Below are 57,671 nucleotides of genomic sequence, written 5' to 3'. Positions count from 1 at the left end.
TCGTGGGGCACCGCACGGCGGCGGAGGCTGTCGCCCTCGTCTCCGGTGACCAGCGTGCCCCCGGCGCCGACCTCCCGCGCCTGCTGGCCGCACTCCGCACCGGCAGGGATCCGGCGGCCCGGCGCTGGGCGGAGGAGGCCCGGCGGATGGAGGCGATCGCACGCCAGGAAGGCTCCGGCGTCGTTCTTTCTGAGGCGGTCGTGCGTTCCCCCGTTGCCGCGCCGGTGGCGGCGGCCGACGGCGTTGCTTTCGTCGTCGCGCTCGCGTTCCCGGACCGCGTGGCGCGCCGTGTCGCAGGTGCAGGGCCGGAGCGCTACCTGCTGTCCTCGGGCACGCAGGCGGGTCTGCCGGCGGGCAGCCCGCTGACCGGTCACGAATGGCTGGCCGTGGCCGAGGTGTCGCGTGCGCAGGGGCGGGACGCAGCCGGGACCGGTGCCGTCATCCGGTCCGCGGCGCCGCTGTCGGCCGAGGCAGCCGAGGAGGCCGCCCGGCACCTCCTGACGGACGCCGTGGAGGCGCAGTTCAGCCAGGGCAGGGTCACCGCGCGACGGGAACGCCGGCTGGGGGCAATCGTGTTGTCCTCCACACCTGTGCGGGCCACCGCTGCGCAGGGGCGGGCGGCGGTGGCCCGCGCCTTGGAAGCCGAAGGGCTGGGGATGATCGGTTGGTCGACGGCGGCAGACGCCTTGCGGCGCCGCCTGGCCCTTCTGCACCGGGAATTGGGGGATCCTTGGCCGGATGTTTCGGAGCCGGCCCTGCTGGGGCGCCTGGATGAGTGGCTGGCGCCGGAGCTTGAAGCGCTGGCTGGCGGGGCCGCCACCCAGCGGATCGATCTCGGTGAGCCGCTGCGGCGGCTGCTGCCGTGGCCCGAGGCGGCCCGGCTCGGCGAGCTGGCCCCGGAACGGCTCGACGTGCCCAGCGGTTCGCGGGTGGGAATCGACTACCCGGACGTGGACGACGACGGCGGCCGGCCGGTGGTGGCGGTCAAGCTGCAGGAATGCTTGGGCTGGGCCGAGACGCCGCGGCTGGTGGGCGGGCGGGTGCCCGTGCTGTTCCACCTGCTCTCGCCGGCCCGGCGGCCGTTGGCGGTGACCGACGATCTGGCGTCGTTCTGGTCCGGACCCTATGCGCAGGTCCGCGCGGAGATGCGGGGCCGCTACCCGAAGCACCCCTGGCCGGAGGATCCGTGGACGGCGCCGGCGACGGCGAGGACCAAGGCCAGGATGTGAGCCTGGCCCGCCGTCGGAACGGCAGCAATGCCGTCAGCCCGGATCCTTCAGTCGTCCGCGCGCTGTCTCGGCAGTCCTGCGTGCCCGTTCGGCGCGGCGGCCGGCAAGTGTGCGCCCCCGCCCGGCGGCCGCAGCCTCCTGGTCCGCATTGGCCAGCTCCTGCTGCAGGTGCACCAGTTCTTCCTTCGCCTGCCTAACGTCGGCAGCGAGTTGGTCACGCCGGGACCTGGCCTCGGCGTGCTGGCGTTCTGCGTCAGCGAGCTCCGCCTCCGCCGCGGCAGCACTGCGCTCCGCCTCCTGGACGGCCGCCTCAGTACTGATTCGCGCGCGCTCCGCGGCGCCGGCTACGGCAGCCAGGGCACGTTCCGACGGGGTTCCCGCAGCGGCCCCGGGCTGGGCCGGAGACGGGACCCCGGGCAGCGTCGCGGGCAGGGGGAGCGCCCCGGGCACCGCGACAGCGTCATCAAGATCAACGGCATCAATCCCGTCCGTGGCGAGCGCACGCACCAGCTGGCCACTGCGGACCGCCAGGGCGGCATGAGGATCCGTCATGGCGGCCCGCAGGGTGCGCTCGATCTCTCCCGCCGCGGCGTCACTTACTCTGATACCGAGGCCGTCGGCCACCTCACGGGCCTGCTCGACGGCGCCGGCCAGGACACGGGGCCGTTGCTGGCCAAGCTCCCGGAGGGCAGTGCGGTCCTGTTCCTCCTGGGCCGTGCGCAGGGCCGCGCCGAGTTCCAGGACGGCGTCGATCTCCGTCGGACGGTGCGTTGCCAGCATGTTGATGGCCCAGGCCGGGGCCGAAGGCTTGGGCAGGCGGCCGATCCGGCGGGCCAGCTCCGCGTCTCCTCCGGACCTGGCTTCCTTGGCCCGGGCGTCGCGCGCGGCAGTGAACTCCGAAGGGGGCAGGGTGCAGAGCTCGACGGCGAGGGCAGCGAGGTCCATCCCTCACCTCTCGAACTCGGACCGCGGCATGGATCCTCCTGGCGCTTGTTCCCGGCGGATGTGCCGGACGTCCTAACTCTGTGACTCCATCCGCCCGGGGTCAAGGGGCGGTTATGGATGTGATGCGGCCCGGAACCGGCCTGGGTTGGAGGTCCCTGGTGGCTGGACCTTGGATCACCTTGCCGTCCGTGGTGAAACGTGAGCCATGGCAGGGACAGTCCCAGGTGGCCTCGGCCGGATTGAACTCGACCGTGCAGCCCAAATGGGTGCAGACCGCGGAGACGGCCCGGAGCTGTCCGGCGGCGTCGGCGTATATGGCCGTCTTTTCCCCGTCCACGTCGAACACCGCCCCTTCCCCGGCGGCAAGGCCCGTGGGGCCGGCTGTCCTCCCGGGCTTGCGGGCCGCTTCGGCGGGGCCCCTCCCCGGATCCGGTATCAGGGACGGTGCTGCCTTGGCTGCCGCGGCGGGCCGCAGGCTGTTGAACGCCGCCGCCGCTGGATTCTCGAGTCCACAGATCGTGTTAGTGACGATCAGGGCGGCGGCGGTGCCGTTGCTCAGCCCCCATTTGCGCAGGCCGGTGATGACGTAGACGTGTTTGGCCGACGGGGAAAGAAGTCCGGCGTATGGCAGGCCGTCAGCCGGTATGCCGTCCTGCGTGGACCAGCGGAAGGCCAGTTCGCTGGCCCCCAGACGGTCCTGGGCGAAGGCGGAAAGGCGGCGGTACCGGGCGGCAGTGTCCCCGCCCTCGGCCGCCGGATGGCCTTCACCGCCCGCAAGAATGTAGCTGCCGCCGTCGACGTCCATGCTCATGAAGGAATGCATTGGCTCGTCGACGCTGATAAACGTCCCCTCCAGCCCGCGGGCGGGTGCCCGGCTGGCCGTGAGGTAGGAACGGTGAGCATGGCAGCGTTCGGCGAAGAAGCCGTCGTCGCCGAACGGCATGTTGCTGGCAACAATGACTTCGCGTGCCCGGACGGAACCGTGCGCCGTGGTGACCACGCTGGGTGAGCCGTCATGGATGCTTTCTGCAAACGAATTTTCGAATATGTAGCTCCCTTGGCCCTGCACCGCACGGGCGAGGCCCTGCAGGTATCTGACAGCGTGGATCTGGGCTTGACCGTCGAAGCGGACCGCGCCTTTGACCCTGAAGGGCAACGGCACGTCGGTGGTGAAGGCCGCGGGAAGGCCGAGCTTGATGGTGAGGGCCGCCTCGCCGCGGACCAGGGCAAGGGCTTCTTCGGATTCGGCGTAAGTGAAGTTGGAGACCCGCCGAAAGCCGCAGTCGATGCCTTCCGCCGCGACGGTGCGGGCGATATGTTCGACGGCGGCCTGGTTGGCCTGCCCGTATGTTCTGGCTGTCTCGACGCCGTGGCTGCGTGCGAGTTCGGTGTAGGCCAGGCGGTGCAGGGACGTCACCTTGCCCGTGGTGTGACCGGTGACCCCGGTGCCAACACGGGCGGCTTCCACTACCGCAACGCTCTGGCCGGCTCGCTTGAGCGCCAGGGCTGCGGTCAGTCCCGCGATACCCCCGCCAATGACCGCGACGTCGACCTCGACCTCGCCGTCCAGCGCGGGGTAGCCGGTGACTGCTGCCGTGGCAACCCAGAGTGAAACGGCTTGTCCGCCCAACTGTTCTTCCACCATGCCCCCTTTCAAAGGACTGTTCTGCATTTCACATCCGCGGATCCGGGCCCGGGTCGATGCCCTCCTCGCCGGCGACGAGCAGCAGCAGGGACATGGCCTGCTCCGGGGCCGGCGTTAGCTGTGCGCCCGCAGGAATGCCGCCACCGGAGCGGCCAAGGAAGCCCCCACCTCGGCCGGCGGGCGTTTCCGCCCGGCGACATCGAAGGAGTGGTCGCCGCCCTCCAGCCATTGCAGTGTTGCGTTGGGCCCGATGCGGCCTACCACACCCTCAAGGAGCTCCGGAGTCGCGAACGTATCCCGCGTGCCTTGCAGGAACAGCATGGGCGCGGTGAGTCCGTAGAGGTGCTCGTCCCGGAGCTTTTCCGGCTGAGCCGGTGGGTGCAGGGGGTAGCCGAGGTAGACCAGCCCGGCGGCGGGCATGCCTTCGGCCACGGCCATGGACGCCATGCGTCCACCGAACGATTTGCCGGCCGCCCACAGCGGTTCACCGTCGGAGCTGGCCTTGGCCAGTTCCATGGCGGCCCGCCAGGCAGCGATTGCCGCCGGCGGACGGTCAGGGAATTTCCTGCCGGCTTCCCGGTAGGGGAAGTTGAAGCGGAGGGTGGCCACGCCGTCGTCGTTCAAGGCGCGGGCGAAACCGGCCAGAAACGGGTGCTCCATCCCGGCGCCGGCCCCGTGGGCAATGACGAGGGACGCGAAAGGCGTCCCCGGCCGCGCGTAGATGCCTGACACTGTGGCGTCGCCGATCGCGATGCTGACGGGGGATTCGTTCACCGGCATGCCTACTCGAACCGCGAGGGGTCGCCTGTTCCGCGCCGCACCACGTCGGCCACGCCACTGGAGAAGTCGACCACGGTGGTGGGCTCCGCGCCGCAGTCGCCGGAATCGAGCACGGCGTCCACCTCATGGTCGAGCCGTTCCTTGATTTCCCAGCCCTGGGTGAGCGGCTCGTCCTGGTCCGGCAGCAGCAGAGTGCTGGACAGCAGCGGTTCACCGAGTTCGGCCAGGAGCGCCTGCACCACCTTGTTGTCCGGGATGCGCACGCCCACGGTCTTCTTCTTGGGGTGCAGCAGCCGCTTGGGGACTTCCTTGGTGGCCGGCAGGATGAACGTGTAGCTGCCCGGCGTCACGGCTTTGATGCTCCGGAAGACGTCGTTGTCGATCATCACGAACTGCCCCAGCTGGGCGAAGTCCTTGCAGACCAGCGTGAAGTGGTGTTTGTCATCCAGCTGGCGGATGGCCCGGATGCGGTCCAGGGCCTCCTTGTTGCCGAGCTGGGCCCCGAGCGCATAGCAGGAGTCGGTGGGGTAGGCGATCAGCCCGCCGGACCGGACCATCTGGACGACCTGGCCGATCGCGCGCGGCTGGGGGTCCTGGGGATGAACGTCGAAGTATCTGGCCATGCGAAGAGCCTAGCCCAGGCCCAGGACAAAGAGTCCAGGCCCCACACAAAGCAGGCTCAGGACAATACGTCCTTGGTGGAGAACTTTCCGTAGGCCACGGCGCCGCATACGGCGATGTAGCCGGCCTGGAGCAGCGCATTGTCGCCGAAGGACGTCCAAGAGATGGGCTGGCGCAGCAGATCGGCGAAGCCCAGCCAGTAGTGGCTGAAGAGCCAGGGGTGCAGCCAGTCCAGCTGCGGCAGGTTGTCTAGGACCTGCGAAACCACGGACAGGACGACCGTGGCGGCCATGGCGCCCACCGGGACGTCCGTGAACGTGGAAATCATCAGGCCGATGGCGGAGAGCCCCAGCAAGGACACCGTGATGTAGGCGGCGATCAGCAGGGACCGCACCACGGATTCGCCGACGTCGATCGTGTCGCCGGACAGCAGGGTCACCGGCCCCACCGGGAAGAGCGCGACGCCGGCCAGCGCACCTGCTGTTGTGACCGTGGCCGTGGCGGCCGCGCAGAACACCACTGCTCCCGTGTATTTGACCAGCAGGAGGCGTACGCGTCCTGCGGGGGCCAGGAGCAGGTACCGGAGGGTCCCCAGGCTGGCTTCGCCGGCGATCGTGTCGCCGGCCACCACTCCCACAGTGAGTGGCAGGAACAGCGGCACGGAGACCACCAGCGCCGTGACAGCCACGAAAAGGCCATTCTGGGTGATGCGGTCCAGGAACAACGGCCCGCGGCCCGGGGTGGCGGGCCGGGACGTGAGCTTGACTGCGGCGGCAATCAGGATGGGTATCGCCGCGAGTGCCAGCAGCATGGCCCAGGTGCGGAGCCGCCGGAACAGCACGGTCAGTTCCGAGGCCATGAGTGACCAGCTTCCGCGCGGTCCTGCCGGGGCGCGCAGCCCGGATTGCTCAAGCGACAAGGTGCTCAGCCGACAACGTCGAACCCCTCTCCGGTCAGGGAGACAAAGCGTTCCTCCAGGCTGGAACGCTCCACCGAGAAGCCGCGGACCCGTACCCCGCCGGCCACGAGTGCCGCGACGATCGTTTCAGGCTCGACGCCGGGGCGGGCCAGTTCTGCCCACACGAGGGCTTCGGCGGGCCGGGCTCCGGAGCCCTCCGGCAGACCCGGCTCCAGGCCAAGCCCCGCCAGCACGCGGCTGGCTGTCCCGGCGTCGGGCGTCAGGACCTGGACACGCGTGCGGCCGGCGGCCCGGAGCTCATTCAGCGTTCCCTGCGCCACGAGCCGGCCGGCGCTCATCACGCCCACATGCGTGCACATCTGTTCGACTTCGGCCAGCAGATGGCTGGATACGAACACCGTGGCGCCGCCCTCCGTCAGGGAGCGCACCAGATGCCGGACCTCGCGGGTGCCCTGCGGATCGAGGCCGTTGCTGGGCTCGTCCAGCACGAGCAGTTCACGGGGCCGGAGCAGGGCGTTCGCGATGCCCAGCCGCTGCTTCATGCCCAGCGAGTAGGCGTGGACCTTCTTGCCGGCCGCGTGGGCCAGCCCGACGCGTTCCAGCGCCTCGCCGACCCTCCGGCGACGGCTCGCGGGGGAGGCATGGCGGTCGGCCGTGTCCAATCGGCTGAGGTTTGCCGCGCCACTGAGGAAGGGGTAGAACGCCGGTCCTTCGACCAGCGCCCCAACCTCCGGAAGGACGCCGGCCAGCTCGCGCGGCATCTCCCGGCCGAGGACCCGGATGTCCCCGTGGTCGGCGGCGGCCAGTCCCAGCAGCACACGGATGGTAGTGGTCTTTCCGGAGCCATTGGGGCCCAGGAACCCGTACACGGAGCCGCGGGGCACAGCCAGGTCGATGCCGTCGACGGCGGCACGCTGGCCAAAGTGCTTACTGAGCCGGTGGGTCTCGATGGCGAGGCCGCCGGGGGCGGCCGCCGCCGTCACCGGGTCATGGCTGCGGACTGCAGCCGCTCAAGGGGTACCAGGCCCGCATACACGCGGCCGTCGTCGAGCAGCAGTACAGTCGCCAGGGCCGTGCTGACCGCCCTGCCGCCGGGCACGGCCTGCGTGGCCTGCGCGAGCAGGGGGTCAGTGCCGGGTGCGGCGGTGCCGGGCGGCAGTCCGATCACCGTGTCCCAGCCGCTGCCGGAGACGGTGATGCCGCCGGCCGCCGGGCCGCCGGGCAGTTCGGGCAACGGCGGCATCGCCGGGTCGGCCCGTTTGGTACCGGGCATGGGCGGTGCGGCGGGTTTCGCGGGAGACGCGAGCTCTTTCACAGTGGCGCCGGGCGGCGGCACAAAGCTGAACAAGCCGGCGTCGGAAACGGCAAGGCTCAGCTCCGTGAAGGCGAGCTTGAAGGCGGGCTCGGCCTGTCCCCGTGCCCGCAGCTCGACACCCAGCGGCAGGCCGGTCTCGGAGTCGACGTCGATGGCCACCGAGTCGACCAGGGTTTCGCTGCTGCGGGGGTCGAGGACGAGGTGGTAGGCGCTGCGGCCCGCCACGCGGGAGGGTTGCCCCACCGTCACCTCGGTGCCGGGATCGATGGCGGCCAGGAGGTGCTGGGCGAGTTCTTCAGGCGTGGGCATGGCCGGCCGCGCGGGCTTGGAGCCTGGCGCTCCCGGCAGCTTCGTCACCGGCAGCTTCGCGTGGGCGGCGCTGTTGTCGGCCGAGTTGTAGAGCCAGAGTTCGCGGCCGTTGAGGACCACATCGCGTTCGGCGAGCTGGTCCATGAGCTGGAGCCGGGCCTTGTCCGGGCCGTCGAGGTAGACCCGTGCGGTGCGGGAACCGGTCAGCAGTTCAAGGACGGAAGCCGCACCGGGAACAGCGGTGGGCCCGGTGCGGGGCAGTTCGGGCAGGCCCAGCTCAGAGTGTTGTTCCAGTGTTCCGGAGAGCGCCCGGACATCGGAAGTGCCGATCATGGCCAGGACTTCCGCCGCGCTTTTCTCCGGCAGGGTGACGGCGGCACCGGCCTGGAGGGAAGCAGTCAGGGTCGCGGCCGCCAGCGCAAGGGGTACAACTGCGGCCGGCAGCCACCGCTGCCAAACGCGCATCACAACCACCAGCTATCCGGGGCGCAGGCCATGGTTCCAGACTACTCCCGGCGCCTCCCGGAGGCACCCGCCGACGGCGTTGGCCGGATGCCAACCGCACCCGGCCAACGCCGAAGCGTCAGGCGGACCTCACCAGGTTTCGGTCACTTTGAGCAGGCCTCGCGGCGCGTCGGGATCGTTGCCGCGGGCCACGGACAAGGCGAGCGCCAGCCGCTGCAGCGGGAGGATCTGCAGGATGGGGGACAGTTCCTCGGGGACCCCGCCCGGCAGCGGGATGACCAGTCCGCCGGGGGCTGCGGCCGCAGGATCACCCACGATGCAGACGTGGGCGCCGCGCCCGGACAGCCGCTCCAGGACCGGGCGCATGGCGTCGCCGCCGATGCCCTCGGGCACCACGGCAATCACGGGATGCTGGGCATCGATCATCGCGAACGGGCCATGCAGCAGATCCGCTCCGGAGAAGGCCTGCGCCGGCAGGTAGGAGGTCTCCATGAGCTTCAGGGCGCCCTCCCTCGCCGTCGGGTAGGAGTAGCCGCGGCCGGTGGTGATGATCCGCTCGGCGAAACGGTACCGGCCGGCCAGATCCAGCACGGCGTCGTCGTCGAGCACGGAAGCGGCCCAGGCCTGCAGCCCTGCCGCCTGGGTCCCGGTGCCGCCGCGCCAGGCGTCGATGAGCAACCAGAGGGCCAGGAGCTGGGCGGTGTAGCTCTTGGTTGCGGCCACGGCGGTCTCGCTGCCGGCGAGGATGTCCAGATGGTGCTCCGCGGCCTGGGCCAGATTGGACCCTGGTGAGTTGGTGAGCGCCACGGTCAGTGCGCCGCAACGGCGCGCCGCCGCCGTCGACTCCACGAGGTCCGGGGAACCGCCGGACTGGCTGACGGCCAGCCACAGCACGCCGTCCAGCGCGGGGGTGGCGCCGTAGGCGGTAAGGGTCGACGGCGATGCGAGGCCGACCGGCAGGCCGAGGCTGATTTCGATGAGGTACTTCGCGTACAGCGCGGCGTGGTCGCTGGTGCCGCGGGCGGCGAGCAGGACGAAGCGGGGTTTGGCCTTGCGGATGATGGCGGCCATGCCGCGGAAGGCCTCGAGGCCTTCCTCCAGCACGCGGGCCAGCACCAGGGGCTGTTCGCTGATTTCGCTGGCCATGCGCGTGCCGGGCAGCGCGAGGGTCGGGGAGGGGGATATGACTGTCATGGTTCCTGTCTGTCTATGGGGAAGGGACAAAGTGTGTGGGGGCTCCTCGAGGGGGGGCGGCTCAGGCGCCGGCCCGGGCGAGTCCCCGGCGTGCGAGTTCGACGGCGCCGTGGACCGGGGCCCGCTCCAGCAGCCGGACCTTCCCGGGGTCCTCGGGCTCGAGCTTGCGGGCCACCGCAGCGGCGAGTTCAGGGTGCTTGAGGAGGAGGCCGCCGGCCAGGACCAGCGGCAGTTCGGTGCCCAGGCTGCCATGGACCTGCCGGGCCAGGGCAGCCAGGGCGTAGGCGGCGTCGGCCACGATGTGGGCGGCCTCCCGGTCTCCTGCGGCAGCGAGCTCGAAGACCAGCGAGGACAGGCCGGCCCAGTAGCGTGGCTCGGGCTTCCGGTAGTAGAGGTCCATGAGCTGCAGGGGGTCGGCGCTCGTGGTGGCGGACAGCAGGGCCTGAGCCAGGGGGCCCGGTTCCAGGCCGGCGTAGTGTTCGCGCAGCGTTTCGCGGACGGCATCGCGGACTACGGAGTAGCCGCCGCCCTCATCGCCCAGGAGATAGCCGTAGCCGCCGGCGCGGGCCTCACGCCCGTCGGGCGTCAGGCCCCAGGCCACCGAGCCGGTGCCCGCCACCAGCACGGCCCCGGACTCCAGCCCGGCAGCAGCGAGGATGATCCGGGTGTCATGCACGACGTCGACCCTGGCACCGGGAAAGTGTTCGGTGAGGAGCGCCGCGAGGACCGCGCGGTTGGCGGGCGTGTCGGCCCCGGCCGCACCGGCGCAGACGGCCTGGACGCCGTCGCCCAGTTCGGCGGCGATGCGCCGCAGCACGGCGTCCGCCCGCTGGTGCCCGAGCGAGGCGAGGTTGGCGCTGTCCTCGGTGAGCTCGACTCCCTCTCTGGCAGCCGTGTCCGCACCGGCCTCGGCCTTCAGTGCGTGGGTCTTGGAGCCGCCGATGTGCAGGCCCAGGACTGCCGGGGTCATGGCCGGCCTGCCTGCACCAGATCGTCGGCCCGGGTCGGATCCGGATCAGGGGCAGCCGTGGGCTCCGCAGAGGCGGGCCACTTCCCGCCGTTCTCCCAGTAGTGCTGGATCTCTTCGAGTTGGCGGCCCTTGGTCTCGGGCGCGTACTTGCGGACGAAGAAGAAGCCGAGCACGGCAAGGACACCGAAGACGGCGAAGGTGCCGGCGCCGCCGAGCCGCTGCAGCATGGTCAGGAAGAACGCTGCGACCAGGACATTGGCCACGAGGTCGGACGTCAGCATGGCACTCGCACCCAGTGAACGCAGGCGGGACGGGAAGCTCTCACCGGCGTAGACCCAGACGAGGGCACCGAAGCCAAAGGTGAAGCCGACCGTGAAGAGCAGGACGCCCAGGAAGCCGAGCACGGTGAGCAGGCCGCCGAAGTTCTGCCCGGCCATGAAGACGCCGACCAGTAGAACGTTGGCTGCCACCATCATCCCGATGCCGGTCAGGAGCACCGGGCGCCGCCCGAGCCGGTCCACGAGCGAAAGGGACACGAAGACCGCCAGCAGGGACGCCACCTGCACGACGGCGGGCAGCAGCAGGAGCGCCGCGTTGCCGGTGAAGCCCATGGCTTCGAAGATGCGCGGGCTGTAGTAGACCACGGCGTTGATGCCGGTGATTTGGATGAAGAAGCCCAGCCCGACGACGAACACCGTGGCGCGGAGGTAGGGGCTGCGCATCATTTCCCGGAAGCCGCCGCCGCGTTCGTCGCTGATGGCCCGCTGCATTTCGGACAACTCGGCGTCGACGTCGGCTGCGGGCTCGATCGCGGCCAGGGTACGGCGGGCGTCCGCGGTGCGGCCGCGCATCATGTACCAGCGGGCGGTGTCGGGAAGCTTGATCACCACGGCGAGTACGATCACGGCCGGGATGGCGGCGAGTCCGAGCATCCAGCGCCAGGATCCCGTGCCGGAGAGCGCGTAGGCGGCAAGGTATCCGACGATGATGCCGAACACGGTGGCCACCTGGTAGGCGACCAGAAGCGCGCCGCGGACCTTTGCAGGCGCGGACTCCGCCACGAAGACGGGAACCACCACCACGGAGATGCCGATGGTCAGGCCCAGCAGGAGCCTGGCGACGAGCAACGTGGGCACGTCGTTCGCCATGGCGCTGAGGATGGCGAAGGCTGCGTAACCTACGGCCAGGCCCACCATGCAGGCCTTGCGGCCGATGCGGTTGGAGAGCCACCCGCCCACCAAGGCGCCGATGACTTCGCCGGCAACGACCGCGGTGGTGACCAGCTCTTGTTCAGAGGTGGAGAGGTTGAACTGTTTGGCAATGAACAGCAGCGCGCCGGCGATGTTCGACATGTCGTAGCCGTAGATCACGCCGATGGTGGCGGCAGCGCCACCAACGAGCAGTCCGAGCCGCGGGGTTTGCCGGAGGTCTTGCAGGATCGACATCTTTGTCCCTTGGATCTGTTGAATATTGTGGGATTTACGGAGGTTCTCCGAAATTGGTTTAGACCAACTTCACCAGATTGGCATAGACCAATCCTGCTGTCTACAAGTAGGATGTCCAATATGTCCGACGAAGCCGTACCCGCGATGCCCAAGTACTACCTGCTCAAGACCGAGATTCTCGAGCTCATTGCCGGGGAACAGCAGGGCACCCTGATCCCCACGGAGCGGGCCCTGGCGGAGCGTTACAAAACGTCACGCACCACGGTCCGGCAGGCAATCAGCGAACTCGTGGCCGAAGGAAAACTCGGCCGGATCCAGGGGCATGGAACGTTCGTGGCGCCGCCCAAGTTGACCCATGTGCGCCAGCTGACCTCGTTCTCCGACGACGTGCGTGCCCAGGGCCTGCGGCCGGACGCCCGGGTCCTTGGCCTCACGACCGTGAAAGCAGGGCCGGAGGTGGCCGGGAAGCTGGCTGTGCCGGAGGGGGAGGCCGTTCACCGGCTGGAGCGCATCCGGCTGATCGACGGCGAACCGCTGGCGCATGAGATCGCCTACCTGCCCGGAAAGCTGCCGCGGTTCAAGGCGAACCTGGAGAAATCTGGCTCCCTGTACGCAGCACTCGCCGATGCCTACGGAATCCACATCATCGACGTAGAGGACACTGTGGAGACCGCGCTCGCAGGTCCCGAGGAGGTCCGCCTGCTCGGCATCGAGATGGGCGCGCCCCTGCTGGTGGTCCACCGTCTTGCCCGGGACGCCGCCGGAGTCCCGGTGGAATGGACCCGCAGCGCCTTCCGCGGAGACCGATTCCGCTTTGTCGCGCGGGTCAAGGCCGGCAGCTGACGCCGCTCCGGGCTGAAGGCGCGGATGCCGTCGCCGGCCACACGCCCAGGACCCCGGCTACGCGCCCAGGGTGGCCTTCACGAACTCCGCGCTCGGGCCCGCGTAGGCCGTGAGGATCCGCTGGAACAGCCCGATCCCCTCCTTGCCCGGCCAATCCCCGGGCAGGAACCCCTCCGGCAGGCCGGGGTCCAGGTAAGGGATGATCCGCCAGCGGTCGATGCACCGCACGTACGAGGCAAAGGCTTCCGTGCTGGCTCCGGCAGGAGCTGCCGGCAGGCCGCCGCAGTGCCGGATGAAGTCGCGGTGCAGCCCGGCTACGGCGTCGAGGTCCCACCATGACGCCGCGGCGTCCCGCATGGTTCCGCCAGGCAGGGGCATATCGGTGACGAACAGCGTGGCCATGCCGCGCAGGGCCAGGTCATCGAGGATTTCCTCGACCTCGCCGCGCAGTGAATCCGGGCAGATCCACAGGCCCGCCGCCACGGTCCCGCAGCCGATCCAGTGCAGCCGCCGGCGCAGCTGGTGCCGCTTTTCGCGCTCGGTCTCCGGGATGGAGAACGAGACGAGGCACCAGCGGTCCGCGGCGGACATGCTGCGGGGATTGTAAATCCTGCGGTCGCCGCGGGCCAGCATGGCCGCGGCACCGTCGGTGATGCCGAGCCCCGGGACGCCGTCACGCACCGCCGGGAGCACGATCTCCTTCTTCTTCAACCTGCTCAGGGCCGTGCGCGTCACCGGGCCGTCGACGCCGAGTGCGCCCATCAGTGCCAGCAGGCCGGCTGTGGCCATCCACCCCCCGGCCTCGCGCAGGTACAGGCCGATGACCGTGCGCAGCAACGACGTCGTACTCCCGGGCCGGGAGTCCATGTCGTCGAGGACGGCGCTCACAAGAGTTCGGCGAGGACGTCGCGGATGGCAGTGATTCCCAGTTCAAGCTCTTCGTAGCCGGTGCTAAGGGGGGACAGGCCGATGCGCAGGCCATGCGGGGGACGGAAGTCCGGGATGACTCCCTGTTCCCACAGCTTCCGGGTGACGTCGCCGAACAGCGGGTGGTCAACGGTGATGTGCGAGCCGCGCTCTGCCGTGTTGCGGGGGCTGACGATGTCGGCGCCCAGCGGTACCAGCATTTCCTCGGCCAGGGCAACCGCGTGCTCGGTCAGCTTGACGGACTTCTCCCGCACGGCCTCCATGCCCACGGCAGCGATCAGTTCCACCATGTCCTTGAGCGGCTGCATGGCCAGGACGGGCGGCGTGCCGGTGATGAAGCGGCGGATCCCCTGGGCCGGGGTGTAGCTGTCCGTCATGCCGAAGGGGTTGTCGGCGCCCATCCAGCCCCAGATGGGCTGCTGCAGGGTGTCCTGCCGGGAGGCGTTGACGTAGGCGAACGCGGGGGAGCCCGGGCCGCCGTTGAGATACTTGTAGGTGCAGCCCACGGCCAGGTCAACGCCCCAGGCGTCCAGCTCCAGGGGCACCGAGCCCACCGAGTGGCACAGGTCCCAGAGCATGAGCGCGCCGGCGTCCTTGACCATGGCGGTGATGGCCTGCGCGTCCGCCAGGAAGCCCGAGCGGTAGGCGACGTGGCTGAGGACGACGACGGCGGTCCGCTCGCCGAGCAGACCCTCCAGATCCGTGGTGCGGACGCCGCTGGCCGGGTTGGAGGCGACCCACCTGATGGTGGCGCCCTTTTCCGCCGCGATGCCTTCGATGATGAAGCGGTCGGTGGGGAAGTTGTCGCGGTCAACCACGATCTCGTCACGGCCCGGCTGCGAGTCCACTGCCGCGCGGATGAGCTTGTACAGCATCACGGAGGTGGAGTCTCCGATCGTGACCTGGCCGGCTGCGGCACCCAGGGTCACTTCGCCGATCCGGTCGCCCACGGTGGTGGGCTCGTCCATCCACTGCTCGTCCCAGCCGCGGATCAGGCGGCTGCCCCAGGCATCCTCCACGAACGTTGCCAGGTTCTGCGCGGTGGCCTTGAGCGGGCGTCCGAGCGAGTTGCCGTCGAGGTAAGCGGCGAGCTGCCCGCCGTCGGGGGTGTAGAAGGCGTCGCGCTGGGCGGCGAGGGGATCGGCGGCGTCGAGCTCGGCCGACGATGGGCGCTGGGTTTGCTGCACGGTGTTCATGTCTCTCCAGGGATGGGGTTGCTGGTATTGGCCGGCGGCGGCCTAGTTGCCGATCTCGGTGCGGACGGCGTAGAGCTCGGGGAAGAAGGTCAGGTCCAGGGCGCGCTTGAGGAAGTCGACGCCGGAGGAGCCGCCGGTGCCCACCTTGAAGCCGATGGTCCGCTGTACCGTGCGCATGTGCCGGAACCGCCATGCGTGGAAGTTGTCCTCGATGTCCACCAGGTCTTCGCAGGCTTCATAGAATCCCCACGGTGTCGCTTCCGATTCGTAGATGTCCTGGAAGATCGGAACCAGGGCCTGCTGGAAGGTCCAGGGCTCGCTGTGGTCCCGCTCCAGGATCTCCGTCGGCACCGCATAGCCGGCGCGCGCCAGGACCGCGAGGAAGGCATCGTAAAGCGTGGGCTCTTCCAGCAGAGTGCTGAGCTGAGCGTGCGCCACGGCATCGCTTTCGAAGACCCGGAGCATGTCCCGGTTCTTGTTGCCCAGGAGGAACTCCACACCCCGGTACTGGTGCGACTGGAAGCCGGACGAGCTGCCCAGGAAGCCGCGGAACTCGGAATACTCGCGCGGAGTCAGCGTGCCGAGCACGGACCACTGCTCGGTCATGGTGCGCTGGATCGCCTTGACGCGGGCGATGCACTTGAGCGCCTTGCCGAGCTTGTCGGCGTCGAACAGCCTGCGGGCCTCCAACAGCTCGTGCAGGACGAGTTTGAGCCACAGTTCACTGGTCTGGTGCTGGATGATGAAGAGCATTTCGTCGTGGTGCTCGGGCTTGCTCAGGGGGTGCTGGGCCGTCAGCAGCCGGTCGAGATCCAGGTATCCGCCGTAGGACATCGCCTGGCTGAAGTCGGTGCGGACCGATTCTTCGAGCGGCCGGACGCTGTGGGCGGAGTGGACTGCGGGGTTTTCCATTCCCCGAGATTATCATTCTTGTGACGAACGTCAAGAGAATGAATTTTGCTCGATTGATATGCCGGTCCCGGGCTCGCGGAGCGGCTGTTGACTTACGCTGGGCTTGTCGCCATGTCCAGGAGGGGGTGACGTGCCCGCTAAGTCCGAGCCCACTGTTTCCCTGTACCTGGACGTCGACGGCGTCGTGAACCCCTTCGGCCCGCTGGGGACCACGGACTGGGGTACTGCATGGAAGATCGCCGACGCCGGCATCCTGGACGTCGTGTATGCCGCCGAGATGGTCACCGAACTCAACGAGCTGGCCCTGCACCCGGCCGCCAGGTTTGTCTGGCTGACCACCTGGGAGTGGCTGGCTCCCCAGTTCCTGTGCCCGGCGATCGGCCTCCACGGCGAGCGCTGGCCGGTGCTGTCCAGTGCGGGCTGGGATGATTCCGCCGAATGGTGGAAACTGGACGCGCTGCGGAGGGACGTTGAGGCGCGCGGGGCTGAACGCATCGTCTGGGTGGACGACCAGCTGGACCATGAGGCCGCGGCGCGTTCCTGGGCCGAATTCCAGCCCGGCCGTGTGCTTTGGATCTCACCGGACCCCCGGCGGGGACTGCGGCGCCGCGAACTGGCGGCGATCCGGGAGTTTCTGGGCTGATCCGTTGTTTGGCCATGCCGGATGTGGCACGTAGGATTCTTGAGGTTTCAGGCCCGCCAGAATGAATTCCGCTAGTACATCCAGTTGAACAATGGCTGAACAATGCTGTGCATGGCAGGCGCGGGGAAGTGGAACTGCTGAACGTCGACTCTGCAGATTGGGCAACAGGTGGAAATCACCTTCATGGTCGCGCTAGTCATAGCGCTGGCCTTATTTTTTGACTTCACCAATGGTTTTCATGACACCGCCAATGCGATGGCCACGCCTATCGCAACCGGTGCCATCAAGCCAAAGACCGCTGTGGCCCTGGCCGCCGTGCTCAACCTTGTGGGTGCGTTCCTGTCCACGGAAGTGGCCAAGACCATCTCCGGCGGACTGATCCGCGAAGGTTCGGACGGCATCCACATCACCCCGGACGTCATTTTCGCCGGCCTGATGGGCGCCATCCTGTGGAACATGATCACCTGGCTCAAGGGGCTGCCGTCCAGTTCGTCCCACGCGCTCTTCGGCGGACTGATCGGTGCCGCGCTGGTGGGGATCGGCTTCCACTCGATCAACTTCGAAACGGTCCTGCAGAAGGTCATCCTGCCGGCCATCTTTGCCCCCCTCATTGCGGGTGGCGTGGCCTACCTGTGCACGCGCCTGGCCTATGCACTGACCTCGCGTCATGATCCCGAAACCGGCGACAAGCTCACGCAGAAGCGCGGTGGTTTCCGGACCGGCCAGATCTTCACCTCGAGCCTCGTTGCCCTGGCGCACGGCACCAACGACGCCCAGAAGACCATGGGCATCATCACCCTTGTCCTGATCGCCGCCGGGACGCAGACGCCAGGCAGTGGCCCGCAGTTCTGGGTGGTGGCTGCCTGTGCCTTCGCTATCGCGATCGGCACCTACGCCGGCGGCTGGCGCATCATCCGCACCATGGGCTCCGGCCTGACCGAGGTCAAGCCCGCCCAGGGCTTCGCCGCCGAGACCAGCACCGCTTCGGCGATCCTGGCGTCCTCGCACCTCGGTTTCGCATTGTCCACCACCCAGGTGGCCTCAGGCTCGGTCATCGGCTCCGGCCTGGGCCGCAAGGGCACCTCCGTGCGCTGGGGTACCGCCGGGAAGATTGCCCTCGGCTGGCTCTTCACGCTGCCGGCCGCAGGGATTGTGGGGGGCCTGACTGCCTGGCTGGTGAGCATCGGCACCGTGGGCGTGGTCATCGCATCCGTGGCAGGTACCGCCGCCGTGCTGTCCATGTACGTCGCATCCCGTCAAACGCATGTGGGCCACCACAACGCCGTCGAGGTCGAGGAAGCCGGTCAGGCCGTCCGCTTCCGCAAGAAAAAGAAGTCCAACAAGAGCAAGGGTGCGCAGCTGTGAAGTGGTTGGAATTACTCCAGGTTGCAGGCGTGACGCTCTTCTCCGCCGTGACCCTGGTGGCTTTGTACTCCTTGGGTGTGCGCCTCACGGCCATTGCCGGCGATGCCCAGCAGAAGGCTCCCGGGCTTCTGCGCTCCCTCGCCTACGCGTGCTTCGCTGTCTGCGGGGCCGGAGTGCTGTTCGGCATCTACCTGATCGTTCCGTACTTCGGGAAGTAGCCCCCGCAGGAAGCCCCGCCATGGCCCCGCCCGCCCCGGGCCGGGCCAAGCTGCGCGATGACGACAGTGTCCGCGTGGAGTATGGGAACCCGGCCGCGGACTGGCTAGTCTGGCCCCATGTCGATTTTCCAGTATTACGTAGCCTCCACCATCGACGGCTTCATCGCCACCGAGGACGACGACCTCGGCTGGCTGCTCCAGTTCGACCGGGTGGAGGGCGTCAACGAAAGCTACGAGGCGTTCATGGCCGGCGTCGGCTGCATCGCCATGGGCGGGGACACCTTCCGCTGGCTCATGAAGCACGAGGCCGGGAAGTGGCCCTACCCGGGCATCCCGTGCTGGATTTTCACCCATCATGAGCATGGGGCTCCGGCGGGCGCGGACATCACCTTCGTCCGCGGGGACGTCCGCGAGTTTGCCCCCGACCTGCTTGCGGACGCCGGCGCGAAGAACGTGTGGCTCGTCGGCGGCGGGGACCTCGTGGCGCAGTTCGCCAACGCCGGGCTGCTGCACGAAATGATCGTGACCATCATCCCCGTGGTGCTGGGCTCCGGAAAGCGGCTGCTGCCGCTGGACGGCCCGACGGCGCCGCTTGAGTTGCTGTCCTCACGCACCGTGGGAGGTGCCGCGGTGGAATTGCACTACCGTCTGCCGGGCAAGGCCGGCTGACTCTCAATCCTGCTGATGCTGGGGGCGGTTGTCCCGGATCATGTTCGTGATCCGGACCGTGGACAGCCGCCTGCCCTGTTCATCGGTGATCACGATCTCGTGGCTCGCCAGCGTGCCGCCAAGATGGATCGCGGTGCACGTGCCGGTCACGGTCCCGCCGAAGACGGAGCGGTGGTGCGTGGCGCCCACCTCGATGCCCACGGCATGGCGCCCCGGTCCGGCATGCAGGGCAGAGGCAAAGGAACCGAGCGTCTCGGCGAGCACCACATGGGCTCCGCCGTGCAGGATGCCGGCCACCTGGGTGTTCCCCTCCACCGGCATGGTGGCGACGCTGCGCTCCGCTGTGAGCTCCGAGAACCGGATCCCCATCTTCACCACCAGCGGCCCCACGCCAAAGCGGGACAGCCAGCCGTGCAGCTCCTCGGGCACGCCGGCCTGGTTGAGCTCGTCGACGAACCGGTTCGGCGTGAAATTGTCTACCATGCCAACTAGGCTGGCACCTGTGAGTGAAACAACCAAACCGGGCCCTGTTCCAGATGCCACAGTTCCAACGGCGGCAACTGCCACCGCCACGGCACCAACCCCAACTGCCACGCCGGCTCCCGCAGGGGTGGGCGGAGGGAGGCCGCGGCTGCTCGTGCTGGACGGCCACTCCATGGCTTTCCGGGCGTTCTACGCCCTGCCGGCGGAGAACTTCGCCACGTCTTCGGGACAGCACACCAACGCCGTCCACGGCTTCACGTCCATGCTGATCAACCTCATCAGGGACCAGCAGCCCACGCACGTGGCCGTTGCCTTCGACGTCTCGGATGACACCACCTTCCGCAAGGCCGAGTACAGCGAGTACAAGGCCGGCCGCAACGATACTCCGAACGAGTTCCACGGCCAGATCGACCTCATCGACCAGGTCATGGGCGCCTGGGGCATCAAGACCATCAAGATGCCCGGCTACGAGGCGGACGACATCCTGGCAACCCTGGCAGCGCAGGGCGACGCGGCAGGCTTCGAGGTCCTTCTGGTCTCCGGTGACCGGGACACGTTCCAGCTCATCAACGACAACGTCATGGTGCTGTATCCCAAGCAGGGCGTCAGCAACATCCCGCGCCTGGATGCCGCAGCCATCGAGGAAAAGTACTTCGTGTCGCCGTCGCGCTACTCGGACCTGGCGGCACTGGTCGGGGAGTCCGCCGACAACCTGCCCGGTGTCCCCGGCGTCGGGCCCAAGACGGCCGCCAAATGGATCAACCTCTACGGCGGCCTCGAGGGCATCCTGGAGAACATCGATTCGATCGGCGGCAAGGTCGGCGCCGCGCTCCGGGACAACCTGGACAGCGTCAAGCGGAACCGCCGCCTGAACCACCTGCTGCGCGATCTTGAGCTCCCTGTGGGCCTGGACGAGCTCGCCGAGCCCCGGCCGGACCGCCAAGCCGTGGAAGCTCTGTTCGACACCCTCGAGTTCAGGACGCTGCGCGCGCGCCTCTTCGCCCTGTACGGGGACGATACCGCCGGCGCCGAAGCGGAAACCATCGAGGCTCCGGAATTCACCACGTTGACGGACGCCGCCGCGCTGGAAGCCTTCTTTGCCGCCGGCTCGGGCATGCGCTCGGCCCTCGCCGTGCAGCTGGTGCCGGGACGGATCGGGGAAGACGCCGCGGCGCTGGCCGTGGTCCGCAAGGGCGGCGCCGCCTACATCGAGCTGCCTGCCCTGGACGCCGCCGCCGAGGCCGTCGTGGCCCGCTGGCTGCAGGATCCTGAAGAAGCTAAGGTCATGCACGAGTTCAAGGCAGGGCTCAAGGCACTGCACCAGCGTGGCCTGGGCCTTGAAGGGGTGGTGGACGACACCGCCATTTCGGGCTACCTGATCCAGCCGGACCGCCGCAGCTACGAACTTCCCGAGCTCTCCCAGCACCACCTGAAGATCACGCTCGCCACGCCCGCGGCGCAATCGGGCCAGCTTGAGCTCGAGCTTGGCGGCGAGGACGATGCCGCCGCCACGGCGCTCGTCCAGCAGGCCGCCGTCGTGCATGCCCTCAGCAAGCACTTCGAGCAGGAGCTGGTGGAGCGCAAGGCCGACGCCCTCCTGACCACGCTGGAACTGCCCGTGGCGCGGGTCCTGGCCCAGATGGAACTGACCGGCATCGCGGTGTCCATGGACCGTATGGACGAGCAGCTCGCGGACCTCGCGAAGGTGATCGACAACGCCCAGGAACAGGCCTTCGCCGCCATCGGGCACGAGGTCAACCTCGGCTCGCCCAAGCAGCTGCAGACGGTGCTGTTCGAGGAACTGGGTCTGCCCAAGACCAAGAAGATCAAATCCGGCTACACCACGGACGCCGCCTCGCTGAAGGGGCTGCTGGAGAAGACCGGGCACGAGTTCCTGGTCCAGCTCATGGCCCACCGGGAATCCTCCAAGCTGGCCCAGATGGTGGAGACGCTCAAGAAGGCCGTGGACGAGGACGGCCGCATCCACACCACCTACGCGCAGAACGTTGCCGCCACCGGCCGCATTTCCTCCAACAACCCCAATCTGCAGAACATCCCGGTCCGCAGCGAGGAAGGCCGGCGCGTCCGGGGCATCTTCGTGGTCAGCGAGGGCTACGAATGCCTCTTGTCTGCCGACTACTCGCAGATCGAAATGCGCATCATGGCGCACCTTTCCGGCGATGCAGGCCTCATCCGGGCGTACAAGGAAGGCGAAGACCTGCACCGCTTTGTCGGCGCGCACATCTTCAACGTGGCACCGGAAGATGTCACCAGCGCCATGCGTTCCAAGGTGAAGGCAATGTCCTACGGTCTGGCCTACGGCCTGACGTCCTTCGGCCTGTCCAAACAGCTGGAGATTTCCGTGGACGAGGCCCGGACCCTCATGAAGGACTACTTCGACCGCTTCGGCGCCGTGCGCGACTACCTGCGCGGCGTGGTGGACCAGGCTCGGATCGACGGCTACACGGCAACCATCGAGGGCCGTCGGCGCTACCTGCCGGATCTGACCAGCACGGACCGCCAGGCCCGCGAAGCGGCCGAACGCATCGCGCTCAACTCCCCGATCCAGGGATCGGCTGCGGACCTCATCAAGCGCGCCATGCTTGGTGTCGCCGCCGAACTGGCCAGCCAGGGCCTCACGTCCCGCATGCTCCTGCAGGTCCATGACGAGCTCGTCCTGGAAGTCGCCAATGGTGAGCGGGAGGCCGTGGAGAAGATCGTTGCCGGGCAGATGGGCGCGGCAGCAGATCTCGCCGTTCCCCTCGACGTCCAGATCGGCGTCGGCTCCACCTGGGACGACGCCGGGCACTGACGGACGCAAGGTCCCGAACCGCGGGGCGCGCCGCCGCTATGGTGGCGTGCCCCGCGGCGTCTGGCTAGGCTCGGTGCGTGGCTGATACCAAGGCAAGATACCGTGTCCAGCAATTCCGTGCCGCCGAACGGGAGACCCCTGACTATGGCCGCTCCACCGCCTGGGTACAGGCGGTGGGCCTCGGCTTCCACCAGCAGCACCGCAGCGACGAGTACGTGGAGAAGGCCCTGTCCGCCTACCGTGTGGACAACCGCGAACTGACCGGCGTCTACGTTGACGGTGATGCGCCCGCGCATGCCCTGGCCGCCACCGTGCCTGTGGCCACGTACGCAACCATGCGCAAGCCCCTCAACATCGGCTACGGGCGCCAGCTGGACTCCCGCCTGGTCACGTCAGTCACTGTGCGCGGCACGCACCGCCGCCAGGGCCTCCTCCGCGGCCTGATCACGGCAGACCTTGCCGCTGCCAAGGACGAGGGCCTGGCCATGGCAGCCCTCACGGCTTCCGAGGGGTCCATCTACGGCCGCTTTGGCTTCGGCGTTGCCACCACGGAACGCAGCATCGCGGTGGACACCGGCCCCCGCTTCCGGCTGCGCTGGGAGGCCACCGGCACGGTTGAAGCCGCGGACGCCTCGGTGTTGCTGGACCTCGCACCCCTGGTGTTCGCCCGCGTGCACCGGCACACGCCAGGCTCCATCGGGCGGCAGGAGTACTACCGCCACCTGGCCTCGGGCGCCATCGGCCGCGACGGACTGCCGGACGCCACCGTCAGGTGCGCGCTGCACTACGACTCCGCAGGCACGGTGGACGGCTACGTCGCCTACCGCTTCAAGGGCTGGGACACCAAGCCGTACACCATGGAAGTCGTGGATCTCGTGGCCGCCACTGATGCGGCGTACCTGGAACTGTGGCAGTACCTCGGCAGCATCGACCTCATCGAACGCGTCACCTGGGAAGAGGCCCCTGTGGAGGATCCGCTCACTTGGGCGTTGCAGGATCCCCGCTGTATCGAGTCCTCCGCCGTACGGGATATGCTGTGGCTGCGAATCCTCGATGCCCCAGCAGCGCTGGCCGCCCGGCGCTATTCAGCCGACAGCCGCCTGGTGTTGGAGATCAAGGATGCGCTTGGCTTTGCCTCCGGCGTGTGGGTTCTGGAGTCCGACGGCGGTGCTGCCGCCGTCGCGGGAGCGCCTGCGGGGACGGAACCGGATCTGACCCTGGACGTGGCGGACCTCGGTTCCATGTACCTGGGCACCGTCTCGCCCGTGACCCTGTCGGCGGCGGGCCGGATCCGCGAGCACACGCAGGGGGCCACCTTCACCGCCGGCCGGATGTTCGCCGTCGAACGCCCGGCGCACTGCCTCACCCACTTCTAGAAACGCGTAAGGGAAATACATGGGGGAAATACTTCGGCCGGTCATGACCGGGCGCCGAGCCGTCCTGCTCGGGATGGCCGGGCTGGCGTCGGCGGCACTGGCCGCCTGCGTCGCTCCCGACGCCGGCCGGCCGGGTGGGTCTGCAGCCCCCGGGGCTGGATCCACCGGCGCGGTGGTCACCGGCACGGCGGGCGACGCGGTGTCTCCGCACCCGCCGGTGACCGCGGAGGCAACGCCGACGCAGGAGCCGGCCCACGCCGTCGGGCAATCCGCCGCAGCGGCACCCGATGCCACCCGTGCCCCGGTGCCGTCCAAAGAGCAGATCATCGCCGAATTCGCCGGGCTCCATCCCAAGGAATGGGGGCTGCACGTCACGGGCGTCGTCAACAGCTCGGCCTCCCGCCATGCCGTGCTGACCTTTGACGCCTGCGGCGGGCCCGGCGGCACGGTCTGTGACCAGCAGCTTTTGGCGACGCTGCGCACCCTGAAAGTGCCCGCCACGCTGTTCATCAACCAGCGCTGGATCGAGGCCAACCCGGGGCTGGCCGCCGAGCTCGCCGCCGAGCCGCTCTTCGAACTGGCGAACCACGGCTCCCAGCACCGGCCCTTGTCAGTCGCCGGCCAGTCCGCCTACGGCATTCCCGGGACCGCCGGCGTCGGCGCCGCGTACGACGAGATCATGGGCAACCAGCAGGTCCTTGAGCAGCTCACCGGCAAAACTGCACGGTTCTTCCGCCCGGGCACGGCCTTCTATGACGAGGTGACGGCCGCCATCACCCGCCGGCTGGGAATGCTGCCGGTCAACTTCACCATCAACGGCGACGCCGGGGCCAGCTACCCTGCAGCGGCCGTTGCCGCCGAGGTGGGACGGACCGGTCCGGGGGACATCGTGATCTCGCATTTCAACAAGCCCGGCAGCGGGACTGCGGCGGGATACGCCAGTGCCCTGCCACGCCTGCTCGACTCCGGCATCAGTTTCGCAAAGCTCGGAGACGCACTGCCAGCGTGAGCGTCTTGTCCCTGGCAGGCACACGTTGGAAACTTGAGCATGGGACCGCGTCCGCTTCCCGGGCGGCGGCCGACAGGCACGAGTCGAGAGCTGTGCGCCATGAACGAATTACCAGCCGCAGTTGAAACCTCCGCAGCACAGGAATTAGGTGCGGAACTGGCGCGCCTGGCGATCGGACGGGTGGCACCGGACGAAATGCTGGTCTTCGCTGAAACCGCTGATGAGTACTTCGCCGATCCCGCGGGAACCCTGAAGGCGCAGCGGGGTGATGAGCCAGTCGGATTCGGTCTTGAACTGGCCCTGCTGGCGCCGTTTGCCCTCGCCGTCGGCGGCTTTGTGGTCCAGTTTCTCGGGGAACTCTTCGCGGACACGGCCAAGGACCTGGCCAAGACCCCGGTGGAAGCCTTCATCCGCCGACTGCTGAAGCTTCCCGGCGGGACAGCAGCCGCGGCAGGGGAGCAGCTCACGGCGGATCAGCAAGAGCGTGTCTTCACAGCTGCAGTGCGGGAGGGTGAGCGCCTGGGCCTGCCGACGGACACCGCCACGCTCCTGGGGCACGCCCTGGTGGGCTCGCTCGCCGTCGGACCGTAGCGCCGGCGGCAGCAGGTGGATGCCCGTGAGCCGCACCCCGCCCTTGCAGTCGAGGGCAACCGGGTCAACGTCTTGGCCTACCCGCCGCCCACGACCGGCCAGTTCGTGGTGTTCGTAGCCGCGCTGCTGACCGCCGGACTGTTCGTAGGCACGTGGCTGCACAACGAGATTCTTGGCGCCAGCTGGACGCGGTCCGTACTGCTATGTGAGGCTTCCGCCCAGGACGCCGGTGCAGGCCTGCCGCCGGGGGAGGCCTTCCTGGCCAGGACTTTGGCAGCGCAGCAGTGCGCCGGCCCGGTCGAGCGGATCCGGGTTCTGTGGTCAGCTGGCGGCACTGCCATGGTGGCGCTTGGAGCCGTTGCCCTCATGTATGTCCGCCCGGCCGTCATCCGGCGGCGACGCCGGCTCTCGAGGCCTACACCGGCGATGCGCCCAGTGCTCGAGCGCTTCGCAGGGCTCAGCGCCGAGGCCGGGCTGCGCCGTTGCCCTGCCTTGTTCATCGGCCCCACCCGGATGCGCGACGCTTTCTCCTTCGGCGTCCCGGGCGCCTACGCCGTGGCCCTGCCCAGGAAAGCAGTGGCCATGCTCCAGCGGCCGGGGGTCTTCGATGCGGTTGTCCGGCACGAGCTGGCGCACGTCCGGCACGGCGATGTGGCCTTGGCCTGGCTGGCTCGCAGCATTTGGTACGTCTTGGGGCCGGTGCTGCTGCTCCCCGTCGTGTGGGCCTTCATCCAGGGTGACCTGTCCCTGTTGCCGTCCTATTTGTGGCGGGTGGCCTTGCTGGCCGTGGTGGTCGAAGTCACCTCTGCGGGCTTGCTCAGGTCGCGCGAGCACGACGCCGATCTCGCCGCCGCCCGCGGACAAAGTCAACTGGCCGAACTATGGACGTGCCTGGGCTTGTTGCCCGCTCGGAGAACTGCGTGGCTGCGGCGGGTGACGGCCCGCCACCCTGACGCAGACCGCCGTCGGGAAGTGCTGGAATCCCCGCACCGCGCGGCGAGGATCGGATTTCTGGACGGGCTGGCCGCAGCGTTTCTGGCAGCCTTGGGCGTGCCGCTCGTAGTCGGCGCCGCGGTGACGCTGACCGCGGGCACCGGCCTGACCCTCGCCGGCCAAGCCGCCGGCGCACTGCTTGCGGGCCCGCTTCTCGGGATCACCGTGGGCTTCGGGCTGTGGCGGGCCGCTCTCATGGAAGAGGCGGCCGCACTGCCCTCAACGCAGCCGCGGTTCTCCCGCTTGGCGGTGGCCGGCGGTGTGGCAGTCGGCCTGGCCCTCGGCCAGACCGCATCGTTGGCGCAGACCGGTGTGGAGCCCACCGGATTGACCACGCCGCTCTGGATCCTGGTGCCGGTGGTTCTGGGGGCTGCCTCGGTGGGCCTCAGCGCGAGCATGGCCACCACCTGGGCCCGGGCCGTCCGCATCTTTCCCCGGCCTTGGCCGGCCTGGTCCCTCGCCATGATGGTCAATGCGGTGCTGTTTGCTGCCGGGGCGTGGATGTGGGGCACGCTGCAGGCGGCACTGGACGGCATGGGCTGGGAGGGGACGCGGCTCTGGGTGCTGAGCGGCTTCTCCGAGCTGCCGCTCGTGGGCGCCGCGCTGTTCCTGGTGTCTGCGTCCGCGGCCGGCTTGATCCTTGCCGCGAGGGCCAGGGGCAGGCCGGACCCCGGGTGGCTGCTCGATGGCATTCCGGACCCGGCCGAGCCATCCCCTCGGGGAACGGGCACAGAAGTGCCTGGTCTTCTGTCCCAGTTCCTGGGCGGCGCCGCCGCGGGCGCCTTTACTGTCGCCGTCTTGGCGGTGTGGCGCCAACTGATTGGGCCGCTCGATACCTTCGCCGCGCGGGAGCAGCTCACGTGGACCGTGATCTGGGTCTGTGCGGCGGCGTGGGGCGCAGCCAGCCTGGCCGGGATAATCCTGCGGCCCGTCGAGGGGGCCGGGGCCGCTCTCGCAGGAGGAGCAACTGCCACTGTGGTGGGTGTGCTGGGCTTTGCTGTGATCAACACTTTGCGCGGGGGGCCGCTCACGCTCGAGCTTGTCGGATTCCTGCTGCGCCCGGCGCTTGGCCTCGGCTTTGCCTTGGGACTCACGGCCGGCCTTCTCGCGACGCTCCCGTGGCCGGCCCACGCCATGGCGGGAATCCGCAGCAGACTGCTCCTTGCCTCGACGGCGGCGGGAATGGCCGCCGTGGCCGCTGTGGGCGTCATCGCCTCCGCCCCCGTGCTGGTCGGCCCCCCGCCGCTTGCAGATGGCAGAACTCCGGGTGACCCCGGCGGCACCGCGATAGCGGAGGCCGAAGCGGCGGAGATCGAGCACTATGCTCAGGCGCTGGCCCCGGGCTACCTTTTTGCCTATCTCTTCGCAGATGAGCAACTCAGGGTTGCCGGAAATCTTCTCGATCGGGACCCGCCGGCCGCCCTGGGGCATCTGCGCAGCGTCGTCGTTCCGGCCGTCGCTGCCTTGCGCAGCGACGTCGAGCACTACGCACCGCGCACGCAGGAGGTACAGTCCGTCCACAACGAGCTGCTGGACGCGATCGGCCTCACCGGGCGAAAGCTTGAGCTCTTCGCAACCGCCATTGAACAAGGGGATGAATCCGCGTTGCTGGAGGGCGCGGCCCTGCAGGAGGAAGAACGCAGGCTCCTCTTGCGCTGGCAGGCCGGTGTCATTCGGCTGGGGAGCGGGCAGGCAGGCCCCTGACAGTTGTCTGTACGCTTTTGACCCGACTCGTCGCGAGCGACTAGAATAAACGGGCGTACTAGGTGCGCGTAAATTTACAATCCACAATTCAGGATGACCCGGCAACTTGCCGTGTCCTGCGGCTCGGATCCGGACCGCAGGCGGTTTGCCTGACCGATACTCTATCCACAACGGAGCCCCTACTACATGACCATCACCTCCACCGAGAAGCCCGGTACCCCCGTAGTCGCCATTAACGACATCGGTACCGCTGAGGACTTCCTCGCAGCTGTCGACGCCACCATCAAGTACTTCAACGACGGAGACCTCGTCGAAGGTACCGTCGTCAAGGTCGACCGCGACGAAGTTCTGCTCGACATCGGTTACAAGACCGAAGGTGTCATCCCTTCCCGCGAGCTTTCCATCAAGCACGACGTTGACCCGGGTGACGTTGTCGCCGTTGGCGATCTCGTCGAAGCCTTGGTTCTCACCAAGGAAGACAAAGAAGGCCGCCTGATCCTGTCCAAGAAGCGTGCTCAGTACGAGCGTGCCTGGGGCGACATTGAGAAGGTCAAGGAAGAAGACGGTGTCGTTACCGGTACCGTCATCGAGGTTGTCAAGGGTGGTCTTATCCTCGACATCGGTCTGCGCGGCTTCCTGCCCGCATCCCTCGTCGAGATGCGCCGCGTTCGCGACCTGGCTCCGTACATCGGTCAGCAGATCGAAGCCAAGATCATCGAGCTGGACAAGAACCGCAACAACGTTGTGCTGTCCCGCCGTGCATGGCTCGAGCAGACCCAGTCCGAGGTCCGTTCCACGTTCCTCAACAAGCTGGAAAAGGGCCAGGTTCGTCCGGGCGTTGTTTCCTCCATCGTCAACTTCGGTGCCTTCGTGGACCTGGGCGGCGTAGACGGCCTGGTTCACGTTTCCGAGCTGTCCTGGAAGCACATCGATCACCCGTCCGAGGTTGTCGAAGTTGGCCAGGAAGTCACCGTCGAGGTTCTCGAGGTCGACCTGGACCGCGAGCGCGTTTCCCTGTCGCTCAAGGCTACGCAGGAAGACCCGTGGCAGACCTTCGCCCGCACCCACGCCCTCGGCCAGGTTGTTCCGGGTAAGGTCACCAAGCTGGTTCCGTTCGGTGCGTTCGTTCGCGTCGAAGACGGCATCGAAGGCCTCGTGCACATCTCCGAGCTGGCTGTCCGCCACGTGGAGCTGGCTGAGCAGGTTGTCTCCGTTGGCGACGAACTGTTCGTCAAGGTCATCGACATCGACCTCGAGCGTCGCCGCATCTCCCTCTCCCTCAAGCAGGCCAACGAGGGCGTTGACGCCGACAGCACCGAGTTCGACCCGGCTCTGTACGGCATGGCCGCCGAGTACGACGAAGAGGGCAACTACAAGTACCCCGAGGGCTTCGACCCAGAGTCGAACGAATGGCTCGAAGGCTACGAGACCCAGCGCGCAGCTTGGGAGCAGCAGTACGCTGACGCCCAGGCCCGCTGGGAAGCCCACAAGAAGCAGGTTGCCCAGCACGCTGCCGACGACGCTGCAGCTGCAACGTCCGGTGACGGCGAGTCTGCTGCCACCAGCTACTCCTCCGAGCCGGCTGCTTCCGAGGCTACCTCGGGTGGCACCCTGGCATCCGACGAGGCCCTCGCAGCTCTGCGCGAGAAGCTGACCGGCAACTAATTCCGCTTCTCCCTTCACCGGGAACAGCTGAATAGCCACGAAGGGACCCCCGCCATTTGGCGGGGGTCCTTTTTGCATGCGCCTGCAGGGTCGCTGCTTCCGCGCCCCTTGCCGCCGTTCGCTCCTGTAACGGCTGGTGCGCGAAGCGGGAACGGGCGCGCCCGGGGTCCAGTTCAGACCAGGGGCAGCTGGGCGCGGACCGAGCCAAACTCCCCGGAGAGGGACGCGCCGGCCGAGCGCAGCAGGGCCTGGGCGGCACGGTTGGCGGGAGTCGTTTCCGCTCCCAGCACGGTGGCCCCGGCGGCTGCGGCCTCGGCGGCCACCAGGCGCAGTGCCAGGCGTCCGATCCCTTGGCCCCGGAAGCTCCGGCCCAGCCAGATGCCGGTCTCCACGGCAGCCGGTCCGCTTCGCTTCAGCCGGATGGATCCTGCGATCCTGCCGCCGCTCACGATGGCCCAGCTCTTCTCCCGTGACGCGCCGTCGAGCCCTGTCATGGCGTCCCGGTGGTACTTCCGGAACCATTCGATCCGTGCGGCATTCCAGCCAAGACCCAACGGCGGCGTGACCTCGTCCGGCTCTGCGTCTCCCAGCGCCAGCCCGAGCAGCAGTTCCAGCACGTCCTCGCTCACGTCAAGCAGTTGGACATCAAGCGGGCGGACGTCCGGCGATTCAGCCCTGGACATCGATCCACTCCGTTCCCTCCGGCTGGAGCACGGCCGCCCCGGCGGTCAGGGACGCAAGCCGGGCGCCGGCGTCGTTGATTGCTGCCGGCTCATCCGGAAGCGCCAGCCGCAGCACCGTCTCACTGGGCCCATATCCGGTCTCCGCCATGACGTAGCCGGCGGCGCGGAGCTCGTTCTCCAGCCGGCCGGCGGCGGCGTGCGGAACGCTGACCGCGCACAGCCGCAGGCGGCGCCGCTGCACCAGCGGTGCGGCATCGAGCGCGGTCGAGACCGACTCCGAATAGGCCCGCACTAGCCCGCCCGCGCCGAGCAGGATCCCGCCGAAATAGCGCACGACGACGGCACTGATGTCGCTGAGGTCCGTCACCGCAGGCTGTGTCTCGCGTTTGATGAGTGCCTCCAGCATGGGGATGCCGGCGGTGCCGGAGGGTTCGCCGTCGTCGCTGGAGCGCTGGACCATGCGGTCGGGGCCGATCACGAAGGCCGAGCAGTGGTGGCGGGCGTCGTGGAATTCCTTCCGGAGGTCCGCGACGAGGGCGCGGGCGGCGTCTTCGTCGCCGCAGCGCCGCAGCACGGTGATGAAGCGGGAACGCTTGATCTCCAGCTCATGGCCGAAGTCCGGGCCCGCAGCCAGCGTCGTATACGCCGTAGCCCGGCTGTCTTCCTCGATTTCCACCGCTTCAGTTTAGTCTGGAGGGGTGCTGAAGATCGGGCTGACGGGCGGCATCGCCTCGGGTAAATCACTGGTGGCGTCAACGTTGAAGGAACTCGGCGCAGTGCTCATCGACGCCGACGTCATCGCGCGGGAGGTCGTCGAACCGGGAACCCCGGGCCTCGCCCGTGTGGTGGAGGCCTTTGGCCCGGGCGTTCTCGATGTCGGCGGCCGGCTGGACCGCCCGGCGCTCGGCGCAATCGTGTTCAAGGAGCCGGCGCGGCGGGAGGTGCTCAACGGCATCATCCACCCCCTGGTGCGGGAGCGCGCCGCCGCGATGCTTTCCGCCGCGGCCTCCGGCGACGTCGTCGTCCAGGACATTCCGCTCCTCGTCGAAACCGGCCAGGGCAGCAGCTTCCACCTGGTGCTGGTGGTCGATGCCCCGGATGCGGTCCGCGTCCGGCGCATGGTGGAGTACCGCGGCATGACACCGGATGAGGCAGCTTCCCGCATGGCCGCGCAGTCCACCCGCGCCGAACGCCTCGCCGCCGCGGACGTGGTCTTGGACAATTCGGGCGGCGTGGAGGAGATCCGCGCCCGCGTCCAGGAACTGTGGGAGCAGCGCCTGCTCCCGTTCGCCCGGAACCTGGCCGCGTCACGCACGGCGCCCGGTTCCGGGGGACCGCTCATCGTTCCTGCTGATCCGGACTGGCCCGCGCAGGCCGGGCGGCTGATCGAGCGGCTCGGGAAGGTTTCGCCGGAGATGCTCGGCGTGGAGCACATCGGATCCACCTCGGTGCCGGGCCTGGACGCGAAGGACGTCATCGATCTGCAGGTGGCCGTCTCCTCGCTGGCGGTGGCGGACCGGATGGCCGGGGAGCTGGCCGGGGCAGGATTCCCCGTGAAGGCCGGAATCGTCCGGGACACCCCCAAACCACCGGACGCCGACCCCTCCGCCTGGCAGAAACGCTTCCACAGCAACGCAGACCCCGGCCGGGCAGCCAACGTCCACGTCAGGGTGCAGGGCAGCCCGGGCTGGCGCTACGCCCTGCTGCTGCGCGACTGGCTGCGCGCCAACCCTGAAGCCGCGGCCCTGTACGCGGCCGAGAAGCACCGGCTCGCCGCCCTGCATGCCGGCGACGGCGGGACGCTGGGCTACGCGGAGGCGAAGGAACCGTGGTTCACGGAGGTGGCTTGGCCGGAGATGGAGTCGTGGGCCCGGCAGAGCGGCTGGCAGCCGAAACGCGGACAGTAACTGTCCGGGGGCAGGGGTAGATTTGTTCCATGAGCCTTGCCCAGGAGATCAACCGTGTCGTCGCGCCCTTCGAGGTCATCAGCGAATTCCAGCCGGCGGGTGACCAGCCGGCCGCCATCGCGGAGCTGACCGAACGAATCAGGAACGGCGAGAAAGATGTGGTGCTGCTCGGCGCCACCGGCACCGGCAAGAGCGCCACCACGGCCTGGCTGATCGAGCAGGTCCAGCGCCCCACCCTGGTGATGGTCCAGAACAAGACCCTTGCGGCGCAGCTCGCCAACGAATTCCGTGAGCTCCTGCCCAACAACGCGGTGGAGTACTTCGTCTCGTACTACGACTACTACCAGCCGGAAGCCTACGTCCCGCAGACGGACACCTTCATCGAGAAGGACTCCTCCGTGAACGAGGAAGTGGAGCGGCTGCGGCACTCAGCCACCAACTCCCTCCTGACCCGGCGCGACGTCATCGTGGTGGCCACGGTGTCCTGCATCTACGGCCTGGGCACCCCCGAGGAATACATCGCCGGCATGGTCACGCTCCGCAAGGGCGCGGAAATGAACCGGGACGATCTCCTGCGCAAGTTCGTCTCCATGCAGTACACGCGCAACGACATGGACTTCCACCGCGGCACTTTCCGGGTCCGCGGCGACACCGTGGAAATCATCCCCATGTATGAGGAACTCGCCCTGCGCATCGAGTTCTTCGGCGATGAAATCGAGAACATCTACACGCTGCACCCGGTCACGGGCGAGGTCATCCGCGAGGAAACCGAGATGTACATCTTCCCGGCCTCGCACTACGTCGCCGGCCCCGAACGCATGAACCGCGCCATCACGGCCATCGAGGACGAGCTCGCCGAGAGGCTCAAGGTCCTGGAGGGCCAGAACAAGCTCGTCGAGGCCCAGCGGCTGCGCATGCGCACCACCTACGACCTCGAGATGATGCAGCAAATGGGTTTCTGCAACGGCATCGAGAACTACTCCCGGCACATCGACGGCCGCGCTGGCGGCACCGCCCCGCACTGCCTCATCGACTACTTCCCGGACGACTTCCTGCTGGTCATCGACGAATCCCATGTGACGGTACCGCAGATCGGCGCCATGTACGAAGGCGACATGTCCCGCAAGCGCACACTGGTGGACCACGGCTTCCGGCTTCCCTCGGCCATGGACAACCGGCCGCTGAAATGGGACGAGTTCCTGGAACGCGTCGGCCAGACGGTCTATCTGTCGGCCACGCCCGGCAAGTACGAACTCGGCAAGGCCGACGGCCACGTCCAGCAGATCATCCGCCCCACCGGGCTGATCGACCCCGAAGTCGTCGTCAAGCCCACCAAGGGCCAGATCGACGACCTCCTCGGCGAGATCCGGCTCCGCACCGGGCGCGACGAACGCGTCCTGGTCACCACCCTCACCAAGCGCATGGCCGAAGACCTCACCGACTACCTCCTGGGCCACGGCATCAAGGTCCAGTACCTGCACTCGGACGTGGATACCCTGCGCCGGGTGGAGCTCCTCCGCGAGCTGCGCATGGGCAGCTTCGACGTCCTCGTGGGCATCAACCTCCTCCGCGAAGGCCTGGACCTGCCCGAGGTGTCGCTGGTCAGCATCCTCGACGCCGACAAGGAAGGCTTCCTCCGTTCGGCCACCTCACTCATCCAGACCATCGGCCGTGCCGCCCGCAACGTCTCCGGCCAGGTCCACATGTACGCGGACCGCATCACGGACTCCATGGCCAAGGCGATCGACGAAACCAACCGGCGCCGGAAAATCCAGGTGCAGTACAACACCGACAACGGCATCGACCCCCAGCCGCTGCGCAAGAAGATCGCAGACATCACGGACCAGCTGGCCCGCGAGGACGCCGACACCAAGGAACTCCTGGCAGCCACGGGCAAGGGCCGCGGCAAGGGCAAGTCCGCCGTGACCGTCCGGGCCGACGGCCTGGCCGCCGCACCGGCGGAAGACCTGGTGGGGCTCATCGAACAGCTCACGGAGCAGATGCACGCCGCAGCGGCAGAACTGCAGTTCGAGATCGCCGCCAGGATCCGCGACGAGGTGGGCGAACTGAAGCGCGAACTGCGGCAGATGCAGTCCGCCGGGCACGCCTAGGGTAAAGTGAAGGTCACGTAGGGGAGTATCCCAAGCGCTACGTCCGTCAACACGCAAGGCACAGACGCCTCGCCGGGCCTAGCGGGCCGCCGTATCAGCTGTGAGTGACATTCAACACCAAGCGCAGCCGGCCGGAGAGACTTACACCGTTTTCCCGTACCCTGCGAAAGGCATTTTCATGCAACTCCCCGCTTGGTTCGAGATCGGCTCTTTTGTCGTTCTCGGAATCATCCTCCTGGTCGACCTCCTGCTGGTCGTTAAACGGCCCCACGAGCCCTCCATGAAGGAAGCCGGCCTGTGGGTCGCTTTCTACGTGACCCTCGCCCTGGTGTTCGCCGGCGCAATGTTCGCCTTCACGGGTGCTGAATACGGCGGACAGTTCGTTGCCGGCTGGGTGACTGAATACAGCCTCAGCATCGACAACCTGTTCGTCTTCATCATCATCATGGCCCGCTTCTCCGTACCCCGGAAGTACCAGCAGGAAGTCCTGATGGTGGGCATCATCATCGCGCTGATCCTGCGCGGCATCTTCATCCTCCTCGGCGCCATCGTGATCGAGCAGTTCAGCTGGGTGTTTTACATCTTCGGCGCGTTCCTGCTCTGGACTGCCTGGAAGCAGGCCCAGGACGAAGGTGAGGACGAAGAGGACAAGGAAAACCCGCTCATCGCCCGGATCCGTAAGGTCATGCCGATGTCGGAGAAGTTCGACGGCGGCAAGCTGCGCACCACGGTGGACGGCAAGAAGGTCTTCACGCCCATGCTGATCGTGTTCATCACCATCGGCCTGACCGACCTCCTCTTCGCAGTTGACTCGATTCCCGCGATCTTCGGCCTGACGCAGAGCCCGTTCATCGTCTTCACCGCCAACCTGTTCGCCCTCATGGGCCTGCGCCAGCTGTACTTCCTGCTGGGTGGCCTCATGAACCGCCTCATCTACCTGAAGCATGCGCTGTCCTTCATCCTGGCGTTCATCGGCGTGAAGCTTGTCCTGCACGCCATGCACGTGAACGAACTGCCGTTCATCAACGGTGGCAACCACATCGAATGGGCCCCGGAGATTCCGACATTCGTCTCCCTGGCCGTCATCGTGGGCACCATCATCGTTGCCGTGATTGCCAGCCTCATGAGCTCCAAGGCAAAGGCGGCCCACCTGGACGCCCGTCTCGAGGAAGACGCGCGCAAGAGCCTGAGCGAAGCCGAGTAAGCAGGCCGCACACACGGTAGTCTCGTGAAGTGATCTCTACTTCGACGACGGCGCTGGACCCGCACCGGGTCCAGCGCCGTTCCGTTTTCCTGCTCAGTTCGGCCCAGCTGCTCAGCGGCATCGGCAACGGTGCCACGCTGTCCATCGGCTCCCTGCTCGCCGTGGACCTTTCCGGCTCGGACGCCTGGGCGGGGTCCGTGACCACCATCATGACCTTGGCTGCCGCGGTGGCCGCGCTGCCCCTCGCCGGCCTCGCCGAGCGGCGGGGACGGCGCATTGGCCTGGTGACCGGGCTCGTCGCAGCCATGGCCGGCGCCCTGCTGGTCATCGCTTCGGCGGTCACCGCCTCCTTCGTGCTCCTGCTTCTGGGGGCCGCGCTCCTGGGGCTCGGCACGGCGTCGAACCTGCAGGCGCGTTTCGCCGCCGTCGACCTCGCCGATCCGGAACGCCGCGGACGCTCCCTGTCCACGGTGGTCTGGGCCGTCACCATCGGCGCCGTGGCCGGGCCCAACCTCATCCAGCCGGGCGCAGTCGTCGGCACCGCACTGGGCCTGCCGGCGATCGCCGGACCCTTCGTCTTCTCTGCCGCTGGCCTGCTCCTGGCTGCGGTGCTGCTCTTTGCCGGGCTGCGTCCGGACCCGCTGCTGCTCGCCCGGAAAATTCGGAGCACCGGCGACGGGGCTGCCGCCGGCGACGGGGCTGCCGTCTCCGCGGCGCCCGCCAGGAAGCGCTCCCTGTCCGAGGGGATGCGGGCCGTCCGCGCCTCACCGCACGCGACGCTGGCCCTGCTCGCGATCGTGGCCGCGCACGGAATCATGGTGGCCGTCATGTCCATGACGCCGCTCCATCTGCAGCAGATGCTCGGCGGCTCCCACGCCGGGCACCACGGTGGCGGCCCGGGCACGGATGCCCTGGTGGTCATCGGCTTCACGATTTCCCTGCACATCGCAGGAATGTTCGCACTGTCGCCGCTCATGGGCTGGCTCACCGACCGCGTGGGACGCACCAGCACGATTGCCCTAGGCTTCGCGCTGCTGGTGCTGGCGGTCGGCCTGGCAGGCTTCGGGCAGCACAGCACGGCGCTGGTCCCCACCGGACTGGTGATGCTGGGCCTGGGCTGGTCGGCAGCGACCATTGCCGGTTCCACCCTGCTGGCCGAGAGCGTGGCCCAGGAACAGCGGGTCACCGTCCAGGGCGTCTCGGACACCGTGATGGGGGCCGCGGGTGCCCTTGGCGGAGCGTCGTCCGGGCTGGTCCTGGCCTGGGTGGGCTACCAGGGTCTGAACATCGCGGCGGGGGTCCTCGGGCTTGCGGTGCTGCTTGTCGCGGCTGCCGCCGCGGCAAAGCGCCCGGCCGCGGAGGGTGGACGCTTCACCGGCTAGGCCAACCGCCGCCGGGCAGTGCCGCCGCAGCTTAGCGTTGGCCCCGGACCATGCCAAAGAGCCGTGCGAAGATGCCTTCGCCGTCCTCGGCGATGCCGTCGTGGTGGAAATCGTCGGTGACCCAGGCCTGCAGGCCGCGGATAGCCCCGGCTGTTTCCATGGACAGTCCGTGGTCCACGTAGATGTCGTCCTTGTAGACCGCGGCCGCGACGGGGACCGTGTTCGCGGCCAGCCGCTCGACGTCGTAGAGCGGCTTCCAGTCGTCCTTGGCCGCCAGCAGCTCCGCTACCTCGCGCAGCGGTACCAGTGCCGGATCCTGCTCGAAGTACCAGGGATACACCATCTCGCCGGTCAGCAGGGGATGGGTGGCGTCCGGCCGGAACTCCGCGAATTCCTCGAGGACGCGGTGCGCCGCCCAGTTGGTGGCCTGCCCCTGCCCGTAGATGGATTCGTGCATCACGGCATAGAGCGGGTTGCCGGAGCGGCCCACGATGGGGCGGAGCTGCTCCAGGAATGCGTCGGAGAGGCGCTCCCCGGCCGGGCCTTCGACGAAGGCGTCCTCCAGCAGGTTGTGCAGGGCATCCACCCGGGTGTTGCCGCCCAGGAACGAGCCGGCCATCTGGAAGCGCTCCACGGTGAGCCGCCCGCCGTCGGGCAGGTATTCCTCGTGCTGCTCAAGGTGCCGGGCGATCCGGGTGACGAGCGCCCGGTCTTCCGGGTACCAGCCGAAGTATTCGGCGTTCCGTTCGGCGACCCGTTGGAAGGTGGCCCGGTAGACCCGTTCGGCCGGGCCCTGCAAGGGGGCGAGGCCGCCGGTGATGAGGACCTCGCGGAGGCCTTCCGGGGCGTAGGAAAGGTAGCTCAGCGCGCAGAAGCCACCGAAGCTCTGCCCGAACACCGTCCAGGGCCGGTCCCCTGCGAGGATCCCGCGGATGGCCTCCGCGTCCGCCACGATCGAATCGGCGCGGAAATGCGTCAGGTACCTGGCCTGCGCTGCGGCGTCGCCACGCAGCGGCAGGGTGGTCCGGTCGGCGGGGGAGGACAGGCCGGTCCCGCGCTGGTCCAGCATGAGGATGCGGAAGTCGCGGGCGGCCGCCTTCATCCAGCCGGAAAAGCTCGAGATGCGGTTGCCGCGGCCACCGGGTCCGCCCTGCAGGAACAGCAGCCAGGGCAGTTCGCCGGCCTCCGCTTCGCTGTGCTCCGTGGAACTGTACTCCCGCGCAAAGACGGTGATGCTCTCGCCGTCCGGCACTGAGTGGTCCAGGGGGAGGGAGAAACAGTGCTCAGCGGTGCGTACTCCGCGGAACTCGTGGCGTGCGCGGATGGAATGCCGTTCAGCCACGGCTGGCAGCCTTCGCACCCATCCCGAACTCCACACCACCGAACTCCGCCAGGGCGTCGCCGGTGAGGCGGAACGTGGACCATTCCTCCATGGGGAAGGCGCCAAGGTTCTTGTAGAAGTTGATGGATGGTTCGTTCCAGTTCAGGACGGACCATTCCACTCGTGCGTAGCCGCGCTCGACGGCGGTGGCCGCCAGATGCTGCAGCAGCGCCTTGCCGTGGCCTTCGCCACGCGCTTCCGGGGTGACGTAGAGGTCCTCCAGGTATATGCCGTGGACGCCCTCCCACGTGGAGTAGTTCAGGAACCACAGCGCGAAGCCCTGCACCTCGCCGGCGGCGTTTTCGGCCATGTGGGCGTACACGCGGGGGTTGTCCCCGAAGAGGACGTCGCGGAGCATTTCCGGGGTGTTCTTCACGGCATCGGGTTCTTTTTCGTACACCGCGAGCTCATGGATCATGTGCAGGATGGCGGGGACGTCGTCAACGGCGGCAGGGCGGATTACACTCATGCATTCGAGCTTACTAGGGACCCGCAGCCACCGGAGCCGGGAGCTGCGCCGGCTACAGCCTGTTGACGTCCGTGACGCGGACCACCGCGGTGCCGCTCTCGTCGGAGGCCGCCAGGTCCACCTCCGCGGAGATGCCCCAGTCGTGGTTTCCGGCGGGGTCCTCGAAGATCTGCCGGACCTTCCACAGACCGGGTTCCTCCGTGATCATGAGCAGTCCGGGGCCGCGTGCGTCGGGGCCGGTGCCGATGTCGTCGTGCTCGTCGAAATAGTCGTCCAGCACGTCTTCCCAGCGTTCGGCATCCCAGCCGCTGCCGGCGTCGAGCTCGCCCAAGGCTGCCGAATCCTCGTCGGCGAACAGCTCCACGCGGCGGAACATTTCGTTCCGGACCATGACGCGGAACGCCCGGATGTTGGACGTGAGCGACGGCGGCGGGGGCGGCGGTGCGTCGTGCGGCGTCGGTGCCAGTCCGGAGGTGAGCTCCTCCCATTCGTCGAGGAGGCTCGAGTCGACCTGGCGCACCAGTTCACCGAGCCAGTCGATGAGGTCCTCAAGGTCCTCGCGCAGCGCATCCTGCGGGACGGTCTGGCGCAGGGCACGGAAGCCATCGGCCAGGTACCGCAGCACGATGCCCTCGGAGCGGGCCAGGCCGTAGAACTGGACGAACTCGCCGAAGTTCATGGCGCGCTCGTACATGTCGCGGATGATCGACTTGGGCGCGAGTTCGAAGTCGCCCACCCATGGTGCGGCCTTGCGGTATACCTCGAAGGCCTCGCCCAGGATCTCGGCGAGCGGCATTGGGTAGCTGATCTCGTCCAGCATGGCCATGCGCTGGCCGTAGTCGATCCCGTCCGCCTTCATGGCGGCCACTGCCTCGCCGCGCGCCTTCTTCAGCTGCGCGGAAAGGATCTGCCGGGGCTTCTCCAGCGTCGCCTCGATGACGGACACCACGTCCAGGGCGTACGACGGCGACTCCGGGTCCAGGAGCTCCAGCGCCGCCAGCGCGAAGGGGGACAACGGCTGGTTCAGGGCGAAGTTGGCCTGCAGGTGGACGGTGAGGCGCACTGTGCGGCCTTCCGTCTCCTGCTCATCCTCGGGGATCCGCTCCACCACGCCGGCAGCCAGAAGCTCCCGGTAGATGCTCAGGGCCTTCTTCATGAGCTGCAGCTGCGAAGCACGGGTCTCGTGGTTCTCGCTGAGCAGGCGGCGGGCGGCCACGAACGGGTCGCCCGGGCGCTCCATGATGTTGAGCATCATCGCGTGCGTGACGGTGAAGCTGGAGCCCAGCGGGTCCGGCACGGACTCCACCAGGCGGTCGAAGGTGGGACGGCCCCAGGAGACAAAGCCCTCCGGCGGTTTCTTCCGGACCACCTGCCGCAGCTTCTTCTGGTCATCACCGAATTTAGCGGTCGCCTTTGCCATGGCCTTGGCGTTCTCCACCACGTGCTCGGGAGCCTGCACCACCACGGTCCCGGCGGTGTCGTAGCCCGCCCGGCCCGCACGGCCGGCGATCTGGTGGAATTCCCGGGAGTTCAGCACCCGGGTGCGGACACCGTCGTACTTGCTCAGGGCGGTCAGCAGGACCGTGCGGATGGGCACATTGATCCCGACGCCGAGGGTGTCGGTGCCGCAGATGACCTTCAGCAGGCCGGCCTGGGCCAGCTGCTCCACCAGGCGGCGATACTTCGGCAGCATGCCCGCGTGGTGCACGCCGATGCCGTGGCGGACCAGCCGGTTGAGCGTCTTGCCGAAACCTGCGGCGAAGCGGAAGTTCGCGATCAGCTCGGCGATCTTGTCCTTCTCTTCGCGGCTGCACATGTTGATGCTCATCAGGTTCTGGGCGCGTTCGATCGCCTCGGCCTGGCTGAAGTGGACCACGTAGACGGGGACCTGCTTGGTGGCCAGGAGGTCTTCCAGGGTTTCGTGGACCGGGGTTTCCTGGAAGTAGTTGTGCAGGGGGATGGGCCGTTCGGCGGAGCTCACGGTAACCGTGGGCCGGCCCGTGAGTTCGCTCATGCCGGCTTCGAAACGGCCCACATCGCCCAGCGTTGCGGACATGAGCAGGAACTGGGCCTGGGGGAGTTCCAACAGGGGCACCTGCCAGGCCCAGCCGCGTTGCGGATCGGAGTAGAAATGGAACTCGTCCATGATGACGGCCCCCAGATCGGCCGCGACCCCTTCGCGCAGCGCGATGTTGGCCAGGATCTCGGCGGTGCAGCAGATGATGGGGGCGTCCTGGTTGACGCCGGAATCGCCGGTGATCATGCCGACGTTTTCCGCGCCGAAGATGTCGCAGAGGGCGAAGAACTTCTCGGACACCAGGGCCTTGATGGGGGCTGTGTAGTAGCTGCGTTGGCCCCGGGACATGGCCTCGAAGTGGGCCGCAATGGCCACGAGTGACTTGCCCGAGCCCGTGGGGGTCGCCAGGATCACGTTGGCGCCGGAGGCCAGCTCCATGATCGCCTCATCCTGGGCGGGGTACAGCTGCAGCCCACGGCTCTCGGTCCACTCCACAAACCGTGTGTAGATTTCGTCCGGGTTGGCGGGACCGGTGCCCGTTCCGGCGGCGGACGGTCCAGGGAGCTGATCAAGAAGTTTCATTGCCTTCCAGCTTAGTGCCCGGCCTCTTCGCTAGGCTCGCCCCAGGAAGAGACGCCAAGCATAGGAGACTCCGTGAAGTGGGACCCTGCCAAGTACATTGAATTCGGCAACCACCGGGACCGGCCGTTCCACGACCTCGTCGCGAGGGTGCTCGCGGACGAACCCCGGCACGTGGTGGACCTCGGCTGCGGGCCGGGCAAGCTGACGGCCACCCTCGCAGCCCGCTGGCCCGAGGCAAAGGTTGTCGGCCTGGATTCGTCCGCCGAGATGCTGGCCCAGGCGGCGGCCCACTCGGCCGCCGTCGCGAATCTGGAGTTCGCGCAGGCGGACATTGCGGAGTGGACGCCGGATCCGGACACCGATGTCGTGGTGACGAATGCCGCACTGCAATGGGTTCCCGGCCACCGGGAGCTACTCGGAACCTGGCTCGGGGCCCTCCAGCCGGGGGCCTGGTTCGCCCTGCAGGTCCCGGGGAACTTCACCTCGCCATCACACGTGCTCATGAAGGAGCTGGCGGAATCGCCCGAATGGTCCGGCAGGCTCGCCGGGGTGCTCCGCCACGACGACGCGGTAGGCAGCCCTGCCGAGTATCTGGAGATCATGCTCGACGCCGGGTGTGCGGCAGACGCCTGGGAAACCACCTACCAGCAGCTCCTGCCGGGCGCGGACCCGGTCCTGGACTGGGTCCGCGGAACAGGCCTGCGGCCCGTCCTCGCTGCCCTGTCCGCCGACGACGCCGCCAGCTTTGAAATGCAGTACTCCGCCCTGCTCGGGGAGGCCTACCCTCGCACCGGCCACGGCACCGTCTTCCCGTTCCGGCGCATCTTCGCCGTGGCCCGCAAAGGTGGTGCCTTGTGAGCGGGGCGGCGGAATTCCCCGGTTCGTGGCGGCCCAGCCAGTCGAGCACGGTGGCCTTGTTCGACCAGCTGCGCCTGCACATCATCGAGCTCGTGGACAGAGGTACCCTCGCCGTCGGGGCCAAACTCCCGCCCGTGCGGAACCTGGCCGGGCTCCTTGACGTGGCCCCGCATACTGTGGCCCGTGCCTACAAGGAACTCGAGGCGGCCGGCGTGGTCGCCACCCGGGGACGGAACGGCACCGTGGTGTGCGCAAGGGACGACCGCTGGGGCGCGCTCGCAGCCGTGGCGGCCCAGTACTCGGCCGCCGCCAAGGCCCAGGGCGCGTCATTTGCAGAGGCCGTGCAGCTGCTGGCAGCGGCCTACGACGCCGACTGATACCCGCCAGTAGGTTCTGTCCGCAGCGTGTCCGCGCCTCGTGGAAATTCGAAGAAGTTTTCGATTAGCATTAGTGGGTGCCCAAAGCCGTAGCTGACGATCCAGCCCTCGATGCCCTGAACAGTGTTGCCGTGCCGAAGCCAGCCACGCCCGCCAGACCTGATCTGTCGCGGCTCGTGGTCAAGGGGGCCCGGGAGCACAACCTGCGCAACGTCGATCTCGACCTGCCGCGGGACGCCATGATCGTTTTCACGGGACTTTCCGGCTCCGGGAAGTCCTCGCTTGCCTTCGACACCATCTTTGCCGAGGGCCAGCGCCGCTACGTGGAGTCTTTGTCCGCCTATGCGCGCCAATTCCTGGGCCAGGTGGACAAGCCGGATGTGGACTTCATCGAAGGCCTTTCCCCGGCGGTCTCCATCGACCAGAAGTCCACCAGCAAGAACCCGCGCTCCACTGTCGGCACCATCACCGAGATCTATGACTACATGCGCCTGCTGTGGGCCCGTGTGGGCCGGCCCCACTGCCCCGAGTGCGGGGAGCCCATCTCCAGGCAGACGCCCCAGCAGATCGTGGACCAGCTCCTTGAGCTCGAAGCCGGAACGCGTTTCCAGGTGCTCGCGCCGGTGGTGCGGGGCCGCAAGGGCGAATTCGTGGAGCTCTTCAAGGAACTCACGGCCAAGGGCTACTCCCGCGCCCGGGTGGACGGCGAGCTCGTCCAGCTCAGCGACCCGCCCAAGCTCGGCAAGCAGTTCAAGCACTCCATCGAAGTGGTGGTGGACCGGCTGGTGGTCAAGGAAGGCATCAGCCAGCGCCTCACTGATTCCGTGGAGACGGCGCTCGGCCTGGCCGAGGGCCGGGTCCTGATCGAGTTCGTGGACGTCGACGCCGAGGATCCTGCCCGGATCCGGGCCTTCTCCGAACACCTGGCCTGCCCGAACGAGCACCCCCTCGCGATCGATGAAATCGAACCCCGCACGTTCTCGTTCAACAACCCCTTCGGGGCCTGCTCGGCCTGCAGTGGCATCGGGACCAAGCTGGAGGTGGACGAGGAACTTGTCGTCCCTAACCCGGAGTTGTCGCTCGCGCAGGGCGCGATCGCACCCTGGTCGCTGGGCACGGCCACCACGGAGTACTGGAACCGGCTGCTGGAGGGCCTGGCCCTCGAGCTCGAGTTCTCCATGGACACCGTCTGGGAGAAACTCTCCAAGGAAGTCCGGCAGACCGTGCTGCACGGCAAGGACCACAAGGTGGTGGTGCAGTACCGCAACCGCTTCGGCCGTGAGCGCAAGTACAGCACCGGCTTTGAAGGCGCCATCCAGTACGTGCACCGCAAGCACGGCGAAACGGATTCCGACTGGGCCCGGGACCGCTACGAAGAGTACATGCGGCAGATCCCCTGCCCTGAGTGCAACGGCGCCCGCCTCAATCCGGCGTCGCTCTCCGTTCTGATCAACGGCAAGTCCATTGCCGCCGTCGCCGCCATGCCTATGCGCGAGTGCGCCGAGTTCTTGGGCAGCCTCACGCTCACCGGCCGCGAGGCCCAGATCGCCCACCAGGTCCTGAAGGAAATCCAGGCCCGCCTGACCTTCCTCCTGGACGTCGGCCTGGAATACCTGAACCTGGAACGGCCCTCCGGCACCCTGTCCGGCGGCGAAGCCCAGCGCATCCGCCTGGCTACGCAGATCGGATCGGGCCTGGTCGGTGTGCTGTACGTCCTGGATGAACCCTCCATCGGCCTGCACCAGCGGGACAACCGCCGGCTCATTGAAACCCTGACCCGGCTCCGGGACCTCGGCAACACCCTCATCGTGGTGGAACATGACGAGGACACCATCCACGAGGCCGACTGGGTGGTGGACATCGGACCCGGCGCCGGCGAGCACGGCGGCCAGGTGGTCCACTCGGGTTCGTACAAGGAGCTCCTCGAGAACACTAGTTCCCTGACGGGCGACTACCTGTCCGGCCGGCGCAGGATCGAGATCCCGGCCAAGCGCCGCAAGTACGACAAAAAGCGTGAGCTCAAGGTCATCGGGGCGCGCGAGAACAACCTCAACAACGTGGACGCCAGCTTCCCCCTGGGCCTGTTCACGGCGGTCACCGGCGTCAGCGGCTCCGGCAAGTCCACCCTGGTCAACGAGATCCTGTACAAGGTCCTCGCCAACAAGCTCAACGGCGCCAAGCAGGTGGCCGGCCGCCACCGCTCCGTGGAAGGCCTGGAACACCTGGACAAGGTAGTGCACGTGGACCAGAGCCCCATCGGCCGCACGCCGCGCTCCAACCCGGCCACGTACACGGGCGTCTTCGACAACATCCGCAAGCTCTTCGCCGAGACCACCGAGGCCAAGGTCCGCGGCTACCAGCCCGGCCGGTTCTCCTTCAACGTCAAGGGAGGCCGCTGCGAAGCGTGCTCGGGCGACGGCACGCTGAAGATCGAAATGAACTTCCTGCCGGACGTCTACGTGCCGTGCGAGGTGTGCCACGGGGCGCGGTACAACCGAGAGACCCTAGAAGTCCACTACAAGGGCAAGACCATCGCGGATGTCCTGAACATGCCGATCGAGGAGGGTGCGGAGTTCTTCGCCGCGTTCACCCCGATCGCCAGGCACCTTAATACCCTGGTCGACGTCGGCCTCGGCTACGTGCGCCTGGGGCAGCCCGCCACCACGCTCTCCGGAGGCGAGGCCCAGCGCGTCAAGCTCGCGGCGGAGCTGCAGAAACGCTCCAACGGCCGCAGCGTGTACGTCCTCGACGAGCCCACCACGGGCTTGCACTTCGAGGACATCAGGAAGCTGCTCCTGGTGCTCCAGGGCCTGGTGGACAAGGGCAATACGGTCATCACCATCGAGCACAACCTGGACGTCATCAAGTCGGCGGACTGGATTGTGGACCTGGGCCCTAACGGCGGTTCCGGCGGCGGCATGGTCGTGGCCACCGGTACCCCGGAACAGGTGGCCACATCCACGGAAAGCCACACGGCAGCGTTCCTGGCCGGTATCCTCGGCCAGTGACACTGCCCGGAGGCACCGCCCGGCCGGAGCGTTTGTTCACCGAGCATCTTGACAGGCCACGAAATATTCCGACGGCGGCATGTGAGTTTCAGGCATGCCGCCACTCGTGAGAAACTAACCCGGTGACTCAAACAACGGTGCCCGTAATCTTCGATCTGGACGGCACCCTTGTCGATCCGGCCGGCGGCATAACAGGCGGAATCTCGGCGGCCCTCGGCGAAATGGGGCTTCCGGTCCCGGAACAGTCTGTGCTGGACGCCATGGTGGGCCCCAAGCTCAGCGATTCCCTGCAGCACATGGCCATGGTTCCCGGAGATCTTGTGGACGAGACCATCGGGCGCTACCGGGCCCACTACCGGGCCACGGGCATCGCCCAAAGCAAGCTGTACCCGGGCATCCGTGCGCTGCTGGAATTCTTTGCCGAATCGCGCCGCCCCGTGGCCGTGGCGACGCAGAAGCCGCAGGGCATCGCCCGGCTGGTGCTCGAACACCATGGCATCGACACCTTCTTCGTCTCCATCCGCGGTGCCTCGGACGACGAATCCGTGGCGGCGAACTCCGCCCCCGGCAAAATCGAGATCGTGGGTGCAGCCCTCGCGGACCTGCGTTCCCAGCCCGCAGTCATGGTGGGGGACCGGCACCAGGACGTCGCGGGGGCCATGGCGAACGGACTGGATTGCATCGGCGTCAGCTGGGGGTTTGCTCCCGACGGCGAACTCGAGGAAGCCGGCGCTGTCGCCATTGTGAAGACCGCGGTGGAGCTGCGGAAGAAAATTGAAGAACTTGACGCTGTCCGTGCGGCAGCCCTGAGTGAGGTGCGCAACGATGGCGCTGTTTGATGCAGTCCGCTGGACAACACGTGGACTGATCGCCGGCACCTGCCGGCCCACCGTCGTCGGCCTTGAAAATGTCCCCACGGACGGCCCCTTCATCGTGGCTCCGAACCACCTCTCCTTCTTTGACAGTGTCATCGTCCAGGCGCTCATGCCGCGGCCAGTGGCCTTCTTCGCCAAAGCCGAGTACTTCACCACCGGCGGCGTCAAGGGCAAAATCATGAAGTCCTTTTTTGAGTCCGTAGGGTCCATCCCCGTGGAACGGGGCGAGCAGGCAGCCAGCGTCCAGGCGCTCAAGACACTCCTGGACATCCTCGAAGCCGGCAAAGGCATCGGTATCTACCCCGAGGGCACCCGCTCACGGGACGGCATCCTGTACCGTGGCCGCACGGGCGTGGGCTGGCTCGCCCTGACCACCGGAGCGCCGGTGGTTCCGGTCGGCATGATCGGTACCGAGAACCTGCAGCCGGCCGGCGAAAAGGGCTTCAAGCCGCATCACTTCACCATGAAGGTGGGGGAACCCCTCTACTTCGAGAAGACCGGCCCGGACCACTCCCTTCCAGCGCGCCGCGAGGTCACCGACAAGATCATGGACGCCATCGCAGCCCTCAGCGGCCAGGAACGCTCCACCAGCTACAACCAGAGCAAATCAATCGAGTAGATACTCATAGACTGGAACCGTGGCAGATCCAGCGAGTTACCGACCCCAGACGGGTGAAATCCCCACCACACCCGGCGTCTACCGTTTCCGTGACCCCCATGGGCGGGTCATCTACGTGGGAAAAGCCAAGAACCTGCGTTCGCGGCTGAACTCGTACTTCGCCAACCCTGCCGGGCTCCTGCCCAAGACGCACGCCATGGTCCATGCCGCCAGCAGCGTCGAATGGACCATGGTCGGCAGCGAGCTCGAATCACTCCAGCTCGAATACACCTGGATCAAGGAATTCAAGCCGCGTTTCAACGTGGTCTTCCGCGATGACAAGAGCTACCCGTACCTGGCCGTGACCATGGGCGAGAAATTCCCGCGGGTCCAGGTCATGCGAGGGGAACGCCGCAAGGGCACCCGGTACTTCGGCCCTTACACCGCCGGCGCCATTCGCGAAACCATGGACACGCTGCTGCGCGTCTTCCCCGTGCGCAGCTGCAGCGCCGGCGTGCTGAAGCGGGCCCAGGACAGCGGCCGGCCCTGCCTCCTGGGCTACATCGACAAATGCGCCGCCCCCTGCGTCAACCGCGTGAGCCCGGAAGAACACCGCGCCCTGGCCGAGGACTTCTGCTCATTCATGGGCGGCGAGGCCAAGCGGTTTATCACCCGGCTCGAAAAGGACATGGCGGCGGCCGTGGCCGAACTGGACTATGAGAAGGCCGCCCGGCTCCGCGACGACATCATCGCCCTGCGCAAAGTGTTCGAGCGCAATGCCGTGGTGCTCGCCGAGGACACCGACGCCGACGTCTTCGCCCTGCACGACGACGAACTTGAGGCCTCCGTGCAGGTGTTCCATGTGCGCGGCGGACGTGTCCGCGGCCAGCGCGGCTGGGTGGTGGAAAAGGTCGAGGACGCCACGACGCCGGAACTCATCGAGCATCTGCTGCAGCAGGTCTACGGTGAGGACAGCGGGAGCCAGGGCCGCATTCCGCGCGAAGTCCTGGTGCCGGAGAACCCCAGCAACCATGAGGAACTCAGCGAATGGCTGGGCGGGCTCCGCGGCGCCAAGGTGGACATCCGGGTGCCGCAGCGGGGCGACAAGGCAGCCCTCATGTCCACCGTCCGCGACAACGCCGAACAGGCCCTCAAGCTTCACAAGACCCGCCGCGCCGGCGACATCACGGTCCGTTCCCAGGCCCTCCAGGAGCTGCAGGAAGCCCTGGAGCTCCCCGTACCGCTCCTGCGGATCGAGTGCTTCGACATCTCGCATGTTCAGGGCACCAATGTGGTGGCCTCCATGGTGGTGGTTGAGGACGGGCTGCCCAAGAAGGCCGACTATCGGAAGTTCTCCATCACCGGTGCGGCGGCCGCGGACGACACCGCGGCCATGCACGACGTCCTCACCAGGCGCTTCCGCCACTATCTCCAGGACAAGGCCGCCCAGCTGCCCAGGACCGGCAGCATCCCGGCGCCGGACCCTGCCGTTCCCGAACCCAAGGCCAGGTTCGCCTATCCGCCCAACCTCGTGGTGGTGGACGGCGGGCAGCCTCAGGTCAACGCCGCGGCGCGCGCCTTGGCGGAGCTGGGCATTGACGACGTCTTCGTGGTCGGACTGGCCAAACGGCTCGAGGAGGTCTGGCTCCCGGATAGCGACTTCCCTGTCATCCTGCCCCGCACCTCCCAGGGCCTGTACTTGCTCCAGCGCATCCGCGATGAAGCCCACCGCTTCGCCATCACCTTCCACCGGCAGAAGCGCGGCAAGGCGATGACAGCGTCCGTACTGGATGGCGTCCCGGGACTTGGCGAAGCCAAGCGCAAGGCGCTCGTGGCGCACTTCGGCTCGCTCAAGAACATCAAGGCTGCCACCGCTGAAGAGCTGACCGCAGCCAAGGGCATCGGCCCCGCGCTGGCCCAGGCAGTGGTGCTCCACCTGGGTGCACAGGCGGATGCCGGGGAGGACCGGCCGGCCATCAACATGACCACCGGCGAAATCCTCGAAGATTAGCTAGGGTAGGACATTGACCGGTGCCCGCAGCGGGAACGCCCAGCAGGGCGTCCTGCCTGCGGCACCGCTGCGGGCCGTGGCACGCTCCGCACGAACGCAACCAAGGAACGGGGACATTGATGGACGAGGCAACGGCAGGATCCGGCGCGGAGCAGGACGGGCTCACCCCCGTCAAGCCCGTCGAGGCGGAGCTGCTTGTGGTGACGGGCATGTCCGGTGCAGGCCGCAGCACGGCCTCGGATGCACTCGAGGACCACGGCTGGTACGTCGTCGAAAACCTCCCGCCGCAGATGCTCGGTACCCTCGCCGAGATTGTTTCGCACGCCCCGCAGTCCATCCCCAAGCTCGCCGTCGTGGTCGACGTCCGCAGCAAGGGCCTGTTCACGGACATCCGGACCGCGCTGGGCGCCCTGAGCGCCACGGGCATCACCTTCCGTGTCCTGTTCCTGGACGCAAGCGACGACGTCCTGGTCCGCCGCTTCGAACAGGGCCGGCGCCCGCATCCCCTGCAGGGCGGTGGCCGCATCCTGGACGGCATTGCCGCCGAACGCGACGTCCTCAAGGAACTGCGCGAGCATTCCGACGTCGTCCTGGACACCTCCACCTTCAACGTCCACGGGCTCGCCACCGCCATCACCGAGCTCTTCAGCGACACCGGCCCCGTCACCCTCCGCCTGAACGTCATGAGTTTCGGCTTCAAGTACGGGCTGCCGGTGGACGCGAATTTCGTGGCCGACGCCCGCTTCATCCCCAACCCGCACTGGGTGCCCCTCCTGCGGCCGCACACCGGCCTGGACGCCGACGTCAGCGACTATGTCCTCGAGGCCGAAGGGGTCAAGGAATTCGTGGACCGCTACGTGCGCGCCCTCGAACCCGTCCTGGACGGCTACCGCCGGGAAAACAAGCACTATGCCACCCTCGCCGTCGGCTGCACCGGCGGCAAGCACCGTTCGGTGGCAGTCGCCGTCGAGCTGTCCAAGCGGCTCGCGCAGTACCCCCGCGTCACCGTCACCACAGCCCACCGCGATCTGGGCCGGGAATAGTGGGGGTACTGACAGGGCCGCTGCCGCTGATCCCGCCCAAGGGAACGCCCGGAAGCCAGCGGGACAAAAGCCCTTCCGTCGTGGCGCTCGGCGGAGGCCACGGCCTGTCCGCTTCGTTGTCCGCCCTCCGGCTGCTGACCTCCGACCTGACGGCCGTGGTCACCGTGGCGGACGACGGCGGTTCCTCCGGCCGTCTGCGCGAAGAGTACGGTGTCCTGCCTCCCGGCGACCTCCGCATGGCGCTGAGCGCCCTGTGCGACGACACCGACTGGGGACGCACCTGGCGTGATGTCATGCAGCACCGCTTCAAGGCCGCCGAAGGCCGCAGCGGTTCGCTGGATGACCACGCCATGGGGAACCTCCTCATCGTCACCCTGTGGGAGCTGTTGGGGGACACTGTGGCCGGACTCAAGTGGGCGGGGGCGCTGCTGGGTGCCCGCGGCCAGGTCCTGCCCATGTCCAGTGTGCCGCTGACGATCGAGGGCAAGGCCCGCGTGGCGCTGCCCGCGGGAGGCTTTGAGCTCCGGCCCATCCGCGGCCAGGCGAAATGTGCAGTGGCCGGCTCCCTCGACGACGTCCGGCTCCTGCCGGAAGGTGCCCCGGCCTGCACCGAGGCGCTCACGGCCATCGAGCTGGCCGACTGGGTGGTCTTGGGGCCGGGCTCCTGGTACACCTCCGTGCTGCCGCACCTGCTGCTCCCGGAACTGCGCCAGGCACTGGGCAACACGGCGGCGAAACGCTGCCTCACCATGAACCTGGACGTGGACACCAAGGAAACGTCCGGCATGTCCGCGGCGGACCACCTGGACGTGCTCCGCAAGTACGCCCCCGAATTCAGCGTCGACGTCGTCCTGGCTGATCCGGCAGCCGTGCAGGATGTCAAGGCCTTCGAGAAGGCTGCCGGGATGATCGGCGCAGAGGTTGTGTTGGGTAGAGTGGGGGCGTCGAGACGCCGCCCCGTCCACGATCCCCTGCTTCTGGCGGCGGCGTATCACGATATTTTCGGGAACAGTTAGGAACACGCCATGGCACTGACCGCATCGGTCAAGGACGAACTGTCCCGCTTGGACATCAAGAAATCGTCTGTCCGCAAGGCTGAAGTCTCGGCCATGCTCCGCTTCGCCGGGGGCCTGCACATCATCTCCGGGCGCATCGTGATCGAGGCCGAAGTCGACCTCGCCTCCACGGCCCGGCGGCTGCGGGCGGCCATCGCGGAAGTCTACGGCCACCAGAGCGAGATCATCGTCGTCTCCGGCGGCGGGCTGCGCCGCGGCAGCCGTTACGTGGTTCGGGTGGTGCGCGACGGCGAGGCCCTCGCCCGCCAGACCGGGCTGCTGGACGGCCGCGGCCGCCCGGTGCGCGGCCTGCCGTCCGCCGTCGTCAACGGATCGGCCGCCGACGCCGAGGCGGTCTGGCGCGGTGCCTTCCTCGCCCACGGCTCGCTCACGGAACCCGGCCGTTCCTCCTCCCTGGAAGTGACGTGCCCCGGCCCCGAGTCGGCACTGGCCCTGGTGGGCGCCGCACGCCGGATCGGCATCCAGGCCAAGGCCCGCGAAGTGCGCGGCGTCGACCGCGTGGTGATCCGCGACGGCGACACCATCGCCGCACTGCTGACCCGCATGGGAGCACACGACGCCCTCATGGTGTGGGAAGAGCGGCGCATGCGCAAGGAAGTCAGGGCCACCGCCAACCGGCTCGCGAACTTCGACGACGCGAACCTCCGCCGCTCGGCCCAGGCCGCCGTTGCTGCCGGCGCCCGCGTGGACCGTGCGCTGGAGATCCTGGGCGACGACGTCCCGGACCACCTCAAGTACGCCGGGGAGCTTCGCGTGGCCCACAAGCAGGCCAGCCTTGACGAACTGGGACGCCTCGCCGAGCCGCCCATGACCAAGGACGCCATCGCCGGACGCATCCGTCGCCTCCTCGCGATGGCCGACAAACGCGCCATCGATCTGGGCATCCCCGGAACCGAGGCAAATGTGACTCCCGAAATGATGGACGAATAGCACCCGCGCTTAGAATCAACTCGGGATGGAGGAAATACTGCGGCGGCGCAGCGGGTTGTTCCCGGTGGCGGCCCCCGCAAGGATTCTCCCCACGGATTTCCGGCCGGTCCGCCAGCCGGATGAACACAACGAGAGTTACCGACCGGACTTAGGTCCACGACATTGGAGGATTTCGTGACAGAGTACGTTCTGCCCGAGCTTGGCTACGACTACGCAGCACTCGAGCCGCACATTTCGGCAAAGATCATGGAGCTGCACCACAGCAAGCACCACGCTGCCTACGTGGCAGGCGCCAACAACGCCCTGGCGCAGGTGGCCGAGGCCCGCGAAAAGGGCGACTTCGCCAACATCAACCGCCTCTCCAAGGACCTGGCGTTCCACACCGGCGGCCACGTCAACCACTCCGTTTTCTGGAACAACATCTCCCCGGACGGCGGCGACAAGCCCGAGGGCGAGCTCGCTGCTGCGATCGACGACGCTTTTGGCTCGTTCGACGCGTTCCGTGCACACTTCACCGCTGCGGCGATGGGCCTGCAGGGCTCCGGCTGGGCCTTCCTGGCCTACGAGCCCATCGGCGGCAACCTGGTCATCGAACAGCTCTACGACCAGCAGGGTAACGTCGCTGTCGGCACCACCCCGCTGCTGATGCTGGACATGTGGGAGCACGCCTTCTACCTGGACTACGTCAACGTCAAGGCCGACTACGTCAAGGCTTTCTGGAACATCGCCAACTGGGCTGATGTCGCCAAGCGCTTCGAAGCTGCCCGCGCGAACGCCACGGGTCTCATCGTCCTGTAGTGGGATCGTCCTGTAGTGAGCCGGAATTCATGTTGATGTAACAAAAGTCACATTGTGCATGTATTTCTGCCCAAATGATGGAAAGCCTGCCCCCGCAGTTGCGGGGGCAGGCTTAGTTAAACGTAAGATGGATCACGGAAGGCGGTTAGCCTTCAGCAACGTGGCTGGTCGCCCTCCGATCTGATAATCATCTCTGCCCAATGACGTGCGGGATCTGTCGGTTGGACTTTAAATAGATCCGACTCACTAGGCGTGCTTGAAAGAGCACCAAGGAGATTACATAGTGACCACCCGTATTGGTATCAACGGCTTTGGCCGCATCGGCCGTAACTACTTCCGCGCAGCACTGGCCCAGGGCGCAGACCTCGAGATCGTTGCAGTCAACGACCTCACCAGCCCCGAGGCGCTGGCGCACCTCCTGAAGTACGACTCCGTCGGCGGCCGCCTGACCCAGTCCGTGGAGGTCTCCGAAGGCAACCTGGTGGTTGACGGCAAGGTCATCACCGTTCTGGCCGAGCGCGACCCCTCAAACCTGCCCTGGGGTGAGCTGGGAGTGGACATCGTCATCGAGTCCACCGGATTCTTCACCAAGGCTGCTGCTGCGCAGAAGCACATCGTCGCCGGCGCCAAGAAGGTGCTCATCTCGGCTCCTGCCAGCGATGAAGACATCACCATCGTCATGGGTGTGAACCACGAGCTCTACGACCCCGCAGCACACAACATCATCTCCAACGCTTCCTGCACCACCAACTGCCTCGGCCCGCTGGCCAAGGTCATCAACGATTCCTTCGGTATCGAGCGCGGCCTGATGACCACGGTCCACGCCTACACGGCCGACCAGAACCTGCAGGACGGCCCCCACGGCGACCTCCGCCGCGCCCGCGCCGCAGCCGTCAACATGGTCCCCACCTCCACCGGTGCAGCCAAGGCCATCGGCCTGGTCCTCCCGGAGCTCAAGGGCAAGCTGGACGGCTACGCCATCCGCGTTCCCGTCCCCACCGGCTCCGCCACGGACCTGACCGTCACGGTTTCCCGCGAAGTCACCGTCGAGGAAGTCAACGCAGCCCTCAAGGCAGCCTCCGAGACCGAGCAGTTCAAGGGCATCCTCAGCTACACGGATGCACCGATCGTCTCCTCCGACATCGTCGGCGACCCCGCCTCCTCGATCTTCGACTCCGGCCTGACCAAGGTCATCGGCAACCAGGTCAAGGTTGTTTCCTGGTATGACAACGAATGGGGCTACTCCAACCGCCTCGTCGACCTCACGGAGCTCGTCGCATCCAAGCTGGGCTAGGGTAGACACATGACATCTCACACCCTCAACGAACTCATCGCTGAAGGTGTCCGCGGGCGGTACGTTCTCGTCAGAAGTGACCTGAATGTGCCGCTCGACGGCTCTACAGTGACCGACGACGGCCGCATCAAGGCCTCCCTTCCGGTCATCGAAAAGCTCTCGGACGCCGGTGCCCGCGTGCTCGTAACCGCCCACCTCGGCCGCCCCAAGGGCGCCCCCGAGGACAAGTACTCGCTCAAGCCTGCTGCAGCCCGCCTGGCGGAGCTTGCCCCGTTCAAGGTGGAGCTCGCCGGTGACACCGTCGGCGCTTCCGCCAAAGAGTTCGCCGCAGCGCTGCAGGACGGCGAAGTTCTCATCCTGGAGAACGTCCGCTTCGACGCCCGCGAGACCAGCAAGGATGACGCCGAGCGCGGCTCCTTCGCCGACGAGCTGGTGGCCCTGACCGGCGACAACGGCGCTTTCGTGGACGACGCCTTCGGCGCCGTGCACCGCAAGCACGCCAGCGTCTACGACGTCGCCACCCGCCTGCCTTCCTACCAGGGCGATCTGGTGCACACCGAGGTGGAGGTGCTGCAGAAGCTCACCACGGACACTCAGCGCCCCTACGTGGTGGTGCTCGGCGGCTCGAAGGTCTCCGACAAGCTCGCCGTGATCGACAACCTCATCGGCAAGGCAGACACCATCCTGGTCGGCGGCGGCATGCTGTTCACCTTCCTCGCCGCCGCAGGCCACAAGGTGGCAGGCAGCCTGCTTGAAGCGGACCAAATCCCGGTCGTCCAGGATTACCTCGAGCGCGCAGCAGCAGCCGGTACCTCGTTCGTCGTCCCCACCGATGTCGTGGTCGCCAGCCGTTTCGCGGCCGACGCCGACCACGAAGTGGTCAGTGCCGACGCCATCGAAGGCAGTGCCTTCGGAGCCTCGGGCATCGGCCTGGACATCGGGCCTGTCTCAGCGGCGGCGTTCGCCGCCCAGATCAAGGGCGCCAAGACGGTCTTCTGGAACGGTCCCATGGGCGTGTTCGAATTCGAGGCCTTCTCCGGCGGTACCCGCGCCATTGCGCAGGCCCTGACCGAGACAGCTGCCTTCACAGTGGTGGGTGGCGGCGACTCCGCTGCAGCCGTGCGGACCCTCGGCTTCGAGGATTCCCAGTTCGGCCACATCTCCACCGGCGGAGGCGCCAGCCTGGAATACCTTGAAGGCAAGGACCTTCCCGGCCTCAGCGTGCTGGACCGCTAAAGCCATACCGGCCGGCAGGGCGCCCGTCCTGCAAAAGGGCCCGCCCTGCCGGCCGTTCTCTCTTTCCACTCATTCTTTGGAGTTCACGTGACTACCTCTGCCAACGGCAACTTCGTCCGCAAGCCCTTCATCGCCGGCAACTGGAAGATGAACATGGACCATGTCCAGGGCATCACCCTCCTGCAGAAGCTGGCCTGGACCCTGTCCGACGCCACGCACGACTACAGCCGTGTCGAGGTAGCAGTCTTCCCGCCGTTCACGGACCTGCGCGGCGTGCAGACGCTCGTGCAGGGTGACGAACTGGGCGTCGCCTACGGCGGCCAGGACCTCTCCCAGCACGACTCCGGAGCCTACACCGGTGACGTCTCCGGCCAGTTCCTGAACAAGCTGGGCTGCGCCTACGTCCTGGTGGGCCACAGTGAACGCCGCACCATCCACAACGAATCCGACGAAGTCCTGAACGCCAAGGTCAAGGCCGCCTTCCGGCACGAGGTCACCCCCGTGCTGTGCGTCGGTGAGGGCCTGGAGATCCGCCAGGCGGGCACCCACGTGGAGCACACCCTGGCCCAGCTGCGCGCAGGCGTGGCCGGTCTGACCGCTGAGCAGGCCGCCGAACTCGTGGTCGCCTACGAGCCAGTCTGGGCCATTGGAACCGGCGAGGTCGCCGGCCCGGAGGATGCACAGGAAATGTGTGCGGCCATCCGCGCCGAGCTCGCCAGCCTCTTCGACGATGCAGTCGCCGCCAAGACCCGTCTGCTGTATGGCGGTTCGGTCAAAGCGAACAACGCTGCGGCCATCATGGCCGAAACGGACGTGGACGGATTGCTTGTGGGTGGCGCCAGCCTGGACGCGGCCGAGTTTGCTAACATTGTCAGGTTCGAGAGCCACCTCGTCACGGACTAGTCCGGCCCAAGGTTCCGCTCCCGTTATCCGATCTTTCGAAAGGCCGTCGTGGACGTTCTTCAAGTCATTCTGCAGATCCTGCTGGGCATCACCAGCTTTCTGCTGACGCTGCTCATTCTGTTGCACAAGGGACGTGGCGGCGGTTTGTCCGACATGTTCGGCGGCGGCATGAGCTCCGGATTGAGCTCCTCCGGCGTTGCGGAGCGGAACCTGAACCGCTTCACCATCATCCTCGGCATCACCTGGGGCGCCGTGATCATCGGCCTTGGCCTGATCATGCGCTTCGCCGCCGGGGGCGATTCCTAGCTTTTCCCGGCGGAAGCGGCAGTCCCGGCACGATCGGGACTGCCGCCGTCGGGATCCCCGCACTAGACTGGGCCTGTTGGCCTCACAGCCAGCCGGCCGAGTCTTGAGGGGATCGAAGATGGTTCATGGCACGTCAGGATTCCGGGGCACCCGTGTGGGTGTCACTGCCGGATCAGCCCCAAGGAACCAGTCCGACCATAGTGTCGGCGAAAGATTGCCGCGTATTCGGGTTTCCTATTGGTGCGCCAAGGGACACGAGACGCGGCTTGTTTTCGTTAAGCTGCCGGAGGAGCAGATCCCCAAGAGCTGGGACTGCCCCAAGTGCGGCTGCACCGCCGCCCGGCATCCCGGCGAAGCCGCGGAATCCAGGCCCGGGGAGGAGGGCTTCAAAAGCCACCTGGATTACGTTAAAGAAAGACGCTCCAGCCAGGACGCGGAAATCGTCCTGGCTGGAGCGCTGGAGCGGCTACGCGCCCGCGGGGTCCTTCCGGACCAACTGCTGCGGGACCCGTGAGGCCGCGTTCTCGTCGATAAGCCACAGAGTGCGTGAACGGCCCACCGGACCGGACGCCGGGACCTGGACCGGATTCGCGCCGGCAAGTGCCAGCCCCACCGCACCGGCCTTGTCCTCGCCTGCCACTACCATCCAGATCTCCTGGGCGGTGTTGATGGCCGGCAGCGTCAGGGAAACGCGCGACGGCGGCGGCTTGGGCGCGTTTTCCACGCCCACCACCGTGCGGTCCTTGACGCGGATGGCCGCCTGCTCCGGGAAGAGCGAGGCCACGTGGGCATCCGGTCCCACACCCAGCAGGAGGATGTCGAAGCGGGGCAGCTCTCCGGCCTCTTCCGGACGGTTGTCCGAGGTGTCCGCGGCGTGCTCCGCCTCGGCAGCGGCCTTGAGGCGTGCCGCGTAGTCGGCTGCGGCGTCGTCTGCCGAGCCAAATTCGTCCGAGGAACCCGGCACGTGGACCCTGGCCGGATCCACCGGAAGGTGGGCCAGGAGCGCCTTGTGGGCCTGGCGGGCGTTCCGGTCATCGCTGTCGGCGGCGACGAACCGTTCGTCCCCCCACCAGAAGTTGACCCGGGACCAGTCCACCGCGGCGGCCGCGGGGGAGTCCGCCACGGCCTTGAGCGTGCCAATTCCCACGGTACCGCCGGTCAGGACCACCGTGGCCTCGCCGTGCTTGTCCTGCACGTCCACGAGCTTGGTGATGAGCCGTGCAGCAATGGCCGCCATCAGGACGGCGGAATCTGGATGGATGCTTACTCTGGGGTCAGCGTGCACTTGTGTGGACTCTCCTCTGGCTGGTTAGGGGCAGTCCCATCGTAATCACTTCTCCGAAGACTTCGTCGGGGTCGAGGCGGCGGAGTTCTTCGGC

At 67.6% G+C, this 57,671-nt stretch carries 51 protein-coding genes and 1 pseudogene (1 of these 52 running past the window's edge); 31 read left to right on the top strand and 21 right to left on the bottom strand.

Annotation, left to right across the window (positions count from 1 at the left end):
- Positions 1 to 1,229 carry the final stretch of an ATP-dependent helicase HrpB gene (gene hrpB, locus J1902_RS15970; RefSeq protein WP_307794474.1) on the top strand. 1,465 nt of this gene lie to the left of the window's left edge, so the window shows 1,229 of its 2,694 coding nt (coding positions 1,466–2,694); its start codon lies off the left edge, out of view; its stop codon occupies positions 1,227 to 1,229.
- Positions 1,230 to 1,262: 33 nt separating this feature from the next.
- Here the strand turns inward: hrpB and J1902_RS15965 are convergent, their stop codons facing one another.
- The 10 genes from J1902_RS15965 to J1902_RS15920 all read right to left on the bottom strand — a co-directional run bounded on the left by J1902_RS15965 (position 1,263) and on the right by J1902_RS15920 (position 11,837).
- Positions 1,263 to 2,174, bottom strand: coding sequence for a hypothetical protein (locus J1902_RS15965; RefSeq protein WP_207617300.1), 912 nt, complete (start codon positions 2,172 to 2,174; stop codon positions 1,263 to 1,265).
- A gap of 100 nt (positions 2,175 to 2,274) precedes the next feature.
- Positions 2,275 to 3,819: an FAD-dependent oxidoreductase gene (locus J1902_RS15960; protein ID WP_207617299.1), complete on the bottom strand. Its 1,545-nt coding sequence runs from the start codon at positions 3,817 to 3,819 to the stop codon at positions 2,275 to 2,277.
- A gap of 114 nt (positions 3,820 to 3,933) precedes the next feature.
- The gene (locus J1902_RS15955; protein ID WP_207617298.1) at positions 3,934 to 4,599 is read right to left on the bottom strand and encodes an alpha/beta hydrolase family protein; all 666 of its coding nucleotides are present in this window, start codon (positions 4,597 to 4,599) and stop codon (positions 3,934 to 3,936) included.
- Positions 4,600 to 4,601: 2 nt separating this feature from the next.
- Positions 4,602 to 5,222 carry an L-threonylcarbamoyladenylate synthase gene (locus tag J1902_RS15950; RefSeq protein ID WP_207617297.1) on the bottom strand — a complete coding sequence of 207 codons (621 nt, stop codon included), beginning with the start codon at positions 5,220 to 5,222 and terminating at the stop codon, positions 4,602 to 4,604.
- A 56-nt stretch (positions 5,223 to 5,278) separates the two neighbouring features.
- A complete protein-coding gene (locus J1902_RS15945; protein ID WP_207617313.1) occupies positions 5,279 to 6,079 on the bottom strand; it encodes an ABC transporter permease in 801 nt (266 codons plus the stop codon).
- Positions 6,080 to 6,144: 65 nt separating this feature from the next.
- Positions 6,145 to 7,122, bottom strand: coding sequence for an ABC transporter ATP-binding protein (locus J1902_RS15940; RefSeq protein ID WP_207617296.1), 978 nt, complete (start codon positions 7,120 to 7,122; stop codon positions 6,145 to 6,147).
- The gene (locus J1902_RS15935; RefSeq protein ID WP_242702089.1) at positions 7,119 to 8,228 is read right to left on the bottom strand and encodes a LolA family protein; all 1,110 of its coding nucleotides are present in this window, start codon (positions 8,226 to 8,228) and stop codon (positions 7,119 to 7,121) included. The genes J1902_RS15940 and J1902_RS15935 overlap by 4 nt, the downstream gene beginning before the upstream one ends.
- 129 nt (positions 8,229 to 8,357) lie before the next feature.
- On the bottom strand, positions 8,358 to 9,422 hold the full coding sequence (locus J1902_RS15930) for an SIS domain-containing protein (RefSeq protein WP_207617295.1): 1,065 nt from the start codon (positions 9,420 to 9,422) through the stop codon (positions 8,358 to 8,360).
- Between the two features lie 61 nt (positions 9,423 to 9,483).
- Positions 9,484 to 10,392, bottom strand: a complete 909-nt coding sequence (locus tag J1902_RS15925; protein WP_207617294.1) for an N-acetylglucosamine kinase — start codon at positions 10,390 to 10,392, stop codon at positions 9,484 to 9,486.
- Entirely contained in the window at positions 10,389 to 11,837 is a 1,449-nt protein-coding gene (locus J1902_RS15920; RefSeq protein ID WP_207617293.1) for a sugar porter family MFS transporter, read from the bottom strand. The genes J1902_RS15925 and J1902_RS15920 overlap by 4 nt, the downstream gene beginning before the upstream one ends.
- A 120-nt stretch (positions 11,838 to 11,957) precedes the next feature.
- On the opposite strand from J1902_RS15920, the gene J1902_RS15915 reads away from it, so the two are divergent.
- Positions 11,958 to 12,680, top strand: coding sequence for a GntR family transcriptional regulator (locus tag J1902_RS15915; protein WP_372434575.1), 723 nt, complete (start codon positions 11,958 to 11,960; stop codon positions 12,678 to 12,680).
- A 57-nt stretch (positions 12,681 to 12,737) separates the two neighbouring features.
- Here J1902_RS15915 and J1902_RS15910 read toward each other — a convergent pair whose 3' ends face one another.
- Genes J1902_RS15910 through kynA form a run of 3 tightly spaced genes read right to left on the bottom strand, consistent with a single transcriptional unit; the run spans position 12,738 to position 15,715 of the window.
- Positions 12,738 to 13,568, bottom strand: a complete 831-nt coding sequence (locus J1902_RS15910; protein WP_207617291.1) for a PaaX family transcriptional regulator — start codon at positions 13,566 to 13,568, stop codon at positions 12,738 to 12,740.
- The gene (locus J1902_RS15905) at positions 13,565 to 14,803 is read right to left on the bottom strand and encodes a kynureninase (protein WP_207617290.1); all 1,239 of its coding nucleotides are present in this window, start codon (positions 14,801 to 14,803) and stop codon (positions 13,565 to 13,567) included. The genes J1902_RS15910 and J1902_RS15905 overlap by 4 nt, the downstream gene beginning before the upstream one ends.
- A 42-nt stretch (positions 14,804 to 14,845) precedes the next feature.
- Complete coding sequence (gene kynA / locus J1902_RS15900) at positions 14,846 to 15,715, bottom strand: tryptophan 2,3-dioxygenase (RefSeq protein WP_207617289.1); 870 nt, start codon at positions 15,713 to 15,715, stop codon at positions 14,846 to 14,848.
- A 130-nt stretch (positions 15,716 to 15,845) separates the two neighbouring features.
- Here kynA and J1902_RS15895 point away from each other — a divergent pair, with 130 nt between their 5' ends.
- From J1902_RS15895 to J1902_RS15880, 4 genes are all read left to right on the top strand, one after another.
- On the top strand, positions 15,846 to 16,358 hold the full coding sequence (locus tag J1902_RS15895; RefSeq protein ID WP_307794473.1) for an HAD domain-containing protein: 513 nt from the start codon (positions 15,846 to 15,848) through the stop codon (positions 16,356 to 16,358).
- A 168-nt stretch (positions 16,359 to 16,526) separates the two neighbouring features.
- Positions 16,527 to 17,723 carry an inorganic phosphate transporter gene (locus J1902_RS15890; RefSeq protein WP_207617288.1) on the top strand — a complete coding sequence of 399 codons (1,197 nt, stop codon included), beginning with the start codon at positions 16,527 to 16,529 and terminating at the stop codon, positions 17,721 to 17,723.
- On the top strand, positions 17,720 to 17,941 hold the full coding sequence (locus tag J1902_RS15885; protein ID WP_207617287.1) for a hypothetical protein: 222 nt from the start codon (positions 17,720 to 17,722) through the stop codon (positions 17,939 to 17,941). Before J1902_RS15890 ends, J1902_RS15885 begins: the two co-directional genes overlap by 4 nt.
- A 117-nt stretch (positions 17,942 to 18,058) precedes the next feature.
- On the top strand, positions 18,059 to 18,610 hold the full coding sequence (locus J1902_RS15880) for a dihydrofolate reductase family protein (RefSeq protein WP_207617286.1): 552 nt from the start codon (positions 18,059 to 18,061) through the stop codon (positions 18,608 to 18,610).
- 3 nt (positions 18,611 to 18,613) lie between these two features.
- Here the strand turns inward: J1902_RS15880 and J1902_RS15875 are convergent, their stop codons facing one another.
- Positions 18,614 to 19,093: a hotdog fold thioesterase gene (locus J1902_RS15875; RefSeq protein WP_207617285.1), complete on the bottom strand. Its 480-nt coding sequence runs from the start codon at positions 19,091 to 19,093 to the stop codon at positions 18,614 to 18,616.
- 172 nt (positions 19,094 to 19,265) lie between these two features.
- On the opposite strand from J1902_RS15875, the gene polA reads away from it, so the two are divergent.
- The 6 genes from polA to rpsA all read left to right on the top strand — a co-directional run bounded on the left by polA (position 19,266) and on the right by rpsA (position 29,243).
- The gene (gene polA / locus J1902_RS15870; RefSeq protein ID WP_242702102.1) at positions 19,266 to 21,905 is read left to right on the top strand and encodes a DNA polymerase I; all 2,640 of its coding nucleotides are present in this window, start codon (positions 19,266 to 19,268) and stop codon (positions 21,903 to 21,905) included.
- 77 nt (positions 21,906 to 21,982) lie between these two features.
- The gene (locus J1902_RS15865; RefSeq protein WP_207617283.1) at positions 21,983 to 23,281 is read left to right on the top strand and encodes a GNAT family N-acetyltransferase; all 1,299 of its coding nucleotides are present in this window, start codon (positions 21,983 to 21,985) and stop codon (positions 23,279 to 23,281) included.
- Between the two features lie 43 nt (positions 23,282 to 23,324).
- On the top strand, positions 23,325 to 24,290 hold the full coding sequence (locus J1902_RS15860; protein WP_242702088.1) for a polysaccharide deacetylase family protein: 966 nt from the start codon (positions 23,325 to 23,327) through the stop codon (positions 24,288 to 24,290).
- Between the two features lie 99 nt (positions 24,291 to 24,389).
- The gene (locus tag J1902_RS15855; RefSeq protein WP_207617281.1) at positions 24,390 to 24,881 is read left to right on the top strand and encodes a hypothetical protein; all 492 of its coding nucleotides are present in this window, start codon (positions 24,390 to 24,392) and stop codon (positions 24,879 to 24,881) included.
- A gap of 15 nt (positions 24,882 to 24,896) precedes the next feature.
- Positions 24,897 to 27,578 carry a M48 family metalloprotease gene (locus J1902_RS15850; protein WP_207617280.1) on the top strand — a complete coding sequence of 894 codons (2,682 nt, stop codon included), beginning with the start codon at positions 24,897 to 24,899 and terminating at the stop codon, positions 27,576 to 27,578.
- A gap of 186 nt (positions 27,579 to 27,764) precedes the next feature.
- Positions 27,765 to 29,243: a 30S ribosomal protein S1 gene (gene rpsA, locus J1902_RS15845; protein WP_207617279.1), complete on the top strand. Its 1,479-nt coding sequence runs from the start codon at positions 27,765 to 27,767 to the stop codon at positions 29,241 to 29,243.
- Positions 29,244 to 29,416: 173 nt separating this feature from the next.
- On the opposite strand, the gene J1902_RS15840 is transcribed toward rpsA, so the two are convergent.
- Positions 29,417 to 29,926 (bottom strand): GNAT family N-acetyltransferase, encoded by a 510-nt coding sequence (locus J1902_RS15840; protein WP_207617278.1) that lies wholly within the window; start codon positions 29,924 to 29,926, stop codon positions 29,417 to 29,419.
- Positions 29,913 to 30,602: an IMPACT family protein gene (locus J1902_RS15835; protein WP_207617277.1), complete on the bottom strand. Its 690-nt coding sequence runs from the start codon at positions 30,600 to 30,602 to the stop codon at positions 29,913 to 29,915. The genes J1902_RS15840 and J1902_RS15835 overlap by 14 nt, the downstream gene beginning before the upstream one ends.
- 22 nt (positions 30,603 to 30,624) lie before the next feature.
- Here J1902_RS15835 and coaE point away from each other — a divergent pair, with 22 nt between their 5' ends.
- From coaE to J1902_RS15815, 4 genes are all read left to right on the top strand, one after another.
- On the top strand, positions 30,625 to 31,833 hold the full coding sequence (coaE, locus tag J1902_RS15830; RefSeq protein WP_207617276.1) for a dephospho-CoA kinase: 1,209 nt from the start codon (positions 30,625 to 30,627) through the stop codon (positions 31,831 to 31,833).
- 29 nt (positions 31,834 to 31,862) lie between these two features.
- Positions 31,863 to 33,944 (top strand): excinuclease ABC subunit UvrB, encoded by a 2,082-nt coding sequence (gene uvrB / locus J1902_RS15825; protein WP_207617275.1) that lies wholly within the window; start codon positions 31,863 to 31,865, stop codon positions 33,942 to 33,944.
- A 178-nt stretch (positions 33,945 to 34,122) separates the two neighbouring features.
- Positions 34,123 to 35,148, top strand: coding sequence for a TerC family protein (locus J1902_RS15820; RefSeq protein ID WP_207617274.1), 1,026 nt, complete (start codon positions 34,123 to 34,125; stop codon positions 35,146 to 35,148).
- A gap of 29 nt (positions 35,149 to 35,177) precedes the next feature.
- A complete protein-coding gene (locus J1902_RS15815; protein ID WP_207617273.1) occupies positions 35,178 to 36,530 on the top strand; it encodes an MFS transporter in 1,353 nt (450 codons plus the stop codon).
- A 31-nt stretch (positions 36,531 to 36,561) separates the two neighbouring features.
- Here J1902_RS15815 and J1902_RS15810 read toward each other — a convergent pair whose 3' ends face one another.
- Genes J1902_RS15810 through J1902_RS15800 form a run of 3 tightly spaced genes read right to left on the bottom strand, consistent with a single transcriptional unit; the run spans position 36,562 to position 40,979 of the window.
- Complete coding sequence (locus J1902_RS15810; protein ID WP_307794472.1) at positions 36,562 to 37,872, bottom strand: alpha/beta fold hydrolase; 1,311 nt, start codon at positions 37,870 to 37,872, stop codon at positions 36,562 to 36,564.
- Positions 37,865 to 38,380: a GNAT family N-acetyltransferase gene (locus tag J1902_RS15805; protein WP_207617272.1), complete on the bottom strand. Its 516-nt coding sequence runs from the start codon at positions 38,378 to 38,380 to the stop codon at positions 37,865 to 37,867. The genes J1902_RS15810 and J1902_RS15805 overlap by 8 nt, the downstream gene beginning before the upstream one ends.
- A 52-nt stretch (positions 38,381 to 38,432) precedes the next feature.
- The gene (locus J1902_RS15800) at positions 38,433 to 40,979 is read right to left on the bottom strand and encodes a DEAD/DEAH box helicase (protein WP_207617271.1); all 2,547 of its coding nucleotides are present in this window, start codon (positions 40,977 to 40,979) and stop codon (positions 38,433 to 38,435) included.
- A 72-nt stretch (positions 40,980 to 41,051) separates the two neighbouring features.
- Between J1902_RS15800 and J1902_RS15795 the strand changes: the two genes are divergently transcribed.
- The 15 genes from J1902_RS15795 to J1902_RS15725 all read left to right on the top strand — a co-directional run bounded on the left by J1902_RS15795 (position 41,052) and on the right by J1902_RS15725 (position 56,806).
- Positions 41,052 to 41,837 (top strand): trans-aconitate 2-methyltransferase, encoded by a 786-nt coding sequence (locus J1902_RS15795; protein ID WP_207617270.1) that lies wholly within the window; start codon positions 41,052 to 41,054, stop codon positions 41,835 to 41,837.
- Positions 41,834 to 42,214 carry a GntR family transcriptional regulator gene (locus J1902_RS15790; protein ID WP_207617269.1) on the top strand — a complete coding sequence of 127 codons (381 nt, stop codon included), beginning with the start codon at positions 41,834 to 41,836 and terminating at the stop codon, positions 42,212 to 42,214. Before J1902_RS15795 ends, J1902_RS15790 begins: the two co-directional genes overlap by 4 nt.
- Positions 42,215 to 42,291: 77 nt before the next feature.
- Positions 42,292 to 45,222, top strand: a complete 2,931-nt coding sequence (gene uvrA, locus J1902_RS15785) for an excinuclease ABC subunit UvrA (protein ID WP_207617268.1) — start codon at positions 42,292 to 42,294, stop codon at positions 45,220 to 45,222.
- Between the two features lie 122 nt (positions 45,223 to 45,344).
- On the top strand, positions 45,345 to 46,061 hold the full coding sequence (locus tag J1902_RS15780) for an HAD hydrolase-like protein (RefSeq protein WP_207617267.1): 717 nt from the start codon (positions 45,345 to 45,347) through the stop codon (positions 46,059 to 46,061).
- On the top strand, positions 46,048 to 46,716 hold the full coding sequence (locus J1902_RS15775) for a lysophospholipid acyltransferase family protein (RefSeq protein ID WP_207617266.1): 669 nt from the start codon (positions 46,048 to 46,050) through the stop codon (positions 46,714 to 46,716). Before J1902_RS15780 ends, J1902_RS15775 begins: the two co-directional genes overlap by 14 nt.
- A 19-nt stretch (positions 46,717 to 46,735) precedes the next feature.
- Positions 46,736 to 48,706: an excinuclease ABC subunit UvrC gene (gene uvrC / locus J1902_RS15770; protein WP_207617265.1), complete on the top strand. Its 1,971-nt coding sequence runs from the start codon at positions 46,736 to 46,738 to the stop codon at positions 48,704 to 48,706.
- Between the two features lie 119 nt (positions 48,707 to 48,825).
- Complete coding sequence (gene rapZ / locus J1902_RS15765) at positions 48,826 to 49,749, top strand: RNase adapter RapZ (RefSeq protein WP_207617264.1); 924 nt, start codon at positions 48,826 to 48,828, stop codon at positions 49,747 to 49,749.
- Positions 49,749 to 50,765: a gluconeogenesis factor YvcK family protein gene (locus J1902_RS15760; RefSeq protein ID WP_207617263.1), complete on the top strand. Its 1,017-nt coding sequence runs from the start codon at positions 49,749 to 49,751 to the stop codon at positions 50,763 to 50,765. Before rapZ ends, J1902_RS15760 begins: the two co-directional genes overlap by 1 nt.
- 9 nt (positions 50,766 to 50,774) lie before the next feature.
- Positions 50,775 to 51,755, top strand: a complete 981-nt coding sequence (gene whiA / locus J1902_RS15755) for a DNA-binding protein WhiA (protein WP_207617262.1) — start codon at positions 50,775 to 50,777, stop codon at positions 51,753 to 51,755.
- 174 nt (positions 51,756 to 51,929) lie between these two features.
- Positions 51,930 to 52,553 (top strand): superoxide dismutase, encoded by a 624-nt coding sequence (locus J1902_RS15750; protein ID WP_207617261.1) that lies wholly within the window; start codon positions 51,930 to 51,932, stop codon positions 52,551 to 52,553.
- A gap of 283 nt (positions 52,554 to 52,836) precedes the next feature.
- Complete coding sequence (gene gap / locus J1902_RS15745; RefSeq protein WP_207617260.1) at positions 52,837 to 53,847, top strand: type I glyceraldehyde-3-phosphate dehydrogenase; 1,011 nt, start codon at positions 52,837 to 52,839, stop codon at positions 53,845 to 53,847.
- Positions 53,848 to 53,856: 9 nt separating this feature from the next.
- On the top strand, positions 53,857 to 55,083 hold the full coding sequence (locus J1902_RS15740) for a phosphoglycerate kinase (RefSeq protein WP_207617259.1): 1,227 nt from the start codon (positions 53,857 to 53,859) through the stop codon (positions 55,081 to 55,083).
- Between the two features lie 87 nt (positions 55,084 to 55,170).
- Positions 55,171 to 55,986, top strand: a complete 816-nt coding sequence (gene tpiA / locus J1902_RS15735; protein WP_207617258.1) for a triose-phosphate isomerase — start codon at positions 55,171 to 55,173, stop codon at positions 55,984 to 55,986.
- 48 nt (positions 55,987 to 56,034) lie between these two features.
- Positions 56,035 to 56,292, top strand: a complete 258-nt coding sequence (gene secG, locus J1902_RS15730; protein WP_207617257.1) for a preprotein translocase subunit SecG — start codon at positions 56,035 to 56,037, stop codon at positions 56,290 to 56,292.
- A gap of 118 nt (positions 56,293 to 56,410) precedes the next feature.
- Positions 56,411 to 56,806, top strand: a complete 396-nt coding sequence (locus J1902_RS15725) for an RNA polymerase-binding protein RbpA (RefSeq protein ID WP_207617256.1) — start codon at positions 56,411 to 56,413, stop codon at positions 56,804 to 56,806.
- Here the strand turns inward: J1902_RS15725 and pgl are convergent.
- Together pgl and J1902_RS19435 are read right to left on the bottom strand one after the other, a co-directional pair.
- Entirely contained in the window at positions 56,759 to 57,577 is an 819-nt protein-coding gene (gene pgl, locus J1902_RS15720; protein WP_207617255.1) for a 6-phosphogluconolactonase, read from the bottom strand. The genes J1902_RS15725 and pgl overlap by 48 nt on opposite strands.
- Positions 57,567 to 57,671: pseudogene (locus J1902_RS19435) on the bottom strand (glucose-6-phosphate dehydrogenase assembly protein OpcA); the annotation flags it as partial. The gene pgl and the pseudogene J1902_RS19435, both read right to left, overlap by 11 nt.

This window comes from Arthrobacter cavernae, assembly GCF_017368795.1.
Lineage (GTDB): Bacteria > Actinomycetota > Actinomycetes > Actinomycetales > Micrococcaceae > Arthrobacter > Arthrobacter cavernae.
The sequence above is the reverse complement of the archived record's forward strand: the minus strand, read 5'-3'. Positions and strand labels throughout refer to the sequence as shown.

Bases quoted from the DNA above. Each gene is read 5' to 3' on its own strand.
- J1902_RS15965 (WP_207617300.1), bottom strand. From the start codon at position 2,174: ATGGACCTCGCTGCCCTCGCCGTCGAGCTCTGCACCCTGCCCCCTTCG.
- J1902_RS15960 (WP_207617299.1), bottom strand. From the start codon at position 3,819: ATGGTGGAAGAACAGTTGGGCGGACAAGCCGTTTCACTCTGGGTTGCC.
- J1902_RS15955 (WP_207617298.1), bottom strand. From the start codon at position 4,599: ATGCCGGTGAACGAATCCCCCGTCAGCATCGCGATCGGCGACGCCACA.
- J1902_RS15950 (WP_207617297.1), bottom strand. From the start codon at position 5,222: ATGGCCAGATACTTCGACGTTCATCCCCAGGACCCCCAGCCGCGCGCG.
- J1902_RS15945 (WP_207617313.1), bottom strand. From the start codon at position 6,079: ATGGCCTCGGAACTGACCGTGCTGTTCCGGCGGCTCCGCACCTGGGCC.
- J1902_RS15935 (WP_242702089.1), bottom strand. From the start codon at position 8,228: ATGCGCGTTTGGCAGCGGTGGCTGCCGGCCGCAGTTGTACCCCTTGCG.
- J1902_RS15930 (WP_207617295.1), bottom strand. From the start codon at position 9,422: ATGACAGTCATATCCCCCTCCCCGACCCTCGCGCTGCCCGGCACGCGC.
- J1902_RS15925 (WP_207617294.1), bottom strand. From the start codon at position 10,392: ATGACCCCGGCAGTCCTGGGCCTGCACATCGGCGGCTCCAAGACCCAC.
- J1902_RS15920 (WP_207617293.1), bottom strand. From the start codon at position 11,837: ATGTCGATCCTGCAAGACCTCCGGCAAACCCCGCGGCTCGGACTGCTC.
- J1902_RS15915 (WP_372434575.1), top strand. From the start codon at position 11,958: ATGTCCGACGAAGCCGTACCCGCGATGCCCAAGTACTACCTGCTCAAG.
- J1902_RS15905 (WP_207617290.1), bottom strand. From the start codon at position 14,803: ATGAACACCGTGCAGCAAACCCAGCGCCCATCGTCGGCCGAGCTCGAC.
- kynA (WP_207617289.1), bottom strand. From the start codon at position 15,715: ATGGAAAACCCCGCAGTCCACTCCGCCCACAGCGTCCGGCCGCTCGAA.
- J1902_RS15880 (WP_207617286.1), top strand. From the start codon at position 18,059: ATGTCGATTTTCCAGTATTACGTAGCCTCCACCATCGACGGCTTCATC.
- J1902_RS15875 (WP_207617285.1), bottom strand. From the start codon at position 19,093: ATGGTAGACAATTTCACGCCGAACCGGTTCGTCGACGAGCTCAACCAG.
- polA (WP_242702102.1), top strand. From the start codon at position 19,266: ATGGCTTTCCGGGCGTTCTACGCCCTGCCGGCGGAGAACTTCGCCACG.
- J1902_RS15860 (WP_242702088.1), top strand. From the start codon at position 23,325: ATGACCGGGCGCCGAGCCGTCCTGCTCGGGATGGCCGGGCTGGCGTCG.
- J1902_RS15855 (WP_207617281.1), top strand. From the start codon at position 24,390: ATGAACGAATTACCAGCCGCAGTTGAAACCTCCGCAGCACAGGAATTA.
- rpsA (WP_207617279.1), top strand. From the start codon at position 27,765: ATGACCATCACCTCCACCGAGAAGCCCGGTACCCCCGTAGTCGCCATT.
- J1902_RS15840 (WP_207617278.1), bottom strand. From the start codon at position 29,926: ATGTCCAGGGCTGAATCGCCGGACGTCCGCCCGCTTGATGTCCAACTG.
- uvrB (WP_207617275.1), top strand. From the start codon at position 31,863: ATGAGCCTTGCCCAGGAGATCAACCGTGTCGTCGCGCCCTTCGAGGTC.
- J1902_RS15820 (WP_207617274.1), top strand. From the start codon at position 34,123: ATGCAACTCCCCGCTTGGTTCGAGATCGGCTCTTTTGTCGTTCTCGGA.
- J1902_RS15805 (WP_207617272.1), bottom strand. From the start codon at position 38,380: ATGAGTGTAATCCGCCCTGCCGCCGTTGACGACGTCCCCGCCATCCTG.
- J1902_RS15800 (WP_207617271.1), bottom strand. From the start codon at position 40,979: ATGAAACTTCTTGATCAGCTCCCTGGACCGTCCGCCGCCGGAACGGGC.
- J1902_RS15775 (WP_207617266.1), top strand. From the start codon at position 46,048: ATGGCGCTGTTTGATGCAGTCCGCTGGACAACACGTGGACTGATCGCC.
- rapZ (WP_207617264.1), top strand. From the start codon at position 48,826: ATGGACGAGGCAACGGCAGGATCCGGCGCGGAGCAGGACGGGCTCACC.
- whiA (WP_207617262.1), top strand. From the start codon at position 50,775: ATGGCACTGACCGCATCGGTCAAGGACGAACTGTCCCGCTTGGACATC.
- J1902_RS15740 (WP_207617259.1), top strand. From the start codon at position 53,857: ATGACATCTCACACCCTCAACGAACTCATCGCTGAAGGTGTCCGCGGG.
- J1902_RS15725 (WP_207617256.1), top strand. From the start codon at position 56,411: ATGGTTCATGGCACGTCAGGATTCCGGGGCACCCGTGTGGGTGTCACT.